Source organism: Burkholderia sp. BCC0322 (assembly GCF_902833045.1).
Taxonomy (GTDB): domain Bacteria; phylum Pseudomonadota; class Gammaproteobacteria; order Burkholderiales; family Burkholderiaceae; genus Burkholderia.
Window position 1 is genome coordinate 344,997 of sequence record NZ_CADFDU010000005.1, and the last position, 56,050, is coordinate 401,046.

Here is a 56,050-nt window from a genome sequence, read left to right on the forward strand (position 1 = left end):
ATCGTCGCTCGCCAGGAACACGACGCGCCGGCCGCCGTGGACGGCCGGGTCCTGGTCGAGGACGGCAGCGACCAGATGGTTGAAGCCCTTCACCAGCCTCGCGCCGGCGAACGCTTTCGCGACGAAGGCCGAGGACGGGAGACCGTCCAGTTCGTCAAGCGGGGCCTGCGTGTTCATCGCGTCGATGACCGTTTTCCCGGTCCAGTCGGCCAGTGCTTTGGCGACCGCCGGGTGCGACTCGAAACGAACGGCCAGAAAGAGGATGTCCGCCTTGACCGCTTCCGCAAGGGTGGTGGGGACGATCGTTGGCCCGATCGCGGCGGCATCGGCCGCAAAGCTTGCCGGATCGCGTGTGGTTGCAACGGCCACTTCGATGCCGTGGCGGGCGAAGGCCCTGGCAAGCGCGCGGCCGATCTTGCCGAAGCCGATGATTGCGTAACGCATGTGTTTCTCCTTCGTTTCGCGGTGGGCTCAGAGCTTGTAGCCGCCGCTCGCCTCGATCGTCTGGCCGGTCACCCAATGGCCTTCATCGGAAGCCAGAAACGCCACGACATCGGCGATTTCCGAAGGCTCGCCAACGCGGCCCAGCGCGATTTGCGCCTCGAGCGCCTTGACGAGTTCGGGGTTCTCCCGAAGGGCGGCGTTCGCATCCGTTCGCGTGAAGCCCGGCGCTACGGCGTTCGCGGTGATGCCACGCGGCCCCAGCTCGATGGCGAGCACATGGGTCAGCGTGTTGATCGCCGCTTTCGCCATCGAGTAGACGGGCGCCGCCGTAACGGGCTTCGTGGCGGAAGCGGAAGAGATGTTGACGATGCGTCCGCCATCGGCGAGGCGATCGAGCGCGGCTTGAATGATGAAGAAGGGCGCGCGGGCGTAGACCGCCATCAGGGTGTCCCAGCTCTCCGGCGTCGCGTCCTTGAAGCCAAGCCAGCCGGAATTGCCGGCGTTGTTGACCAGAATGTCGAGGGTTTTGCTGCCGTGCCGTCGGGTGAATTCGTCGTCGAGTTTTTCGAACAAGGCCGGGACGCTCGCCGGGGCGACGAGATCCGCATGGATCGCAAACGCGGCGCCTCCCGCTTTCTCGATGGCCGAGACCGTCTCGTCCGCGCCCGATCGGCTGGCGTTGTAGGTCAGAGCGACTGTCGCCCCGTCCCTGGCCAGACGTTCGGCGATCGCGCGACCGATGCCCCGTGATGCGCCGGTAACGAGCGCGGTCTTGCCCTTTAGCGATTGGGTCATGTTGTCCTTCTCCTCAGAGTTGTGCCAGGCCGCCGTCGACGGCGACCTCGCTGGCGGTCATGAAGCTGCTGTCCGACGATGCGAGAAAGGCGGCCGCCGCCGCGATCTCCGCCGGATCGGCCATACGCTGGAGCGGCGTCAGCGCACCGTAGGCCCGCTGACCTTCTTCGCCCAGCGCCTCCTTGGCCAGTTCGGTTGCCGTCGCCCCGGGCGACAGCACGTTGACCCGGATGCCGGTGCCCTTCAGGTCCTCCGCCCATGTCCGGGCGAGGTTGCGCACGGCGGCCTTGCTCGCGCTGTAAGCCGTGAATCCGGGCGCTCCCGTGGTCCCGGCGCTCGACCCGGTCAGGATGATCGAACCGCCCGCGCCCATCAGCGGCAGCGCCTGCTGGACCGTGAAGATCGTCCCTTTCACATTGGTGTCGAAGATGTCGTCGATGTGCTCGGCGGTGATCTGGCCGAGCGGAAGCGGGCTTCCCGTCCCCGCATTGGCGAAGACGATGTCGAGGGTCCCGCGCTCCGCCTTCACTGCCGCGTAGAGCCGGTCGAGATCGGTCGAATCGGAGACAGATCCTTTCACCGCGCGGGCATGGGGCCCAAGGTCGGCCACCGCGGCGTCGAGCGCTTCCTGCCGACGGCCGAAGAGGAAGACGAACGCGCCTTCCTCGATGAAGCGCTTTGCCGCGGCGCGGCCGATGCCGGTTGCGCCACCGGTGATCACGGCGGTCTTTCCGTTCAGTCTGTTCATGTCGTGCATCCTTCGAGACAAAAGTGACGAACCTGATTCTGGCGCGCTTGATTCATGAAGCCAATTGACTGAATATCTATAAGTACCATCTACTTTCTAGATAGATATGCTGGACAACGTCACCATCAATCAACTTCGGGCGTTCGTCGCCGTGTGCGACCAGGGAAGCTTTTCCGGAGCGGCAAGGGAACTGAGGCGAGCGCAGTCGGCGATCAGTCACGCGATCAGCGCGCTCGAGAGCGCCTTCGACGTGGTGCTGTTCGAGCGCAACACGCGCAAGGCGACGCTCACGGCCGCAGGCCGCAGCCTCCTGCCCGATGCGCGCGGGGTGATCTCACGCACCGAGGAAATGAAGATGCGTGCGGTCGCGATTGCTGAAACCGGCGTCCCGCAGGTCTCGATCGCCGTCGACACCTATTTTTCGCGTTCGCACCTGATCGAATGCCTGCGCACGCTGCAGGCGGAGTTTCCAACGATTGCGATCAACCTGCGCATGACGACCATGCAGGGCGGCGAGCGCCTGGTTCTGCAGGGCACGTGCGGATTGGCGGTGACGATCACGGACGTGCCCGAGCTGAGCCCGGGCACCATCGAACGGCATCATTTATGGGATGCACAGATGGTGACCGTGTGCGGGCCGTCGCATCCGCTGGCCGCCATGGCGCAGCCGATCCCGCGGGAAGAATTCGGCCGGCATATCCAGCTCGTCGTCACCGACAACCAGCCCGATGCGGAAAAGACCCAGCAAGGGGTTGCCAGTGAACGCCAGTGGTGGGTGAACGACCTCGGCGCGAAGCACGATCTGCTGAGAGGGAGCTTGTGCTGGGGACACATGCCGCGCCATATGGTCGAGGCAGACCTCGCGATGGGAACGCTCGTCGAGCTCAAACGGCGCGGATGGCACATGCACCCGCTGACGTTCATGGTCTCGCAGCGGCGCGGGTACGCGTTCTCCGGATGCGAGACACGGCTGGTCGAGCTTCTTGGCAAGTGCCCTTCGCAGAGGGTGGGGAGAGTGAAGTCGACGTAATGTGCGGGCGATTTCGGGAATTGCAGTTGTCGCTGATGGGGCGGCCACGGTGTTGATGGACAGCGCCCGTTCAGCCGGCAAGAGGGTAGAGCTCACCTTCATCGCCCCGGACGACGGCGGAAAGCGCCACCGCCAGGTGCATGGCCGCCGCCATCGTTGGATCGACTGCGGATAGATTCCGACGCGCATTGAAACTTGCGCAGCCCTTGCTCCAGCTAAAGGTCTTGATCCATTCGCCACCGACGAGGATCGACACAAATGAAATCGCCCTCGATAGTCAAGCCGCTTGAACACCCCTTGGATGCATTCTCATCGGGCATCGATTCTGCTCGCGAAGTTGTCTGGACCGGCCAGAGTTTCATAGACACTCACGAGCCGTTTGGCGCGTAGCGCCGCTCAAACTCTACAGGTGACAGGTCGCCGGCGGAACCATGCCGGCGAATCGGGTTGTAGAACATCTCAATGTAATCGAATACGTCCGTGGCAGCAGTAGCCCTGTTCGGGTAGATGCGCCGCTTAATTCGCTCCTTCTTCAATGCGCTGAAGAAGCTTTCGGCAACGGCGTTGTCGTGGCAATTACCGCGACGACTCATGCTCGGCACCATATGGTGAGTACGCGGCGGCCTTTTTTAGAATGTCTCGTTCCTCGGTCACCCGCTTGAGTTCGGTCTTCAATCGCCGCACCTCGGCGCTCGGGTCTAGTTCCACCTGCCGCACGACATCTGGCTTATCGAACTTCGCTCGCCAGGCATATAGGCTGTGCGTCGTAATGCCCAACCGCTGGGCCACATCTGCAACCGAATGACCACGCTCGCTGACTTGCTTGACTGCTTCGATCTTAAACTCATCCGTGTACCGCTTTCCGCTCATACTGACCTCCTCGGTTGCCGCAAATTATGGCTCGAAGACGTCTACGAAAGGCTGGCCGGTCCAAATTGATCCCGCACCCAATCACGAGAAGTGCTCTCGTCAACAGCACTCGCGGAGTGCCGCGATTCATTCCAGCGGCGGTCTATCATTGCTATCCGCCAAGCTACGGGAGCCGCCATGATCGAATTGCTTGAGCCTTTCTCTCGCCAAATGGCGGGAGACCTTCTATCGGTCTTCCCGAGCTGGAGGAGCCATTTGTCTATCGTCGCCAACGCTGGTGAGAACTACTTCAATGTTAGGGTGCCTGCGCTCGCGGCATCGAAAGGTGGCCCCTTGGAGGTTTCGTCCTTGTACAACGACGAGGTGACGGTTTTCTACGCAACAACCCATCGGCATTTTTTCTCCATGCTGGGTAATGCTGACGAAGCCGCCGGTGCGGTCGAATTCATTCGGAGGATACTCAACGAACAACTTGCCGTGGTCTCATACATTTGCACGGGGGACGCAACCATACGAGACGGGGTTTTTTCAAGCGTTGCGGTTCCTGCGGACGAAATTCCACGCGCAAATTATGAGTATTTCTACACCACCTCGATGAGCGTGCGTTCATGGAGGGGCACTTTCGATGCCGACTTCGTAGCCCCGTACGTCCGAGATAGGCCAACAGGTATTGGTGGTCGAGCGTAAGTATTGGCGTAGGGTTATCCGGCGACCCTGTCAGATCAGACGCAGGTACTGCGGCATCGTTGGAGTGACGGTTGGAGGTGCTGCGGTGGGTTGCATGCTCATGTGACCCGGAATAGTTGCTTTGGCTGCCCGAGTTTACCAGCCGCTCGAACGCGACCGCGCGAAGTTCGTTGTTCGGCTAGTTGCGTGGCCAGCAGTCGGAAGCAGGCGTTCGATAAGTACGACAATGGCTCCCGGACAGGGCCGTGTTTCGGTGATCGGCATCACGGAGCCCGTTCTAAGCAGGGGGGGCTGATTGATTGATAGACGATATTGCGTCAGTCCCGGACGTTCAATGCGTTCCGTGATCGCAAATCCATGGCGTATATAGAAGGGAATATTGCGCGACTCCGCGGTTTCCAAGGAAATCGTCCCGGATGGTTCGATCTCGCGAAGATGGGCCAACGTTGCGTTCAGGAGCGTCGATCCGATCCCTTCGCCTTGCAGCATCGGGGACACACCGATGAACTCGATCCAGCTTGAATTCGAACCTGGCGAGTTCGAGGCGGAACTCTCGCGAAGCAGATCGATCCTTGCCAACGATAGTTCACCGCAGCCGCTTGCAATCTGATGTCCCAGCTCGGCTAGGTTGTCGGGGGATTCGGCGCAGGATGCCGGCGCAAAGTAGCTCACGGCAATGAGGTCACCGTTTCGCCACGCGCCCAAAGCAGGCATGAGTGCATCGTGGTGATACCTCAAATAGCTTCTTAGATAGTTTGTGCGGCGCTCGTCGAATCCCCTGTTTTCAGCGAACAGGCACCAGGCAAGGGTCGGGTCTTGCTCAAACGCTGCCTCTAGCAAAGCCAGCGCGAATTCAAAAGACTGATGCGGCAATGGTGCTACCGAGAGTTTTGCATCGTGCATGTCCGGTTCGGGCAGTAGGCGCTCGTTGAATCAATCGGCGAAACCTGCAGCGTGGTTTTTGCCGTGAAGCCGTGTCAGATTAGGCACAGGTACTGCTGCATCATTGGAGTGACGGTTGCAGATGCTGCTGCGGATTGCGTGCTCATGTGACCGGGAAAAGTTGCTTTGGCAGCCCAAGTTTACCTGCGGGCCGTACGGGACCGCTCGAAGTTCTCCGTTCGGCCAGTTGCCAGAGACATCACGACCGGCAGCTACCGGCCATAAGCGGCCCTTCGACTTCGACGCCCAGATCGTCCGCAATCGGCATCGCAGATTCTCGCCTGAACCGCCATGACCATGACAATGCCCACGCCTACGCTACGCCTAATCGACCGCCAGTCGTCGAACGACATGGAACGTCTGCAAGCCGTGCTCGAAGGTGCGCCAGGCTATAGCCTGGCCGTGGAAGGCAGGCTGCCCCCTCCGAACGCCGCCATCGAGGTACTTGATGCGCTACCGCCCGGCAAAAGCCACTCGGACAAATTCGTCTACGAAATCTCTCAGGATGTCGAGGCGGTTGGATGTATGGAAATGGTGCGGGGCTATCCAGAGGTCGACATCGCTTTCATCGGCCTGCTGTTGTTCCGGGAGAGTTCGCAGGGACGGGGCTTGGGCCCGCAGGTTCTGCGGCTCGCCGAAGCAATCGGAATGGGCTGGCAATGTCGCGCATTACGCATTGCAGTCATCGATACCAATCCGAGAGCGTTCGAATTCTGGAAACGCGAAGGCTTCGTTGAGTTGCTTCGCAAACCAGCGATGGATTTCGCCGCCCAAGCAATCGTGATGGAGCGTGCGCTACCGGCCGCAATATCCATCTAGGGCAGATCGTTGTCCCATTGAGTTCGATACCTCGCGACTGTTCGTTATCGCCGTCAGTCGGTCACGACCGGTCATTCGACTGCACTGCACGAATCGTCGAAAATGACGGTATCGAAACGAACTTCGTCAGGCGCCAGGGGAAAGACGGAGGAAGCGTTGCAGCGGATATTTAAAAATGCCGCCGCCGGAGGCGCCGCCTCGATGTCGAACGTGTCGACATGGCCGCTCCCGGTCCTCCCCATCTCGACGGCCGCCTTGAATCGGGTCTCAATCGCTCCGACCAAGGATGGCGGGCCACGAACGCATCGGGGCCGGCGCCATGTCCAGACCGGGTTCCAGCTTGAGCGAACAGCGTTCCGGCTGAAGTGAATCCCGATAGCCGGCCGCGTGCCCATGACGCCCCCAGGGTCGTCATGGAAAACTGTATGAATATACAGTATAGTGTCCGTCGAAATCGAGCCGCACGGGTACGACCTTGCGGCACGTGCGCCGCGCCTGCGGGCATCCGCCGCAGCGTTCCGGCACCGTGAAATCCGGCTAACTCATTCAGACGGGCAGGCAAATTGTCATCCAGCAATCTGATCCGCATTCGCGGAGCACGTCAGCACAACCTCAAGAATCTTGATCTCGACCTGCGCACCGGCGAGATGACGGTCGTCACCGGCCCGTCGGGCTCCGGCAAGTCGAGTCTCGTGTTCGACACGCTGTACGCTGAAGGGCAGCGGCGCTACGTCGAGACGTTCAGCGCGTACGCGCGGCAGTTCCTCGACCGGATGGATCGCCCGCAGGTCGAGCGCGTCGACGGCGTGCCGCCCGCGATCGCGATCGACCAGACCAACCCGGTCCGTAGTTCGCGCTCGACCGTCGGCACGATGACCGAGCTGAACGATCACCTGAAGCTGCTGTACGCGCGTGCGGCCGAGCTGTTCGACCGCAAGACCGCGCGGCAGGTGCGGCACGACACGCCGGAGACGATCTACGCGGATCTCGTCGCGCGCACCCAGGCGGACGATCCGCGCGTCGTCGTCACGTTCCCGGTCGAGCTGCCGGAAGCGGTGTCCGACGAAGAAATTGCACAGTGGCTGTCGGCGAGCGGCTATACGCGTGTGCAGGCGCAGCGCGAGGTCGCGTCGCCCACCGGGCCGCGCAAGGTGCTCGACGTGGTGGCCGACCGCTTCCGCGTGCAGGGCGCCGACAAGGTGCGCGTCGTCGAGGCGATCGAGGCGTCGCTGAAGCGCGGCGGCGGGCGCGTGAACGTGTACGTGCTCGCGGCGGAGCCGGAAAGCCCGGATGGCGCAGCCGCCGAGCCGCAGGTGTGGCGCTTCTCCACCGGGCTCCACGATCCCGACAGCGACCTGCGCTACGCGGAGCCGCAGGCGGCGCTGTTCTCGTTCAATTCGGCGTACGGCGCGTGCGAAACCTGCCGCGGCTTCGGCCGCGTGATCGGCGTCGATCTCGGCCTCGTGATCCCCGACGCGCGCAAGACGCTGCGTGGCGGCGCAATCAAGCCGATGCAAACGCCTGCCTGGAAGGAGTGCCAGGACGACCTGATGCGCTACGCGGCGAAAGCCGGCATCCCGCGCGACACGCCGTGGGCCGAGCTGTCGGACGCCGAGCGCGACTGGGTCGTGAACGGGTCGCCGGACTGGAACGGCAAGTGGCAGAGCCAGTGGTACGGCGTGAAGCGCTTCTTCGGCTATCTCGAGTCGAAAGCGTACAAGATGCATATCCGCGTGCTGCTGTCGAAATATCGCAGCTACACGCCGTGTGACGTGTGCGGCGGCGCGCGCCTGAAGACGGAATCGCTGCAATGGCGGCTCGGCTCGAAGGAAAACGCCGACGGCGTGCTCGCGCCCGCCGGCCGTTTCATGCCGCGCGGCGTCGACTGGAGCCGCGCGCAGCTCGAAGCGCTGCCGGGCCTGACCGTGCACGACCTGATGCTGCTGCCGATCGAGCGCATCCGCCGCTTCTTCGATGAAATCTCATTGCCGAGCGCGCTGCTCGACGATGCGCTGAAGCTGCTGCTCGCCGAGGTGCGCACGCGCCTGAAATACCTGTGCGACGTGGGGCTTGGCTACCTGACGCTCGACCGGCAGAGCCGCACGCTGTCGGGCGGCGAGGTGCAGCGGATCAACCTGACGACGGCACTCGGCACGTCGCTCACGAAAACCCTGTTCGTGCTCGACGAACCGAGCATCGGGCTGCATCCGCGCGATCTCACGCGGATCGTCGAGGCGATGCAGCGGTTGCGCGACGCGGGCAATACGCTGGTCGTGGTCGAACACGATCCGTCGGTGATGCTCGCGGCCGACCGGCTGATCGACATGGGGCCCGGCCCGGGCGAGCGCGGCGGCACGATCGTCTATGACGGCACGCCGGGCGACATCCGGTCGGCGCACACGCTGACGGGCGAGTATCTCGGCGGCCGCAAGCATGTCGCGCACGCGTCGAACTGGGCGCGCCGGGTGGTCGATGCAAACACGCCGCGCATCGTGCTCGAGGGCGCGAGCGAACACAACCTGCGCGACGTGACGGTCGAGATTCCGCTGCAGCGGCTCGTCTGCGTGACGGGCGTGTCGGGGTCCGGCAAGTCCACGCTGCTGCAGGACGTGCTCTATCCGGCGATGGCCCGGCACCACGGCAAGGCGACCGAGTCGCCGGGCGCGTACCGCGGCCTCACGGGCGCCGACCAGGTGGGCGACGTCGTGTTCGTCGACCAGTCGCCGATCGGCAAGACCACGCGTTCGAACCCGGCGAGCTACGTCGGCGCGTTCGACGAGATCCGCAAGCTGTTCGCGAAGGCGCCGCTCGCGCTGCAACGCGGGTACGGCGCCGGCACTTTCAGCTTCAACTCGGGCGACGGCCGTTGCCCGACCTGCGGCGGCTCGGGCTTCGAGCACATCGAGATGCAGTTCCTGAGCGACGTCTACCTGCGCTGCCCGGACTGCGACGGCAGCCGCTACCGCGCCGAGATTCTCGAAGTGCGCATCGAGCGCAACGGCCGCGCGTTGAGCATCGCCGACGTGCTCGACCTCACGGTCAGCGAAGCGGCCGCGTTCTTCGCGGCCGACGCCGAGGTGCTGCGCGTGCTGCAGCCGATCGTGGACGTCGGCCTCGAATACGTGAAGCTCGGCCAGCCGGTGCCGACGCTGTCGGGCGGCGAAGCGCAACGCCTGAAGCTGGCCGGCTTCCTCGCCGAATCGGCGGCAGCCGTCAACGGGCGCCGGGTCGTCACGGAAGAGGCGCGCATCGCGCGTGCGAAGCTGTTCATGTTCGACGAGCCGACCACCGGGCTGCATTTCGACGACATCGCGAAGCTGATGCAGGCGTTCGGCAAGCTGCTGGCGGCCGGCCATTCGCTGATCGTGATCGAGCACAACCTCGACGTGATCCGCGCGGCCGACTGGCTGATCGATCTCGGGCCGGAAGGCGGCGACGGCGGCGGTCGGGTGCTGTGCGCGGGCACGCCGGACGAGGTGAAGGCGTGCGCCGAATCGCATACCGGCGTGGCGCTGTTGCAATACGACCGCGCGATGGATGCCGAGCTGGCGGTCGCCGACGAAGGCAAGCCGCTGCAGGCGGTGCTGAACGCGGCGCGCGAGCGCCGTGCGATCGAGGGCGAGGACGTCGTGCGGATCGTCAACGCGCGCGAGCACAACCTGAAATCGCTCGACGTCGATATCCCGCACGGCAAGTTCAACGTGATCACCGGCGTGTCGGGTTCCGGCAAGTCGACGCTCGCGTTCGACATCCTGTTCCACGAAGGCCAGCGCCGCTACCTCGAATCGCTGAATGCGTATGCGCGCTCGATCGTGCAGCCGGCCGGCCGCCCCGAAGTCGACGCGGTGTACGGTATTCCGCCGACGGTGGCGATCGAGCAGCGGCTGTCGCGCGGCGGGCGCAAGAGCACGGTCGCGACCACGTCCGAGGTCTGGCACTTCCTGCGGCTGCTGTACGTGAAGCTCGGCCTGCAGCATTGCATCCACGACGGCACGCCCGTCACGTCGCAGTCTGTCGAATCGATCGCCGCACAGTTGCTGCGCGATCATCGCGGCGAGCACGTCGGGTTGCTCGCGCCGCTCGTCGTCAACCGCAAGGGCGTCTATACGGATCTCGCGAAGTGGGCGAAGGCGCGCGGCAGCACGCATCTGCGGGTCGACGGCGAGTTCGTGCCGGTCGATCCGTGGCCGAAGCTCGACCGTTTCCGCGAGCACACGATCGAGTTGCCGGTGGCCGATATCGTCGTGTCGCCGGACAACGAGGCCGAACTGCGGCGCGTGCTCGACGAGACGCTCGAGCTCGGCAAGGGCGTGATGCACCTGCTCGCGCCGCTCGACGGGCTGCACGATGCGATGCAGAACGATCATTCGACCGCGCGCGTCGGCACGGTCAAGGTGCTGTCGGTGAAGCGCGCGTGCCCGGTGTGCGGCACGAGCTACCCGGAGTTGGATCCGCGGATGTTCTCGTACAACAGCAAGCACGGGTGGTGCACGACCTGCGTCGGCACCGGCGTCACGCTCACGCGCGAACAGCGCGCGGCGTACGACGACACGGTGCTCGCCGGGGATGATCGAGGCCGCGAGCAGACGCTGCCGTCCGACGAGCAGGAACCGGAAGGTGTGGGCAACGAGCCATGCCCGGATTGCAACGGTACGCGGCTGAACCCGTCCGCGCGCGCGGTCACCTTCGACGCGCATCCGATCGTCGAGGTTGCGCAATGGACGGTGTCCGACACGCGGCGCTGGATCGACGGGCTGGAACTGACGGGGCGCGATGCGCAGATCGCACGCGACATCGTCAGCGAGATCGGCAGCCGCCTCGCGTTTCTGGAGGAAGTCGGGCTCGGTTACCTGAGCCTCGATCGCGCGGCGCCGAGCCTGTCGGGCGGCGAAGCGCAGCGCATCCGGCTCGCCGCGCAGCTCGGCAGCAACCTGCAAGGGGTCTGCTACGTGCTCGACGAACCGACGATCGGCCTGCATCCGCGCGACAACCAGATCCTGCTGGACGCGTTGCGCAAGCTGGGCGACAAGGGCAATACGCTCGTCGTCGTCGAGCATGACGAGGACACCATTCGCCGGGCCGATCACATCATCGACGTTGGCCCGGGCGCGGGCAAGCGCGGCGGCACGCTGGTCGCGCAGGGCGCGGTCGCGGATCTGGCCGCGCAGGCCGATTCGGTGACGGGGCGCCTGCTCGCGCAGCCAATGACGCACCCGCTCCAGCCGCGCCGCAGTGTGAGCCTGCCGGGGAGGAAGGGTGGCGCCACGGTGCCGGAAGCCTGGCTGACCGTGCATGGCGCGCGGCTGCACAACCTGCGTGACGTCACGGTCGGCATTCCGCTCGCGCGACTCGTCGCGGTGACGGGCGTGAGCGGCTCGGGCAAGTCGACGCTCGCGCGCGACGTGCTGATGACGAACCTGCTCGACGCGGTCGGCCGCTCGGTGCTGTCGTCGCCGGCCACGCGCCGCGCACGCAAGGCCGCGCAGCAGGACACGCCGGGCACTAACCGCCGTTCGAGCGTGCTCGCGCGCAGCGCACCGCGGCCGTCGCTGAACGTCACGCATGCGTGGCAGGGCTGCGAGTCGCTGAGCGGCTGGGAGCAGATCGATCGCGTGCTGGAAGTCGACCAGACGCCGATCGGCAAGACGCCGCGTTCTTGCCCGGCCACCTATATCGGCGTGTGGGACACGATCCGCAAGCTGTTCGCCGATACGCTCGAAGCGCGGGCGCGCGGCTACACGGCGTCGCGTTTCTCGTTCAATACCGGCGACGGGCGCTGCCCCGCATGCGAAGGGCAAGGCGTGCGCACGATCGGCATGAGCTTCCTGCCCGACGTGAAGGTGCCGTGCGACGTGTGCCACGGGCAGCGCTTCAACCCGGAAACGCTCGCCGTCACGTGGCGCGGCCGGAACATCGGCGACGTGCTGACGATGGAGATCGACGAGGCGGTGGCGTTCTTCGCGCCGATCTCGAACATCGCGCATCCGCTGCAGCTGATGAAGGATGTCGGCCTCGGCTACCTGACGCTCGGCCAGCCGTCGCCGACGCTGTCGGGCGGCGAGGCGCAGCGCATCAAGCTCGTCACCGAGCTGACGAAGGTGCGCGACGACATCACGCGGCGTGGCCAGAAGGCGCCGCATACGCTGTATGTGCTCGACGAACCGACGGTCGGCCTGCACATGGCGGACGTCGCGAAGCTGATTCGCGTGCTGCACCGGCTCGTCGATGCGGGGCACAGCGTCGTCGTGATCGAGCACGACCTCGACGTGATCGCGGAAGCCGACTGGATCATCGATCTCGGGCCGGAAGGCGGCGTGGGCGGCGGCACGATCGTCGCGGCGGCGCCGCCGGAAGCGCTCGTGCAGGTGAGCGCGAGCCACACCGGGCAGGCGCTCAAGCCGGTGCTGGCGCGAACGGGGACGGACGAGGGGGAAGCCGAGCACGAAGGGGAGGCGCGGGTAGGCTGAGCGTGACGCTTCGTATCGACGGCCCCGCCGCCGGGCGAGGATGTCCCCCAGCCAACTTGCAAGTGGCCGGGGGGCACCGCGATCCGGCCCATGCACCCCTCTTCGAGGGGTGTTTTCTTTCAAGCGTCACGGCGAGCCGGAGACGCCGGCCGATCTGGTCCGGCCCAATTGCCTGGGAGGCGGAAACACGAGAAGCGATCGTGGCTTCCCGCGCCCGAGGCGGTCGCGCGAAGTCGAACGGCCGGCAAGCGGGGCGATTGCCGTCCTGGATCGCTGCGCCGCGCCCTGTGCAATCACGCTTGCGGCGCGACGGATGCGCCGGTGATGCCATGCCGCCGCAGCGAATCCGCGACGAAGCCCGACGCCTTCATTTCCTCGACGAAAGCATTCAGCGCCGCCGCGGCCGCTTCGCCGCGGCTCTTCGGCACGCCCATGGCCTGCTGGATCACCATGAACCGCTCGTCGAGCAGGCGCAGGCCGGGCGTTTTCGCTGCATCGGCCTCGAGCTGCTGCTTCACGCCTGCCGCCACTTCCAGTTGCTGTTCGAGGAAGGTTGGCACGACGGCTTGCGACGTCGGCGCACGCACGATCTGCGCGGCCTTCAGTTCGCGCGTGAGGAACAGGTCGTAGGCGCTGCCTTTGCCGACGGTCACGCGGTTGTCCGGCTCGTCTACGTCCGCGTTCGTGCGGATCGGCGACGCGTCACGCACCAGATAGAACCCCTCGATCAGCACGTACGGCGCAGTGAACGCGACCGTTTCGCCGCGCAACGGATCGACTGCGAAGAAGCCGAAATCGGCACGCTCGTCGGTCAGCGCCTGCACCGACTTCCCGGCGGTGTCGAACACCACGAGCTCCAGTTCGGCCGACAGGCGCTCGGCGAACGCGCGCGCGAGATCGATCGACACGCCGAACGGCTCACCCGTCGCCGGGTCGCGGTTCGCAAGGATCGGGTTGCCGAGGTTGATCGACGCGCGCAGCTTGCCGATCGGCGTGAACGCGGAGAGAACGGAAGGGGCGAGGGGCATGGGAGGCTCGTTGCGGTCGTAGGGTCAGGGTTTGGGGCGCGTCGAGGTACGACGGCGCGTCGGCATCGAGCTTATCACCGGGCTTTCGTCATGGCGCAGCGTCGAGCGGCGCAAGCCTGCCTGCGCCGCCAACCGGGAGTCGCGATATATGCGCCTTCGCCTCATCTTGTGGCCCGAACGGTTATCGATGGGTGAAGGGGGAACGGCTGCGACAGGCGAGTGAATGCGGGAAAAGAGGGGGTGATTTGCTTGCTCCGCGCCGGCGGCGGCGGGCGGTTGGCCGTGTCGTCGCTCCGCGTCGGCGCCTTCCAGCCGGGAGCAGTGGGCTTTGATTCGCCCGGCAACCGCTAGAATTGCGCTTTTAGTCCGGAATACGTCCATGTCTTTTGCCTCGCTTGGCCTGATCGATCCCTTGCTGCGTAATCTGCAGGACCTCAATTACCAGGCCCCGACGCCGGTGCAGGCCAAGGCGATTCCTGCCGTGCTCGGTGGCAGGGACGTGATGGCGGGGGCCCAGACCGGCACGGGCAAGACGGCGGGTTTTGCGCTGCCGCTGTTGCAGCGGCTGGTGCAACACGGCCCGGCGGTGTCCAGCAACCGTGCCCGTGTGCTGGTGCTGGTGCCCACGCGTGAACTGGCTGAACAGGTGCTGCAAAGCTTCATCGCTTACGGCAAGGGCCTCGATTTGCGATTTCTGGCCGCTTACGGTGGCGTAAGCATCAACCCGCAGATGATGAAGCTGCGCAAGGGCGTGGATGTGCTCGTGGCCACGCCGGGCCGTCTGCTGGATCTCCATCGCCAGAACGCGGTGCAGTTCGACCAGGTGCAAGCGCTGGTGCTGGACGAAGCCGACCGCATGCTGGATCTTGGCTTTGCGCGTGAGCTCAACGCCGTCTTTGCCGCGCTGCCGGCTCAGCGCCAGACCCTGCTGTTCTCCGCCACGTTTACCGACGACATCCGCGCGATGGCGGCGACCATTCTGCGGAGCCCCGTCAATATCAGCGTCAGCCCGCCCAATGCCACGGCCAGCAAGATCAAGCAGTGGGTGGTGACGGTGGACAAGCGGAACAAGCCCGACCTCTTCATGCACCTCGTCGCCGAGAACAAGTGGGAGCATGCGCTGGTATTCGTCAAGACGCGCAATGGCGTGGATTACCTCGCGGCCATGCTGGACGAAGCGGGCTATGCGGTCGACACCATCCACGGCGACAAGCCCCAACCGGCGCGCCTGCGTGCGCTGGAGCGCTTCAAGACGGGTGAAGTGCAGATGCTGGTGGCCACCGACGTGGCCGCGCGCGGGCTGGATATCGACGACCTGCCGCTGGTGATCAACGTGGACCTGCCGATCGTGGCGCAAGACTATGTGCACCGTATTGGCCGTACCGGGCGCGCCGGCGCCAGCGGGGTGGCGGTGTCCCTGGTGTGTGCCGACGAAGCGCCGCAACTGGCGGCGATCGAAGCGCTGATCAAGCAAACGCTGCGCCGTGAAGAAGAGCCGGGTTTCGAGGCTGAACACCGCGTGCCGGAAACCAGCGCGACGGGCCAGATCATCAAGAAACCCAAAAAGCCCAAGAAGCCGAAAGTGCCGCACGCTGCGTCGGGTGCCATGCCGGCGCCGGGTAAAAAGCCGCGTCCGCAAAGTGGTGAGAACAAGCACAAGGTTGCGGCGCCGCGCGCGGGGTCTGCGGGTCAGGGCAAGCGCTCGTCCAGTGGCAGTCCGTTCAGCGCGCAGAAGCCACGCGGCAAACCGGCCGGCCAGCCGGCCGCAGGCGCGCGCAAGCCGGCTGGTAAACCTGCTGGCGGCCGTGGCAAGCGTCCGTCCTGATTCGTTGGAATGAGGCGCGCCGGCCATGGGTAAGCGCTCGACATGTACCGTCTATTCATGAGGGCACGGCACAGGCAATCTGATTCCCATCAGATGTAATGGGAATTAGATGGATGAGGCCAGTGGTGCATGGAAGACAACCGGGATCGAAGAACGACACGAAGGCGTTTCGGGAAGCGGTTGCTGCCGAAGCGATCGATCCGAATCGTTCGATTGCCGAGGTGGCGCGTGCGCATCGCTTGAACGCCAACGTGATCGCGCAGTGACGGAGAGGCTTGGTGGAGGCGCAACGTGCAACGTCGATACCAAACATCGCGCTGCTGCCTGTCGAGGGGGGCGATCTGCCACTGAAAGACGTCCCAAACCACGCTCTGCCGCAAACGCTGGATGTGTCGGCGAGTCCGGCGATGTCGCCGAGCCGTGAAATCGAGATTGAGATTGGCGAGCGACGTATCCGCATCCGCGGCGTGTCAAAGGAGTTCGCTGAACGGTACCTACCCACGCAAGGATTTGGCTTTGCACTCGGATCCAAGTCTTGATAGTATGCGCGCATACTATTTATCGAAAAGGGCCGACATGTGGTCAATTGAGGTCGTAGGTGAGTGTGCAGCAACACCTTCGCAGGTCTATCGCATCTTGGCCGAGCCGCAGAGGTGGTCGGAGTGGAATCCTGGCGTCCTTAGAATCGAGATGCACGGCCCATTCCAATCCGGTACGACGGCAGTGATGGTTCTCCCTGACTCGACGGCGTTGCCTTTCCGCTTCGCGTGGGTTGAAGCCGACAAGGGCTTCGAGGACATCACTGAGGTTCCCGACGCTGGCGCGGTTGTTCGCGTTCGGCACGAACTGTCGCCAACGGAACTGGGGACTCGGATTACGTATCGCTGTGAAATCGACGGGCCCGAGCAAGTAGTTGAAGAGTTGGGCGCAGCGATCACTTCCGACTTCGCCGATGTGATTGCTGCCCTCGGCGCACGGGCAGAGCTGCTCGGTGAGTAAATCTCTAGAACCTGGCGAAAGCCCGGGTCTGCTTCTATGGCGCGCGACGCTGAGTTGGCAGCGTCGCATCACTGCTGCACTGAAACCGTTGGGGCTGACCCATGTGCAGTTCGTCTTGCTGGCCAGTACCTGGTGGCTGACGTGCATTGCCGAGGAGACCCCGAGCCAACGCCGTATCGCCGAGCACGCCAATACGGACCCGATGATGACCTCACAGGTTCTCCGCGCACTTGCGGAACGAAAACTGGTGACTCGAACGCCCGACCCTTCTGACTCGCGAGCTCAGATCGTTGACGTAACGCCAGCCGGTGCGGACCTCGCCGTCCGCGCAGTGAAGGTCGTTGAAGCTGCGGATCGTGACTTCTTCAAGGCCGTGGACCAACAAGTGCTGATGAGCGTTCTCGGCACCCTGAGTCGATGAATCTTGCCCCATCCGATAGCATCGCGCATTCGTTGCAGCTCGTCGTGAAAACCCAAGGACAGCGCAGCTGCCCGATTCGCCAGGTTCAATGCACTTCACTTGCGACGATGGACGCCAACGCCCGATCGCCGTCGCGTTGGGCAGTGTCTTCCGTGGAAAAGATGTCGGTACTGAATGCGATCAGTTTGAAGCCGGATCCCGCTGAGCGAGGGACCGTGATGCCCCAGTGCCAGCCTCCATCCTGCTGGAACACGTGGAGGGCATGAGGCGCTTGGGCCAGTGCGGGTGAAGAAGTCGTCATGGCGTGCTCTCCCGTCGTAGGGCGACTGCGGGGCAACTACATCGGACGCGCGAACCCAGTCTACGGGCACTTTTGCTGCGGCGCAATATTCGAGTCTCGCGAAAATGCCGATGTGTGAATCGCCACAATTTTGAAATACAAATATGCAACGTCGGGGATGACTGGCATATTGATGTGACGATTAGGATTGTTCGGAGGCTTTATGGATCGCAGTTCGCTTGTGTGGGCGGGGGTCCCGCATAGCAGCGATGGCATCGTGTTTCAGATTCGGGTAGGCCGCGGGCTTCAGCGTTTTCATATTGCTCGATTGACTCTCGAGAAGGCGTGCGACCTTGAGCGACTGGCGTCTGACGCGCGACAGCTCGAATGCTTTTACGAGCATTTGGCGCCGATCCTGGCGGTTGCACGGAAGACGCGCTCAAAGGCGAAGGCCGATACGGTGTCGCTGAATGTTTCGGATTTTGTTCGAACGGGGAGTGCCCGGGGTGAGCAGGGGGCTTGGGCGGGAATGCGGTAATTGACAGGGACCGGGAAGCATTTCTTTCGCGCAGTCTCGTGATTGAGCCTCGCGATGAACGGGCGTCGCTCAATGACCGCATCCCCATGAATGAAAAGCGCTGGCCGGTGAACTGGCCAGCAAAATGGTCCTGGCGATCCGAGGTTGAGGTGTGCCAGGACCGTAGACACTGAACGGCGTGCGCATGCAGCCAGACGGGCATATCAAACGATCGGCCCCGAAAATCGGGGCTTTTCCGGCTCGGGCGTGCGCAACAATCTGTGATCGCAGTTTAGGCTGGGCTGGCGCATGCGGCCAGACGTGCGCTCACGCCCGGAAGCTTGAACGCATCATAGGGCTGCTTGGGAACGTCCCATGTTGCGATCATCGCGGCAGTCGGCAGATAGTCGGGATCGGCCGACGCGACCCCGGCCCACACGCCTTGAGACACCTGTCTGCCATGGAGATAAAAGTGCAGCTCACGGCCGGCGCGTTCGCAAATACACCTGATTCTCTCCGCCGATTGGCCCAATCCTCTAATCCGTGCGATTTGGTCGCGATCCAGCTCGAACATGGCACTCGTCACGCCGTCACAATCGCCAATGGCAATCATGTTGCTGTCATCAGTCAACGCCCACGTCGGATGCGGCGTGCCTAAGCGCAGCATGAAATAATCTGCAGATTCCGAACCAACCATACTGTTTCTCCTGCAAATATGTATCGCTCTACTAACTGAGGGTCAATAAAAACGAACGTTCATCCAATCCTGTTCTCGTCGCCGTACCGGGACGTACGAGTGGATGTGCCCCAGTGCCTTGCAATGGCCGGGCGCAACATCGAAGCGCCCTGCGCCCGCGGCTTCCGAAGCACCTACACGCTTGCCTGACGCGTCACGGTTTCTGCAGTGAGACTGTCCGAACCGGACAGTCTCACTGCAACAGCCGCTGCCGCCGTGCTCCCGTAGACGTTGAGGGCGGTTCTCCCCATGTCGAAAAAGGCGTCGACGCCCAAAAGCAGCAGCACCGCATCGGCCGGCAACCCGATCGACGTCAGCACGATGGTGATGGCTACGATCGCCCCGGAGGGCACATTGGCTGCTCCGTCGATGGTGATGATCGTCAAGATCAAAATCGTAATCACCAGCGGCCAGGACCAGGCAAGATGATATGCGTCGGCCAGATAGCCGACCGCAAGGGCCGTGTAGAGGACTGCGCCGTCGCGATTGAAAATATATGCGAGAGGCAAAATCGTGGACGCCACGCCGTAGGGAACGCCCAATTCAACCAGCTTCTTCAGGTGCAATGGATAGGTAATTTCAGACGAACGCGTCGTGAAACCCAGGATCAGGGGTTCCTTCACCTTTCTGAAAACGGCGAGCGGCGACTGGCCGGCGACGCGAATGACGAGGGTGAGTACAACCGCCAGAATTGCCATGCCGAGATAGGCCACGCCCAGAAGTTCGATAAGCGAGTGCACGCCGGTAAAACCCTTGGCCGACAGCAGCTGCGCGATCGCGGCGAAGATCGCGAGCGGCGACCATGCGATCACCCACTGGGTCATCTTGAACAGTCCCGACAGCAGCGCCTCGAAAACGGCAATCGCAGGCTCGGCCCGCTCCGGGGCAGCCGCCAATGCCGCACCGAAAATGACTCCGAACACGAGTACCGGGAGCGAGTTCCCAGCAGAGAGCGCGGCGACGATGTTTGCGGGGATCAAATCGACGAGAAATTTCGTCCAGTCGATGCTGGACGCGAGTGCTGCGGGCATCGACCCGGAGTGAATGACGCTCGCCCCGAGACCCGGTCGAAATGCAAAGTTGAGCAGCAGGCCGAGCGATGCCGCCAGGCCCGTCATGAGAACGAAGAAGCCGATACTGGATAGTGCGACCTTTCCAAGCCGCTCGCGAAGTCGGCCCGCACGAAAGACCCCGACCGTGACCGACAGGAAGATCAATGGCATGACGACCATCTTGATCGCGTGGCCGAACATGGTGCTTAGAAAGCCCAGCTTCGCGGCAAAGCCAGGGGCAAACACGCCGCAAGCGACGCCCAGGACAAGCCCGCCAAGCATTTGTATCGGGAGGGAAGGCCCCTTATTTTTCGTGTTCATGCCGCGCCTTTAGCAGTTTTATCCGAGCGGGAGTCCCGTCGACGATGTGATTCCACATGTGCTGACGTGCAAGCTCGCCGTTGTTCGCTTCGATTGCGTGAAAGATGTGCAGGTGTTCGATCGTGCCGCGCCGAACGGTTTCGGCGTCACTCCGCGGGAGTTCGTTCAGGGCCAAGGTTTGAGCCCGCAACAGACCATACGCCGTTGAAATTCGCGCGTTCCTTGCGGCGGCAAACAACGCTTGATGAAACACCCAGCCGACGCGTTGCTCGAGCATGATGTCCGCGACGTCCTGGTCAATCAGCTGCTGCATTTTCTCAGCCGCCTCGCGAAGGTCCGCCGTTACGCCCGACCTGGCTGCAAGAAACGCGGCGGTGCTCTCGAGAGCCAGCCGCATTTCAAAGATTTCGCGGAGATCGCTCGTCGTCGGCGATGCGACATAGGTCCCGCTCTTTTCGATCACGACGACCAGCCCCTCGGACTCGAGCAAATGCAATGCGCTGCGCACGGGCATGTGGCCGAAGCCAAGTTCGTCCGACAGGCCTCGATGGGATACTTTCTGCCCAGGCGCAAGGCGCCCGTCAAAAATCCTCGACCGGATCTCGTCGTAGGCAAGCTCTGCATCGGTCGACACTTTCGACGTCATCTGTGATCGCAGTTATCGTATGATTAGAAAAGAGATGGCTGATAGGAAATTACCCTTACTGGTTGCGCCCGGCAACTGCTATTTTTGCCAGTAGGGTTGCCGAAAGAGAACCTGAAGAAAATCAGCGTGACGAAAGGGGCGGATAATTAAATGATTTCACAAGATGTGCGCTTTACCATCTGCGCCGTTCGTGCGGAAGAAACTTATCCCCTGAGGGCCGCCATCTTGATGGCCGGAGATGAGGAGGGGAGCGCCCTACACGGAGACCTCGCCCCAACGACAAAGCACTTTGCCGTTCGTAATGACGGCGGCATTGTTGCGGTGGCGTCAGTATGTAAGGAAGGACAATCCGGCATTTTGAACTCTGAAGCCTGGCGCCTTCGCGGCATGGCCGTCCATCCATCGGTACGCGGTCTGGGATTCGGACGCCTTCTGGTCAATCTGGCCATTCGCCATGTCCGCGAACAGCATGGATTGCTGCTCTGGTGTACGGCGCGCGAATCGGCATACCCATTTTACGAAATGCTCGGCTTTAATCGCGATCCGGTACCGGTTTCAATGCCTGGTCGCGACGACATGAAATTTTATCTAATGCAGTTCCAGGTCGAGTGCTGATTTTCGTCTGCTCCTGACGTCGACAACCTGACGCTGTCTGACTGGTCTGTTTCAGCTTGCAGTGTGATTCAGGCCAAGTGGCTCAATGAGCATCCGCGAAAGACACTAAACATCGATACACCAGCTGAGCGATTTCATCAATTCGTTGCATCGACGGGTCGAATCCGCACTCAAAAAACGTCACTCGATTTGAACGGGCGACCGACGGTTATTGGCGTTGGACGGTGGCGTCGCACGTCTGGATACGTGTGGCTTCATGCTTCATGCTCGTAAATCAACTCGTATCCGCGACTCGTGCGCTTGATCCGCGCGAACCCGAGTTCCCCCAGATGCATGCCGGCGATCACGAGCCCGTCCGAGCTGACCTGATCGAGAAGCCGTAATCGTGTGCCTGCTGCCAGCGATGCATCGTGATCGAAGGCAATCGATACGTCCGGCCGCCGGATCTGGATATGCGGAAAATGAACCACATCGCCCCACACCAGAAGCCCTTGATCGCGGGATTCAAGAACATATCCGGTGTGTCCATCGGTGTGTCCCGGCAGCGGCAGCGCACCGATGCCGGGGAGCACGTGTCCGTCTTCGAACGTGCGAAGCCTGTCGTCATAGGCATCGAACACCTGACGCGCCTTCGCAAAGTTGCCGCGAGCCCGCTCGCTGGCGCGACCGAGGTTTCCATCGTCCTGCCAGAACCTGACCTCGCGCTGATGCACAACCAGCTCCGCGTTCGGAAACGCGACCTGGCCCGCGCCGTTCACCAGCCCCCCGACATGATCGGGATGGGCGTGGGTAAGCAGGATGGTGTCGATCGCAGCGGGTTCGATACCGGCAAGCGCCAGGTTCGTCCGGAGTCGGCCGCCCCATTGCTTGAACCCGCCCGCCCCGCCATCGATGAGCACGGTGCGGCCCGCTCCGCGTACGACATAGCAATTGATATGCACCGCCGCCGGCTCCCTCTGTCCCGCGTCCCGCTGCATGCTCGACGCCTCGTCCGAATCGATATTCGACAGAAAGTCGAGACTGGCCGTGAGATATCCATCGCTGATGGCGGTAATCGTGAAATCCCCGACTTGCTGGCTCGGAAAGGTAAGGGTGGACATTGTGTTGCTCCGAATCGGCTAATTGCGGGCGTGAATGTTCGACGCGGTGTAACCAAAACACCGAATGCGCGCCGTGAGGCCGGTGCGGCGAGCGATCGCCTGATCCAGCGCTTCCATGAACCGTTCCATGACCGCTGGTGTGCGAGATGTCCCGACGCGATACCGGATGTCTGCGAAGACGGGGTGTCCATGCCCGTGGCGAACCGCCAGAAAAATGACATGGACGTTCTTGAGTTCCGCCTCGAGCACATGCGTACAGAGCTCGACGCAGTCGCGCGACAGCTCGGCAAGATTTTCATCAGCCGGCATCCGCTTCGCATCGATCGAGAAAGTGACGTTCGGCATCGTGGTCTACTCGTGCGCGGTCGAAAGGGAGCGTGTGCTCGTCAACTGCTCCGTCATCGGCGCGTAAAGGTGAACGCCTTCGGGGCGCGGCTCGACGAGCAGTGCACTATGCGGCGGCACGACGGCGAGCCAACGTCGCTCGGGAAACTTCTCCAGCGCAACGGCCTGCATGGCCAGCGGTTCGAGGCCCGACCGAATCAACGGAGCGGGGCCGTCGGCACTCAGTGCGAGGTGTTCCCCTTCCTTTACCGCCGGCGCGAAGCCGATATCCCCATAGAGATTCCGATGCCAGTCGGTGATGTGGTGTTGCCACTTCGCGAAATTGCCGCCGCCTTTCCGCCGATATTCGTCGCCGGTCAGGACATCGAGGCCGTCGATCGTGTGGATCGCCAGATAGACAGGGCAACCGCCCGTGATCGCCTGGAACCGCTGCGACGTGTGAAACCCCGTCACCGAGATCAGGGCGGGCAGCTTTTCATGCGTGTAGAAGTCGTTCCATTCGGCTTCGCTGGCGCGGTCGGCGAAGCTGCATTCCACGGTGTAGATCATGGGATTGTCCTTTGGGCAGGATGCACATCGATCTGAGCACGTCGGATGTTCAGTGCGGTAACGTAATGCTAAGCTCGCAATTCCGCACCATAAAACGAAATAAAGTCAGCCTTCAGTGATATTTGCTCAAGCTGATGGCGAACGCACCCTGACCGACACGACGCCCATGTCCCGCAAGATTCCAAGCAATTCCGCGCTCCAGGCGTTTGAAGCCGCGGCCCGACACGGCAGCTTTGCCCGAGCCGCCGAGGAACTGGCGCGGACCGAGGGCGCCGTCAGCCGTCAGATCGGCCGGCTGGAGGCGTTCCTGGGCGTGACCCTGTTCGAGCGGATCGGCAATCGGGTACGGCTTGCGCCGAACGGCGCGCGCTATGCGGTGCAGGTTCGCGAGATTCTGGATCGGCTCGAACGGGACAGCCTGTACCTGATGGGGCAGCCGATCGAAGGCGCGAGTATCGATATCGCCGCCATTCCAACCTTTGCCACCCGCTGGCTGATCCCCCGGCTGAAACACTTTCAGGACCGGCATCCGAACATCACCGTGCATATTGCCGAGCGGATGGAACCGTTCCTGCTGGCCGGGAGCGGTTTCGACGCGGCGCTTCATTTCGAGCATCCGGCATGGGCGGGGATGCATCTGCATCCGCTGCTGGAGGAAGTGCTGGTGCCCGTCTGCAGTCCGGCGCTACTCGCCGGCGCCGGGGCGAGCCCGTCGCTGGATGCATTGCCACGTCTTCACCGGCGGCAAAACCCGGACGCGTGGCAGGCCTATGCACAAGAGTCCGGCATCGTGCTGACCAATTCCGCGGTCGGCGCGCGTTACGACCTTCATTCGATGTTGATCGAAGCGGCGCTGGCCGGCCTGGGTGTCGCGCTGGTGCCGCGCCTTTACATCGACGCGGAGCTGGAGCAGGGCCGTTTGGTCGCACCGTGGCCGGTGGGCACGGCGGTGACGAAAAACTTCTGCCTCGTGCTGCCCGAGCCGATCGAACTGGCCGACGGGCCGTTGCAGGCGTTCGCGACCTGGATCCTGAATGAAGCGCGGGCATCGGCGCCACACGGTCGCGACTGACGCTCGTCGCCAAACCGTTACCGCTGCAAGCGGCCTCGTCAGGCTGATGCGCCGGGCGCGGCTTGCGCTCGGGTACACTCGTGATCCCGTCACGCACGCGGCACCAGCATGGACAGTCAGCTTTGGATCATCTGCGGGCTTACCTTCGTCATCCATGTGATCGCGACACTGGCGTATGCGGTGCGCATTGCCGGCGTTCGCACGCGTCGCATTGCGTTGTCGTTTTCGTTGTTCGGGATCATCGCGCTGGTGTCGCGAACGGCCAATTCCTTTCAGGGGCCGTTCATCGCGAAACGGGTTGAAATGGACATCGCGCACCGGATGGGGAGCGGGTTGCTGGCCGACTTCCGGTGGTTCCTGCTCGCCGCCACCGCGGCGACCATCGCCGGGTCGTTCCTGATCCCGACGTTCCAGCGTTATTTCAGTCGCGCTGTCGAACACTTCCAGGTGAACCGCTCGATTCCCCGCCTGCTGCTGCACGCGTGCAGTCGTGCGGGTATCAACTATCTCCGCGTCGGCGCACGACTGCCGTCCAGCCAGAACGTCACGCAGCTGACCGCGAACGTCGGCGTGTCGTGGGGCGTCATTGCGCTGAACGTGGCCGCGATGGCGATCTGGACGGTCGGCGTGTTCGCGTCGCTGTATGCGGGCTATCTGAAGCCCGAACTGCGAGTGACCTGCGCGAACCTGTCGTCCGTCATCAACGGATTCGCGACCGTCGTGCTGGCGGTCGTCATCGACCCGCAGGTTTCCGTCATGACCGACGACGTCATCGAAGGGCGGATATCGGAGAACAACTTTCGGCGCGCCATCACGACACTCGCGCTCGCGCGCGTGCTCGGCACGGTGTGCGCGCAGGCGGTGCTCGTGCCGGCCGCGCTCGTCATCGTGCGCGTCGCCGAGCTGATCTAGCGCGGCAACCGGGCAACCGGCAATCTCACCGGACCATCGCCATGAAACCCGTCGCTGTCGTATTGCACGGCCCGACCAGTGCAGGGAAGAGCAGTCTGGCGCGGGCACTCCAGCAAAGTTCGGTCGTGCCGACGTTTCACGTGTCGCTCGACGCGTTCGTCGAAATGTCGCGCCGGCGTGACATGCGATCCGACGAAGAACGGAATCAGGCGCTGAGACTTCACCTGCTCAACCTGCAGTCGACGCTCGCGCGGATCGCCGCGAGCCATTTCGAGATCGTGCTGGACCTCGTGCTTCGGGATCTGTCCGCGCTCGACGCGTGCATCGCCGCGCTGTCGCCGCGACCGACCTTCGTGATCGGCGTGACGTGCCCGCTGGATATCCTCGAGCAGCGCGAACGCGCGAGACCGGATCGAGCCGAAGGCATGGCTCGTTCGCAGTTCGGGCATCCGGCGTATTCACGTCCCTACTCGCTGCGCATCGACACATCGACCTGCACGCCGGAGGAAGGCGCGCGCCGCATACGTGCGCACGTCGACGCGCAGCGCGAATGATCGTCACCGGATGGCGTCCGGACAGCCAGTCGACCTTCTCCTTTAAACTCGCCGGCAATGAAGCGCGTCGGCCACACGGATTATGTCGTTGGCGCGCGACAAATGGCATTGTGCCGACACGCGGGGGATTCTCGATGAAACCGATTCCGGTGTTTTTATGCCGATCGCCATTCATTCACGCGTCAAACGGATTGCCGTGTTGACGGTGCGGCCAGGGCGGCTCTGGCGGGTGAACGGGCGTTGCCGCCCCTTCGTGTCCAGGCAGGGGATTCATGGATTGAATGCGCATCGATTCAAAATATAAATTTCGGAAAGACCCTGGCACGGGATATGCTCGGCGGGCCTTATCCGGTCGGAACACATGCCGGATATTCGTCAGCGTAATCAGGCAAGCGCATGACCCGGTTTGCTCCGACAAGACGATCGATTAGAGGGTCGATTAGAGGATCGAACGTTTGTGAAATCCGCGCGGGAGTGCCAAGCTGCGCGCGGAGCAAAGTCGTACGCGGATTGATTGAGTTGGGTGACTTGAAACGCAGGCCGTAATTCCTTGCGACGGCCACTACTGACAGTTCAGGATATGACACTACTGATTGGGGTCCCTCTGGAGACGGCCCACGAGGAGCGGCGCGTAGCGACCGTTCCCGACGTGGTCGAGAAGCTGATCAAGCTCGGGTTCTCGGTGGCCGTGCAAAGCGGCGCCGGCATCGGCGCGAACTTCAGCGATGACGACTACCGCACGGCCGGGGCCGAAGTGGTGGCGACGGCTGCCGATCTGTGGGGCCGCAGCGATATCGTCCTCAAGGTGCGCCCGCCGAGCAGCGAAGAAGTCGCGCTGATGCGCGAGGGCGGCGCGCTGATCGGCTTCGTCTGGCCGGCCCAGAACCCTGAACTGATGCAGCAGCTGGCCGCGAAGCGGGCCACGGTGCTGGCGATCGATTCGCTGCCGCGCACGCTGTCGCGCGCGCAGAAGATGGATGCACTGACGTCGATGGCCGGCGTGAGCGGTTACCGCGCCGTCATCGAGGCGGCCCACGCGTTCGGCCGTTACTTCAACGGGCAGATCACGGCCGCGGGCAAGGTGCCGCCGGCCAAGGTGTTCATCGCCGGCGCGGGCGTCGCCGGCCTCGCGGCGATCGGCACGGCCGCGGGCCTCGGCGCGATCGTGCGCGCCAACGACACGCGTGCGGAAGTGGCCGACCAGGTCAAGTCGCTGGGCGGTGAATTCGTCAAGGTCGACTACGAGGAAGAGGGCTCGGGCGGCGGCGGCTACGCGAAGGTGATGAGCGAAGGCTTCCAGCAGGCGCAGCGCGCGATGTACGCGCAGCAGGCCAAGGACGCGGACATCATCATCACCACCGCGCTGATTCCGGGCAAGCCGGCGCCGAAGCTGATTACGGCCGAGATGGTGCAATCGATGAAGCCGGGCAGCGTGATCGTCGACATGGCAGGCGAGCAAGGCGGCAACTGCGAGCTGACGGTGCCGGGCGAGGCGGTGGTGCGTCATGGCGTGACCATCATCGGCTACACGGATCTCGCGTCGCGCCTGGCACGGCAGTCGTCGACACTCTATGCGACCAACCTGCTGCGCGTGGTCGAAGAGCTGTGCAAGGCCAAGGACGGCACGATCAACGTCGACTTCGCCGACGACGCGATCCGCGGCCTCACGGTCATCAAGGAAGGTAACGTCACCTGGCCGCCGCCGCCGATCCAGCAGCCGGCCGCCGCGCCGAAACCCGCCGCGCCGCCGGTCGCGGCAACCGCGTCCAAGGGGCACGGTCACGGCAGCGGCGCGCCGATGTCGGCGAAATCGCTCGCCATCGTGTTCGCCGTCGGCGCACTGGCGTTCCTGCTGGTCGGCCAGTTCGCGCCGGCCACGTTCCTGTCGCACTTCACGGTCTTCGTGCTGGCCTGCTTCGTCGGCTACATGGTGATCTGGAACGTCACGCCGTCGCTGCATACGCCGCTGATGAGCGTCACCAACGCGATCTCGTCGATCATCGCGATCGGCGCGCTGGTGCAGGTCGCGCCGCCGTTGGGCGACGCGGCGGCGGAGGGCCGTCCGTCAGGACTGATCCTGGGCCTGGCGGTGGGCGCGCTGACGCTCACGGCCGTCAACATGTTCGGCGGTTTCGCGGTGACGCGACGCATGCTGGCGATGTTCCGCAAGTAAGGAGACGACAACCATGACTTCCAATCTGACTACCGTCTCCTATATCGGCGCGGCCATTCTGTTCATCCTCAGTCTGGGCGGGCTGGCCAATCCCGAGACCGCACGGCGCGGCAACCTGCTCGGCATGATCGGCATGCTGATCGCCGTGATCGCCACGGTACTCGGCCCGCGCGTCTCGGCCGGGGGCATTCCGTACATCGTGGCTGCACTGGCAGTCGGCGGCGCGGTCGGCCTCTACGCCGCGAAGAAGGTGCAGATGACGCAGATGCCCGAGCTGGTTGCGCTGATGCACAGCCTGGTCGGTCTGGCGGCGTGCCTGGTGGGCTTCGCGAGCTACATCGATACGTCGGTGCAGTTCACCGGTGCCGAGCACGCGATCCACGAAGTGGAAATCTACGTCGGCATCCTGATCGGCGCGGTGACCTTCGCGGGCTCGGTCATCGCGTTCGGCAAGCTCTCCGGCAAGATCGGCGGCAAGCCGCTGCTGCTGCCGGCGCGGCACTGGCTGAACCTGGCCGCGCTGGTGATCGTGATCGTGTTCGGCCGCGCCTTCCTGCATGCGGAGACGATCCAGGACGGCATGACGCCGCTTATCGTGATGACGGTGGTGTCGCTGCTGTTCGGCGTGCACATGGTGATGGCGATCGGCGGCGCGGACATGCCCGTCGTGGTGTCGATGCTCAACAGCTATTCGGGCTGGGCGGCGGCAGCCACCGGCTTCATGCTCGGCAACGACCTGTTGATCGTGATCGGCGCGCTGGTGGGCTCGTCGGGTGCGATCCTGTCGTACATCATGTGCCGCGCGATGAACCGCAACTTCATCAGCGTGATTGCGGGCGGCTTCGGCACCGGCAGCGGTGCGCCCGCGGCGGCGGGCGGCAGTGCGCAGCCGGCCGGCGAAGTGGTGGCGGTGAGCGCGCTGGAGACGGCCGAGCTGCTGCGCGATGCGAAGAGCGTGATCATCGTGCCCGGGTACGGGATGGCCGTGGCGCAAGCCCAGCACACCGTGCATGAACTCACGAAGGTGCTGCGCGAGAAGGGCGTCGACGTGCGTTTCGCGATCCATCCGGTGGCCGGGCGCATGCCGGGTCACATGAACGTGCTGCTCGCCGAGGCGAAGGTGCCTTACGACATCGTGATGGAGATGGACGAGATCAACGGCGATTTCCCCGAAGCCGACGTGTCGATGGTGATCGGCGCGAACGACATCGTGAACCCGGCGGCGCAGGACGATCCGGCGAGCCCGATCGCCGGCATGCCGGTGCTCGAGGTGTGGAAGGCCAAGACCTCGATCGTGATGAAGCGAAGCATGGCGTCCGGCTATGCGGGCGTCGACAATCCGCTGTTCTACAAGGACAACAACCGGATGCTGTTCGGCGATGCGAAGAAGATGCTGGACGAGGTGTTCGGGGCGTTGAAGGCCTGACGGGGAGCAGGGCCGGGTGCGTGCGCGGGTCGAACGACGTCGGCGGATAGTCGGCTGATCGAGGCCCGGCACGCCGGGCATGCGCATTGGGGAAGGCACGGCAGTGCGAAGCGGGGTGGTACGTTTCGCACTGCCTGCCGGTAAAAGACAGCGATCGATCGTCGGCGTGTAGATCGACGATCAACGGGCATGATGCCGTTGGCACGGAGGGGCGCCGCATCGTGGGCGCGACGATCGCCGGTGCTTCGCCGGTTGCCGGAATGGTTCGGGTCGGCCGCTGTCCTTTCCGCCCCAAGGCGCGCACGAACATTTGACGAACACCGAGGTCTCGCCTGCCGGCGATACCGTACTTGCCGCGAACGATACCGGCGCCTTTCCTCCCGATGTCACGCAGCCGCGCCTTGTCCATCCCCGCGACCGCGCCGGCGACGAACCCGTCTATCCAGCGAATCCAAGCGCAGCGAAATCAGTGATCCTTGCGTCGCAGGCGTGCGCCAGTGCCGGATCGTGACTCGAAAAGAAGACCGTACGGTCTGCCGCCAACGTCCTGAACAGATCGATCAGAACCGCACGCGACGCCGCGTCGAGCCCGCTGTCCGGTTCGTCGGCGATCACGACGGCGGGCGCGCCCAGCGTCGTCGCCGTCAGGAACAGTTTCTTGCGCGTGCCGAACGACATCTGCTCGAAGCGCTTCTCCAGATGCGGCGCAAGCCCGAACCGATCCGCCAGCTCGAGCGTGCGGGTGTCGACGACGGTCTTCCTGGCGGCCGCGACGAGACCGAGAAACTCGCGACCGGTCTGGGACGGATACGCCAGGCAATCGTCGGGCACATACGCCAGCGCGGATTTCGCATCGTGCGGCGCGGTGAGCAGCGAATGGCCGCCGATCCACACCTCGCCTTCGTCCGCGTCGATCGCGCCGGCGAGAATGGCGAGCAACGTCGATTTGCCGCTGCCGGTTTCGTCGCACAGCGCCACGCATCCGGCACCGGATGCGTGGCTGAGTCCTTTGAAGATGACGCGCTTGTCGTAGCGCTTGCCGAGATTGTCGAAGCGGAGCATGGATCGGTAGTCAAACGAAAATTTGCCGGGCGAGCGTGACCTGGACCACGGTCAGCAGGGGGCGCGGCGGCACGGATTGTCGGGACGCTTAGCGTTGCGGCGGATAGTGTAATGCGAGGCGCGGTGCGTCCGGGCATACGAAGGTGAACCGCAAAGTCGCGGCGCGCGCGTCATACGGCTCGGGTATGCTGGATGAATGCCGTCCGGATGACCGACCCGGGCAGCAAAACCGCACACAATCACCGCGATTGCATCGCAATCACCGGCCACACCGGGCCGATTTCAACTCCGGAGCAGGGACTCGACATGGCAGAACTGGACAACGCACTGTACGAACGGATCGGCGCGCTGAGCGACGCGGGCGATGCATTGATGGAAGACGGCGACTACGCAGGCGCGCTGGCGAAATTCTGGGCGGGATTCGACCTGCTTCCCGAACCCAAGACCCAATGGGAAGCCGGAACCTGGTTGATGGCCGCGATCGGCGACGCGAATTTTCTTCAAGCGGACTACGCGGCCGGACGCGACACGCTCGCCCAGTCGATGCATTTCCCCAACGCGATCGGCAACCCGTTCCTGCACCTGAGGCTCGGTCAGTGCCAGTTCGAACTGGGCGATCTCGACCGCGCGGCCGACGAGCTGATGCGCGCCTACATGGGCGGCGGGCCGGAACTGTTCGAGGACGAGGACGGCAAGTACCTGCGATTCCTGGCGACGCGGGCGGAAGGCATCGAGACGCCCTGACGCGCCGTTCGTGCCGGCGGCCTGCGTCGCGAGAACGCTGCGACGCCGGGCCTTTTCTCCGCGTGAGCGCGACTTGCCCATGAACCTGACCTTTCCCGTTACCACCCGATCCGACGCCGAAGCGCTGGTCGCGATCCGCATCGCCGCGATGCGCGACAGCCTCGAACGCATCGGCCGCTTCGATCCCCGGCGTGCGCGCGAACGCTTTCTCGCGTCGTTCGACCCGGCGCTGTGCCGCTTCATCGAAGCCGACGGGGTGAACGCAGGCTTTTTCGTGGTTCGGCGGCAGGAAGACCACTGGCTGCTCGATCATCTGTACATCGTGCCCGAGCATCAGGGAAAGGGCATCGGCGCGGCCGTGCTGCGCAGGATCTTTGCCGAAGCGGACGAGATGCGCGTGCCCGTACGCGTCGGTGCGTTGCGCGGCAGCGATTCGAACCGCTTCTATGCGCGGCACGGCTTCGTGCAGGCGGACGAAGCGAAGTGGGACATCTTCTACGTGCGCGAACCGGGTTCGACGGCGGGGTAGATCGCATGCGGTAGCGCGCCGCGGTAACGCATCCGCGGCGTGTTCCGGACGAGCGCATCAGCGTTTTCCCGGATATGGAATGCGCGGTGTATGCCGATGATGCAGAGAGAATATAAATACACGATCCGAGGCCTATCATGACGACATCTGCAACAAACGGACCGAATGCGGTATCGCCTGAAACGAGCGGGGCGCCGGCGACATCCGACGATGCGGGTGGCGTACCGTCGATCCTGCTGGTCGACGACGAGCCGAGCATGCTGTCGGCGCTCAGGCGCGTGTTTCGGCCTGCCGGCTACGAGATCCTGACCGCGCAAAGCGGCGAGGCGGCCCTCGAGATACTGGCATCGACCGAAGTCGACCTGATCGTGTCCGACATGCGGATGCCGGGCATGAGCGGCGCGGAGTTCCTGGCGCGGGCCCGGGCGCTCTACCCGGACACGATGCGCATCCTGCTGACCGGCTATGCGGAGATCGCGTCGGTCGTGCAGGCCGTCAACGACGGCGGCGTCTATCGCTACCTGAACAAGCCGTGGGACGATCACGACCTGCTGCTGACTCTCGAACAGGCGCTGGAGCAGCGGCGCTTGCGGCGTGAAGCGGCCCGGCTCGCCGCGCTGACGGAAGCGCAGAACGAAGCGCTGCGCCGGTTCAACACGGAACTCGAAACGCAGGTTCGTGCGCGCACCGAAGAGCTCGGCCAGACCGTGATGTTCCTCGAAGCCGCACAACGTGACCTGAAAAGCAGTTTCACCGCGATGGTCCAGGTCTGCGCGAGCATGATCGAGATGCGCTGCGGGTCCGCCAGCGGCCACGCGATGCGGGTCGGCGAGATTGCGCGGCGGCTCGCGCTGGCCGCCGGGATGAGCGAGCTGCATGCACAGGACGTCTATTTCGCGGGGCTGCTGCACGGCATCGGCAAATTGTCGCTGCCGGACGAATTGCTGCACAAGCCGCTCGCGAAGATGACGGCGGAAGAACACGGCCTGTTCCTGCAGCATCCGCTGCGCGCGCAGATGGTGCTGACGCCGGTCGCGCAACTGCACAAGGTCGCGTCGATCGTGCTGCACCAGTACGAACGCTTCAACGGGCGCGGCACGCCGGACGGGCTGGCAGGCGACGCGATCCCGCTCGGCTCGCGGATCGTGGCGATCGCGCGCGATTTCGAAGGGCTGAGGAATGGCGACATCGGCACGCCGCATTCGGTCGAACAGGCGATCGACGCGTTGCGCTCGCAGGCCGGCGTGCGTTACGACTCGCAGATCGTCGATAGTCTGGTCGAACTGATGCGGGACCCGGCAGGCCTCGGCATCGCGGCGTCCGTCGCGGAGATCAAGTCCGCGCAGCTGCGCGAAGGGATGCAGCTCGCCGACGATCTGCGCACGCATCGCGGCGTGCTGCTGATGACCAAGGGCAGCGTGATGTCGGCGCACCAGATCGAACTCGTGCGCCGCTTCGAGACGCGCGAGGGGACGTCGTTCGACATCCTCGTGCTGGCCGGCCAGGCGGCCGCGAAGCCCGCGCTGAACGCGGGTGCGGCACCGGCCTGAGCCCGGCCGCGCGGGCCGATGGCCGCGGTGCGCGACCGGGCGCCGCGGCAACGCACTCACCTCGATTCGGGCGCTCGATCATGTACGGCACCTACAATCTCCCGCTGGTCCTGCTGTCGCTCGCGATCGCGACGCTGGCCTCCTATACGACACTCGACCTGGCCGCCTTCATCTCGCTGCTCGACAACCCGAAGCTCAAGCGGGCGTGGCTGGGCGGCGGCGCGGTGGCGATGGGTGCCGGCATCTGGTCGATGCACTTCGTCGGCATGCTCGCGTTCTCGCTGCCGATTCCGCTCGGCTACGCGTTGCCGGATACGGGGGCCTCGCTGGCGATTGCGGTGCTCGTGTCGTACTTCGCACTGACTGTCGTCACGCGCGCGCGGCTGGGCTGGCGGCGGCTGCTCGCGGGCGGCGCGCTGATGGGCGGCGGGATCGCCGGCATGCATTACGCGGGGATGGCCGCGATGCGCATGGAGCCCGGCATTCGCTACGACGCCGTGCTGTTCGCCGCCTCGATCGGCATTGCGGTGATCGCGTCGACCGCCGCAATGTGGATCGCGCAGGCGCTGCGCGTTCAGCACGCGCGCCATGCGACCGCGCAGCGGGTCGGCGCCGCCTTCGTCATGGGGATTGCCATCACCGGCATGCACTACACGGCGATGGCGGCCGCCCATTTCGCGCCGGACGCACGGTGCGGAGCCGCGAACGGGGTCGACACGCCGTGGCTCGCGACGACCGTCGCGCTGTTTACGATGGGCACACTGGTCGTCACGCTGTTGCTGAGCCGATTCGATGCGCGCACAACCTTCCTGCGCGGCATGACCGATACGCTCGAGCGGCTCGTGCGGCTGCGAACCGCGGAACTCGAACGCGCGTTGCACCGCTACGAACAGACGACGACGGTACTGCAGCACACGCGCGAGATCATGGCGACCGAGATCGACGAGCGCAAGGTCGCGCAGGCACGGCTCGAACAGGAGAAGGATGAGCAGCGGCGTTTGCTGCATGAACTCGAGGACACCCACGAGCAACTGCTGCAGTCGGAAAAGCTCGCGTCGATCGGTCAGCTCGCGGCCGGTGTCGCGCACGAGATCAACAATCCGATCGGCTTCGTCAGTGCGAACCTCAATACGTTGAAGACGTGGGTGCACGGTCTGCTCGACGTGATCGCCGCGCATGAAGCCGCGCTGCCGCAGCTCGACCCGGCCGCGCGCGACGCGCTGGCGGCGATGGGCCGCGCGGCGGACCTGGACTACGTGCGCGGCGAGATCGAGACCCTGATCGACGAATCGATCGACGGCGCGCTGCGCGTGCGGCGCATCGTGCAGGACCTGCGCGATTTCTCGCGTCCGGCCAGCGACGAGTGGAGCGTGGTCGATCTTCGCGCGGGCCTCGAAAGCACGCTCAACGTCGTCCACAACGAACTCAAGTACAAAGCCGACATCGTGCGCGATTACGGTGACGTGCCGCAGGTCGAATGCCTGCCGTCGCAGTTGAACCAGGTGTTCATGAACTTGCTGGTGAACGCGGCGCACGCGATTCCCGAGCGCGGCGTGATCACGATCCGCACGTCGAGCGACGGCGAGCAGGTGACGATCGCGATCAGCGACACCGGAACGGGCATGACGCCGGACGTCATCCGGCGCATCTTCGATCCGTTCTTCACGACGAAGCCGGTCGGGCAGGGCACGGGGCTCGGATTGTCGGTATCGCACGGCATCGTCGAGCGCCATCGCGGCACCATCGACGTGACGAGCGAGCCCGGCCGCGGCACGACGTTCTGCGTGCGAATACCGATCCGGCGCGCCGGCGGCAATGCGAGTGCGGGTTCGACTGCAACCGCGGCCGTGGCGGAGGCTAGCGCCGATCCAGCAGCGTATCGCCAAGCACGCTGAACGCCGCGCCCGGCAACGCGTGCAGATGCTCGACCACGCTGCTGACCGGATAGAACGCCTCGACCGAATCATCGAGTATCCCGACGCCGATCAGTTCGACGCGCCGCTCGCGCAGCGCGTCGATGCGCGCGCGCAGGTCGGAGCGCAGGATCGCCGGGTTGCCGTCGCCGGTTGCCGGATAGCCGTCCGACAGCACCATCAGGATCCGCCGCCGCGCGCGCTTCGCCAGCAGCCGATCGGCGGCCCAGCTCAACGCCTCGCCGTCGGGATTCTCGTGGCCGCATTCGATGCAGGCGAGGCCGCTCGGGTTGTCGGAATCGAACCGCTTGTAGACGCGCAGGTCGAGCCGTTCGACGAACCGGTTGTAGCCGAACGTGTCGCGGCCGGCGTCGATCCAGCGCTGGTAGTGCGCGCGCATCGCGGCATCCTCGACGGAGCTGTAGCCGAGCACTTCGCACGCGAAGCCGAGCTGCGTCAGCGCATCGCACAGCGCCGCCGCGCACAGCCCGGCTAGTTCGATCTTCCTGCCGGCCATCGACCCGCTGCAATCGATCAGCAGGCTGACGGCCGCGTCGCGCCCGGGCGTCGCACGCCGGACGCGGAACGGCGTGCGATAGCCGGGCGCGGTGACGAGGCGGGCGAGCGACATCCGGTCGAGCTCGCCGCGCTCCTGTTCGCGCTTCCAGCGCGTCTGCTCGTCCACTTTCAACGCACGTTCGAGTTGCCGCTTGAGCGGCTCGGTCTGTGCGCGGGCCGCACTTCGCAGGCGGTGCCAGCGCGCCGGCTCGCCCTTGCCGGTGAAGTCCGTCACCGTGTCGAACGCGGTGGTCAGCGGGACCGACAGCAGCGGCCGGTTGTCGGCGGACAGGGGAATCGTGCGGGGCGTTGCATCGCCCGGTGACGGCACCTCGGCTGACGATCCGGTGTCGGCGATCGCACCGGCGCTCGATTCGGCCGAAACCGGCGCGCGTGAGTCGTCCGGCGCGCCCTGTCCGTCCGATTCGAATTCCGCAGCGATGCTGTCGCTGTCGATCGTGCTGCCCGGATCGGTCGTGAACATCATGTTGTTCGCGCCGGCCGACGCCAGTGCGCGCACGCGTTCGACGATCCGGTGCGCCGCGCGGATGCTGTCGGCGGTCGATGTCGCCGCACGGGCTTCGTCGACGAGATCGTCCGAAGCCGCCATCGTCGCGTCGAGCGACGGCACGCGCTCGATGGGGGACGGCGGTTCGTCCCACAGCGCGCGCTCGATGCGCCACATCAGCCGGTCGCGCCACGCCATGCGCGGCCACCGATGGAGCGTGTCGGCGGCCGCCGCGACCCGCATCCGCCGCAGGAACGTCATCGCGCCGGGATAGATCGAAGCGAGGCGACCGGCCGCGCGCCGATCGTCGATCGCCTGCGCAACGGCCCGCACCGCGGGCGACGCCAGCGCGGCAACCTCATCGATCGCGCCGAAGCGGGCGCGCGCCGCGTGGAGGTCGACGAGACCGGTGATCGCGTCGTCGTCCACGTCGCCGGCGAGCAGCGTGTCGGGCAGCACCAGCAGGTCTTGCCGCGCAACCTGCCCGTCGCGCGCGAACCGTACCTCGATGCCGTGCCGTTGCGCGAGCGTGCGGGCCAGCCGGCTCAGGTGAAGCGAGCGCGCGTCGTCGTCCCGGGCCATCCCGTCAGGCCTCGACGTCGATGTAGTGGCGGATGATGCTGCGGATCAGGTCGGCGTCTTCCGCGCTGACCTTCGCATAGATCGTCGGCCCGGCGGCCGATTCGGGGTCGCCGGTGCGCAGCATCAGCTCGGCCCAGTCGATCAGGCGCCGCGTCGAGAACGCGCTGGCCAGATCCTCGCGGACGAACGCGGCGCGGCAGTCGGCCGCGATTGCCGCGAGCGTGTCGGCCATCGCCGCAGTCATGGCCGCGCCGAACGTGCGCTGCAGCACGCGCGCCTCGTCGGGGGGCGGCAGGTAGTCGAGGCGGTAGACGCGCCAGCGGTCGAGAAACGCCTCGTTCATCACGTTGGCGCCCTGGTACAGATGACGGAACTGCCCCATCGCGCCCGCCGCATTGGCCGTCGCGAACAGCCGGAACGACGGATGCGGGACGACGATCTCGTTGCCTTTTTCCTTCAGCAACAGGCGGCCGGCCGGTTCGAGCACGGCCGTCAGCACCGCGAGGATCGCCGGTTCCGCGAAGTCGATTTCGTCGACGATGAGCCACAGCCCGTCACGCATCGCGGTCGGCAGCACGCCGTCGACCCAGATCGTCTCGCCTCCCTTGACGGTCCAGAACCCGACGAAGTCGCCGACCGTCGTCTGCCCGTTCATGTTCGAGCGCAGCACGCCATGGCCGGCCAGCGCGGCGGCCTGCTCGATGAGGCTCGTCTTGCCGGTGCCGGTGTGGCCGATCAGCAGGATGCGGCGGTTCTCGACGATGTCTTCCAGCACGTTCGTCGCGCGCGCGGTGAACAGGTAGGCCGGGTTCAGCGGCGGCACGAGCGGCCCGCCCGGGCCGCGCGGCATCGGCACGCTGCCCACCTGCACGACGTGCGCCGCAGCGCCGGCTGCCGCCGCTCGCGCAGCGTGCGCGCGGCGCAGGTCCGGCATGAACGCGCCGCGATGGGCGGGCGCCGCACGGTCGCCTGCTTCGCGCCGGACGAAGCCTTCCTGGATCCACTTGTGCAGCTTCGCATCGAGGTTGTCCGCATCGACGACCGTATCGACCGATGTGCTGCCGTCGGGCCGGTGATGCTGGATGCGGTACAGGTGCGCGCGTTCGGAGCGGCTGACGATCCATTGCCCGGCGGACGGGTCCGCCAGTTGACGATAGACGCCAAGTACCGACGGGGCGGACGGCGGGGAATCAGCGGGTGCGTTCATGGTGGCGAGCGAGAGTGGGGCGGCCGGCGCTTCATGCCTGCAATGCATCGCGTCGATTGTAGATTTTTTTGTCGTGTAGGAGGGCATTCGCGCGGGAATCGATTCGCTGCGATCCGGCGCATCGGCCAGCCGGATCAGGCGAGCGCGATGGAGTATGCGTTGCGGCATGGTTTTTCGGCCCCCTCGGCTTGGCGCCGAACCGCTTTGGTCGCGCCGCTCCAGCGGCAAGGTCGCGGCTCGCGGGCCGTCACGCCTTGATCAACCGGGGGGAATTTCAGTACCTTAGCGGGCTTGATCGCCGGGTTTCGAGCGCGCGTCCTCGGGCGCGCTCGGCACGACATTCAGTTGCGCGCCGGTCGTCGAATCCGGCGAAGGAGGGTTGAGCGTGAAGGAGACAGGAATGGACGAACAGGTGATTCGTCGCGCCAGTGCGCTCGATGCGCCGGCCGTGCTGGGGATCTTCGATGACGTGATAGCGTGGTTCGTTTCCATCGGCAACGAAGGGCAATGGGGCCGCGAGCCATGGTCGACGCAACCCAGGCGGATTGCGCTCGTGACCGAAGCCTGTGCGCTGCCCGACGCGTGGGTCGCGGAAGATCGGGACGGTCGCGTCCTGGGCGCATTGATCCTCGGCGAGTCCATGCCCTACGTGCCGCCGGCGACCGAGCCGGAGATCTATGTGCGCGTGCTGGTGGCGTCGCGCGATGCACGGGCGCGGGGTGTGGGCCGGCGCCTGATGGCCTTCGCGGATGAGCGCGCCCGGGCGGCCGGCGTGGGGCGCTTGCGGGTGGACTGCTATGGCGGCGGGACGGGCGCCTTGGTGCGCTTCTACGAGTCCTGCGGGTATGAGCGAATTTCAACCTTCGACGTGGACGGCTGGCCGGGGCAGTTGTTGGGACGTAGCGTGTGACGGTGCGTGGCCGCGACTTTGCGTGCGGCCCATCAGCCGACGGGCAACTCGCGGCCCATGAACAGGCCGCCGTACCGGGCGGCAATGGGGCGCTGCCGGTTCCGGCGCATCGTCGATGAAGCGTTTCAGGTCCTGCCGTTCGGCGGCATTCGCGTGGAAGATCGCCTTGAACGCGGTATTCGGTAGCCGCGAGAAGTAGCTGTGACGATCCTACGACGGGTCGAAACCGGGCTATTTCGTGTCCGGCCGGCTCCCGCCGATTTCGATCGACGTTTCCCAGCGGAAATAACCGGATACGGCGCCGTCGCGGTCGAACACGGCGAAATCGGCCGTACACGTGGTGGCACCCGCGGCCAGCACGTCGCTGCGCCAGTAGTGGTCCTTCATCGGCTGGCACGACGGATGCAGCAGGTCGTCGGCGACCGGCACCGGGGTGGCCGCATCGCGAACTTCGGCTTCGATCGGCGTGACGATGCCCGCATCCTTCAGCGCGAACCGGACGAACAGCACGCTGGCTTCGGCGCGCAATGCCAGTGCGGTTTCGCGCAGGTGCAACTGGTCGCCGGGCGACAGGCCGGTAAAGAGCCGGCTGTCGTTGTGGCCGAGCTGCGCGGTGTCGCCCGGGCTCACCACGTAGAGGTGCCGGCCGTCGATCACGGTCGGCGCGTCGGGGTCCCGGCTCGCCTCGGGGTAGGCCGACAGCAGCGTGACGGCGTCGACGATCACGAGCACATCGCAACGAAGACCAGGCATGAGCGCTTCCTCCGCAACAAGTGGGTGACGCGGGCAGCCGCCGCGCGGCCGCCCGCCTGCCGCGATCAGTTATGGATCGAGATGAACGGATCCCAGGAGAAGCAGCCCTGGCTCTGGCAGTTGCGATCGATGATCTGGAACTGGAAGTGATAGGTCACGCGGCCGACCTTCAGGCATTCCGACGACCAGTAGTAGTTCGCGACCTTTTGGCAGGTCGGCACGTCCGGCTTGCTGGTGTTCGGCACCGGAATCGACGCTTCCGCGACCCGCGGCGTGGGCGTCGAGATCAGTTCGTTGCCGACGTTGCCGATGAACTTGTAGAACACCACCTGGTTCTCGAAGCCGAGCGACAGGCTCGTTTCGCGCCAGCGGATCAGGTCGCCGACTTGCGCCTTCAGGTCGAGTTCGCCGCCCGCCTGCCCCGAAACCACGTTGTCCTGGTTGGTGACCATGTACACGTGCTTCCAGTCGATCAGCGTCGGGCTATTCGGATTCTTGCTGGGATTCGGATATTTTTTGAGAATGGTTTCGGTATCGAAAGAGACGAGCACATCGGTAACGCGTGACATAGAAGCTCCCGTTTGAATGAATGGGACTTATTGTTGCGCGAATTGCTTCGTGCGGCCGCCATCGCCTTGTCCTGCAAGGCTTTGTTCCGATCAAGCCATGTGCAGTCGAGATGGCGAATGCAGGTTATCCCGTTCGGTTAATTCCGGAAGCTGTAAAAGTAAACAGGGTATTTAATATTATTTCAATACGGTAATTTTAAAATTGAAGTCAATCGATTTGATGCATTACTAAAATGTTGCGATATTGAACCTCTTAATTGAGCGGCCGCTTATTTTCGGGCGGCGGGGAGAGGGATGACTTGCCGGTAGGTCCAGAACCGGTGCAGCACGAACGTGGTCGGCGGAACCAGCAGCGCGATCGCGACGATGCTCATCCCGCGGGACACGTCGAGCGCTTCGGCAGCCCGCGCGAGCAGCATCGTTTCGACGAAGCCGGCCAGCGTGACCGCGAGAAAGCGCACCGCGTTGCGCGTGCCCACCGTCGACGAGAAGCTCCACAGCGTATTCGCGAGATACGAGAACGCCGTCGCGCAGAGGAAGGCGATCGCGTTCGCCGTCACCAGCGTTGCATCGAGCCGCGCGAACAGCGCCGCCGCGACCAGCGTGTGGATCGCGGTCGAGCCGAGCCCGGACACGCCGAAGCGCACGAGCCGCGTGCGTTCGCCATGGAGCAGGCCGATCATGGCCGCCGGCGCGCGTCAGCGTACGCCGATCCGCGCACGGGCCGGCTGCGCGCGCCGGCGTGCGGTCTGGCGGCGCGCATCGCGCGCGACCCGGAGGTCGATCACCTTGCTGTGCGCCTGGTAGCGGCGGCGGATCAGGTAGACGGGCCGTTGCTTCGACTCGTCGTAGATCCGCCCGATGTATTCGCCGACGACACCGATCCCGATGAGCTCGATCCCGCCGATGAACAGCGTGACCGAGATCAGCGACGCGTAGCCGAGCACCGCATTGCCGAACAGCAAGGTGCGAACGATGATGAACAAGCCGTACAGGAACGAGAGCGCGGCGATGCCGCCGCCGATGTAGGTCCAGCTGCGCAGCGGCACGGTACTGAAGCTGGTGATGCCTTCCAGCGCGAAATTCCAAAGCTTCCAGCCGGAGAACTTCGAGTGCCCGGCGCTGCGCGCATCGCGCTGGTATTCGACGATCACGGTCTGGTAGCCGACCCACGCGAACAGCCCCTTCATGAAGCGATGCCGCTCGGGCAGGTTCCGCAGCGCGTTCACGACCTTGCGGTCCATCAGCCGGAAGTCGCCGACGTTCTCCGGCAGTTTCACGTCCGACAGCAAGTTGTGCACGCGATAGTAGATCGCGGCCGCCGTGCGTTTCGCGAACGAATCGCACGCACGGTTGCTGCGCTTCGCGGCGACGACTTCCGCGCCGTCGCGCCAGTGCTCGATCATCACCGGAATCAGGCCAGGCGGATCCTGCAGGTCGGCGTCGAGCGGAATCACGGCATCGCCGAGGGCTTCGTCGAGGCCGGCCGTGAGCGCGGCTTCCTTGCCGAAGTTGCGGGTGAGATCGATCACGCGCACGCGCCGCTCGCCGGTGCTGATCCGGATCAGCCGTTCGAGCGTGTCGTCGCGGCTGCCGTCGTTCACGCAGACGATTTCAAAACGGATCGCGTCGATGGACGTCATCAGCGGAATCACGACGTCGAAGAAGCGCTCGACGGCCTCGCCTTCGTTATAGAACGGTACGACCAGCGATACGAGCGGTGTATAGAGCGATTCCCGCATGATGATTCCCCTTGTGATGTCCGTTTCACCGATGCGTGCCGATGGTGGGTCGGCCGGTGCGGCGCAATCCGTACGCCGGGCGGTGGTGCGTTCTGGCCTGATGGGCGAACGCGGTTTCGGTCGAGTGATCGCGTGCGTCCGGCATCGACGGCACGTCGCGTCGTTCCCGGCCGATCCGGCTGACGAGCAGCCCCAGCGACGCCAGCGTGACGAGCGGCATGAACTGGAACGACAGATGTGGCACGACCACGAGGCCCGCGAGCGGCGTGAGCCACAGCAGCATCAGCCATTCGCGATCGAAACGCCGCCAGCCGTGCGTCCACGCATAGCGCGCGTACCACGCGATCACGATGCCGTACCAGGTCAGGTCGTAGTCGTACAGATAGGGGCTGACGAGCAGGCAGGCGCACGCGAGGGTCGCGGCGCGCAGCGCGTACGAGCATGCGCCGCGCCATGCGTAGACGACGGCGAGCGCCGCGATCGCCGCGGACAGCAGCTGCAGGCCGCTGGCGACGTAGGCGGGCCAGCCCGCCAGCGCGGCCAGCGCGAACACGGTAGGCATCCGCGTGAGCTTCGCGTGGCCGGTGCCGACGACCTGGTAGACGTCGTGCATCCCGTGTGCGAATGCGATCCACGAGTCGGTGCCGAACGCGAGCGTGGCGAGCGCGACGCACGCGGCGATCGTCGCGGCCCACGCGGCCAGCGCGCGCCACTGGCCGGCACACAGCAGCGCGAGCGGGAACAGGATGGCCATCTGCGGCTTCATCATCAACATGCCGAAGCAGATTCCGGCCCACACGGGGCGACGATTCAGGAGCAGCAGGCCGAGGCCGCCGAGCGTGGCGGTAAACAGGCTGGTTTGCCCGACGACGATGGTCACGAATGCGGCGGGGAAGGCCAGCGCGCACAGCCACGCGGTGCCGCGCTGCACGGTCGAATGAATGACGGCGGCGAACAGCGCGTACGTGACGCCCAGCCAGAGCACGACCGCCAGCGTGTACGGAAGCCAGCCGAGCGGCATGACCAGCAACAGCATGCTGGGCGGATAGAGCCACAGAAGCACGCCGTCGTCGAGAGTGATTCCCGGCACGGCGAGTTGCTGGATCGCAAACAGCGCGTTGAAATGCCAGACATCGGCGGCACGCCCGTGCGCGGCGAGCCAGGCCGCGCTCCAGATCGCGGAGAAATCCTGCGACAGCGGAACCAGCGAAGCGCCATGCTGCAAGTACAGCCGGGCGATGTAGATGCCGACGCACAGCAGCTCGGCCAGCAACGCCCCGCCGGCATAGACGCGCACGCGATCGCGATTGAGCCAGTGAGGGTAACGGCGCGGGCCCGCGATCGGGAGTTCCGGATGGGCATCCATCGCGGGGTGGGCGTGGCGAACGGAAAGGGGCGTCTTCATCGCGAATTCCGGGGCGAGTGCCGCACCGTGCGGCGAACGACGACGAACAGCACGGCAAGCAGGACGACCGGGCCGATCTGCGGCAGCTTCATCAACCGGTTCAGCATCTCGAAGATCGGCAGCAGCCAGGCGAGCACGATCACCGCCTGGTCGCCGGGCCGCCAGCCTGCCTCGAAACCATGGGCGATCAGGCAGAAGATCGCGATCCCGAGCCAGGTCAGTTCGTAGTGCCACAGATAGGGCGTAGTCAGCAAGGTGGCGACGGAGAGTGCGGCGCCGCGCAAGCGCATGTCGGGCGTGCGGCGCCACACGTCGACGGTGGCCGCGATGGCGAGCAGGGCGACCGCCGCCTGCGCGGCGAGCGCGACCGGCACCGACATGCCGGCGAGCCGCAGCGCGGCGAACGGCGTCGGCGACGCGAGCCAGTACGACGGCAGCATGAAATGCTGGTCACGCACCGTCGACACGGCTTCGGCGAGCCCATGCAGCGCGCCGGCGCCGGTCAGCGCGATCCCGGCCGCCGCGAACAGCGTCGCGCTGATTGCCGCGGCGCCGAACGCGCGCCACGCACGCGCCGCGATCAGCGCGAACGGGAACACGACGGCCAGCTGCGGCTTGATCGCGAGCAGCCCGATCAGCACGCCGGCCGCGACCGGGCGCTTGCCGAGCAGATGCAGCGCGAGTGCGGCGAGGCCGGCGGTCAGGATGCTGTTCTGGCCGAACAGTGCGGACAGGCACACCGCCGAATACGCGATCACGACGAGCGCCGCGGCGCGCGGCACCGGAAGATGCGCGCGCAATCCCGACAACCGCGAGATGGCGAACGCGTAGCATAAAAGACTGCCCGCGGAAAAGAGAACGTAAGCGGGCAGGAAAGGCACAAGGGCAACCGGCGCGATGAACAGCAACATCGTCGGCGGATAGAGCCAGGGAAGCGGCCGATGCTGCAGATACGCACCGAAGTGCGCGGATTCGGCCTGCAGGAATGACGAGGCGTCGTAGGCCGATGCGGCATGGCCTTGCAACACGAGATGCGATGCGGTCCAGAACACGGAGAAGTCGATACCCGGGCGAACCGTGTCGCTCGAGGTAAAACCATTGGACACGACACCCCACACGACCGCCAACGCGACGAAGAGCATCAGCATGATGCAGCTGTACGGAATGATCCGGTCGGCTGTCAGCCATTGCGCACGGCGCATGGCGCGAACGCGCGTCCAACGATCGGCTGTGTACATGATTCCCCGTATGTGTGTAGAGGCTGCCTGGCGTGTCGCAGCCGTTCGATGTTGTCGTGCCTGCGGATCGAATCGCGCTCAAATGGCGCTGTCCGGTGAATTCATTGTTGAAGAAAAAACCGCGTGATGCAAACCGCTCACTGAAAGCCGGTATCTGGATTGACCGATGACGCACGTGAAAACCGCGTTTTCCGGGTTGAAAAATCGATGCGGGGGCATTTCATGTTTCTGCTTTGAAACATTCGGCCATTTTGACCGGCTCCGCATCCTGCCGTCGGCATGACACGCAGGCCGCCTAGCGCGTTCGGGAAAGTCCCGAGTAAAAATTTTTGACCCTTGGCACAGCGCGGCGGCGGGCATTTCGGCTTACGACGCTTGCGGGAAAACATATGTCAAATTTGAAACATTTCGCGTATCGGGCCCCCGGCCGCGGAACGCCGGCATCGCCGGAACCCTTGATGCGCCTCGATTTCGCTCCGGGTGGCCCGCTCTTTGCGTAAGCGTTGGCACGGCAGTCGACGAGGTGACGATCAGGCGGTTCCGGCAAAAAAATCAGACGGAACCCGCTTCGGAGTCACCCGCGGAAAGGCAGGCCGGAGCGCATCGGGGAATACGCAGCTCCAGGCCGATCAACCGCACGAGGTTTCGTCGAGTGACCAATGAGGCCCGGTATCGTCAGGGCAATAAGAAATTGGCATGGCCAAAGACGGGGAATAAAAATGAAAGACCACAGCACATCGCGGTTCGCAAACCGCGTTAAAGACACATTGCAGCTTTGCGGGGCGTTTCTCTCCCGTTCAACTGGATTCCATGCGTCGAACGGCAGTCGTGCCGTTCAGGTCGATCGGATCGCCCGGTTCATCCGGCCGGTCGCACCGTACACGCCTCTCTCGCGCTCTGCCTCACTGATACCCGTTCGCACGGACAGGGGTGTGTATCCCCGTTCCCGCGGCTGAGCGGCGCGTTCCGATTTTTCGAGTAGTGCCGGTGGTGCCCGTCCCGACGTCCTGGAGGACGACGGGTAATTCATAGCAGTCCGAAAGGAGATTACTTATGCGGAGAGTCATCGAAAAGATCGCCTGGTTCGCTCAGGATCAGGGCGGCGTGACGGCCATTGAATACGGCCTGATCGCGGCGCTGATCGCGCTCGGCATCGTCGCTGCGTTGACGGCGATCGGTACGGACCTGTCGACCGTGTTCAGCAGGATCGCCTCAAGTCTGGACGCGGCGGTAACAGCACTTTGATGGACGGTACGACGAACGGCGCTTCCGAATCGCTCGTCGGCACCACACGGCATCAACACCCGCTCTCGACGTATCGATGCAAGGTCATCCGACCAGCCGGCACGCGAGGGCTTTGAAAGTCACCACGCAAGGAGATCATCATGACCAAGTTCATTCAACAAGCCGCCCGTTTCGTTCGCGATGAAGACGGCGTGACCGCCATCGAATACGGCCTCATCGCCGCACTGATCGCAGTCGGCATCATCGTCGCAGTCACCGCGGTCGGCACGCAACTCAAGACCGTGTTCACCACGATCGCAGCCGACCTGACCGCGGCCGTTTGAGGCCGTTGACAAGCAGAGCGTGCGGACGGCTCGGCCGGTGCAGCGTTCGAGCCGCTCCCACGCATCTGATCACCCGGTACCGGAGACCATCATGCAAACCAGGGCGCGTATCGCAAGCCTCGGGATCGGCGACGAGCAGGGCATGGCGTCGATCGAGTATGCGTTCCTCGCCGCGACGTTGGCCGTCGCGGTGCTGGGCATCGCAGTCACGCTGAAAGGCTCGCTTGCCGATACGTCGGTGGTGATCGCAACGGCCGTCCTGGCCGCCGCGGCCACCGCGCTGGCGATGGTTTCCTGATCCTTCGATTCGCTCCGCGAGGTTCGCCATGTTACCCGTTGCGCCGCCTTACCCGATTCCGTTGTGCGTGACGCTGCTCGCGGTCGCCGCGGCCGGCACGGACATCGCGGCCCGCCGCATTCCGAATCGCCTCGTCGCGCTCGGCCTCGCCGGTGCGCTGGCCGCCCAGTGCCTGCTGCACGGCGTCCTGGCAGGCGCGCTCGGCTGGCTCGCCGGCGCGGCGACCGGTTTCGCGCTGCTGCTGCCGTTCTACCTGTTGCGCGGGATGGCGGCCGGCGACGTGAAGCTGATGCTCGCGATCGGTGCGTGGGTCGGCGCGGAAATGACGTTTTACATCGTGCTGGCCACCTTCGTGGCCGGCGGGATCGGCGCACTCGCGGCCGTGCTGTTGCGCGGGCGGATGCGCCAGATGTGGGCGAACGTCCGCGCGCTGCTCGCGTGGCACGCGCGAGGCACGCGTGCGGAGGCCGCCGACGGCCCCGCGGCAATCACGTCGGTCGGCTCGCTGCCGTATGGCGTCGCGATCGCGGTCGGCACGCTGGTCATGCTGTTTGCGTCGTACGCATAACGCGCCGCGCCCGCAACGAGGATGGAACGACCATGAACACGACTCATACCGAACCGAGACGCGACGCGCAGGTGGCCCATCTGCCCGATCCGTTGCCGTCGCGGGAGGCGCCTACGAAGCTGGGCGCGCAACTGCCGGCTGCGCCGCGCTCGCTCGACGAAACGGGACTGAGCAAGACGTTCGTTGCCGGGCTCGTGCTGAAGTCGACGCTGATGCTCGGCCGCCCGTCGTACGGCGACCTGGTCGAGCGGCACCGCCTGCCGCTCGCGGTACTCGACGACGTCTTCGCGTTCCTCGTGCGCGAGCATCTCGTCGAGCTCACGCATCGCGGCGCGACCGATCTCGACGTGACGTTCCGCCTGACCGACGCGGGCCGTGTCAGTGCGCTCGAGGAACGGGTGCGCAGCGGTTACAGCGGGCCCGCGCCGGTGCCGCTCGACGCGTATCTCGCGTGCGTGGCCGCGCATTCGGTGCGCAAGCTGCACATCGGCCAGCACGACGTGTGGGCCGCCTTCGACGGCATCGTGATCGACACGTCGGTGATCGACGCCGCGGCCGCGGCGCTGAACGCGGGCCGCCCGCTGCTGATCTACGGCCCGGCCGGCAGCGGCAAGACCTTCCTTGCCGAGCGGCTCGGTTCGCTGATGCACGGCTACGTGCCGGTGCCGCACGCGATCTGCGCGGCCGGCGAAGTGATCCAGGTCTACGACCCGCTCGTGCATGTCGACGCGGCATCGCAACCCGGCGGCCAGTCGGTCGATCGCCGCTGGCGCCTGTGCGAGCGGCCGGTCGTGATCTCCGGCGGCGAACTGACGCTCGACGAGCTCGACCTGCGCCGCGACGAGGCCGCAGGCTTCTACCAGGCGCCGCCGCACATGAAGGCGAACATGGGCATGTACGTCGTCGACGATCTCGGCCGCCAGCGCGTCGAGCCGCGCGACCTGCTCAATCGGTGGCTGCGCCCGCTCGACTGCGGCGTCGATTTCATGACGCTCGAATCCGGCAACCGCTTCGTGCTGCCGTTCGACGTCTGGCCGGTGTTCTCGAGCAACCTGTCGCCGGAGCAACTGGGCGACGACGCGTTCCTGCGCCGCCTCGGCTCGAAGCTGCACATCGGGGCGCTGTCGATCGACCACTACCGCGCGGTGTTCGACGCGGCCTGCGCGTCGCTGGGCCTCGTCGCGGCCGGCGATGCATTCGACTACCTGCTGCATCGGCTGCATCTGCCGACCGGCAAGGCGTTTCTCGCCTGTTTCCCGGCGGACCTGCTGCGTCTCGTCGCCGCCGGCGCGCGTTACCGCGGCGATCCGCCCGAAGTGACGCACGACGCGCTGTACGACGCATGGGCGAGCTATTTCGGCGCGGCGCCTGAACGGGACGGCTGCCATCCGCCGCCCGTCGAGCGCGGCGGGCGCACCTACGTCACCGGTTGAGCCGTTTCTTTCAAGATTCGTCGAGGAGCATTGCCATGAAAAACAGTCGAGCAGTCCTGATGCTGGTCGTCGCGATGGTCGCGGGTCTTGCCGCGGTCGTGTTCGCGTCCCACTGGCTGTTGCAGACATCCACGAGCTCGGTCACGCAGGTTGCGGTGGCGGCCACCGACCTGAACCTGGGCGAACCGCTCGGGCCGAACCAGATCCGCATGGTGAACTGGCCGTCGGACAGCGTGCCGGCCGGTGCGTTCGCCGACACCAAGGCGCTCGAAGGGCGCGTGGTCCGCACCAGCCTGTCGCGCGACGAGCCGGTGATCGAATCGAAGCTCGCGCCGGTCGGCACGAAGGGCGGGCTGTCCGCGGTGATCTCGGACGGCAGCCGCGCGATCACGGTGCGCGTGAACGATGTGGTCGGCGTCGCGGGCTTCGCGCTGCCGGGCAACTACGTCGACGTGATCGTCAACACGCAGGAACAGCAGGGCAAGACCGACGGGCAGAGCATCTCGAAGATCGTGCTCGAGCACATCCTCGTGCTCGCCGTCGCGCAGCAAGTGAGCCGCGACGACACGGCGCCGAAGGTCGTCAACGCGGTCACGCTGGAAGTCACGCCCGACCAGGCCGAACGGCTCGACCTCGCGCGCAGTGTCGGCACGCTCTCGCTCGTGCTGCGCAACCAGGTCGACAAGAAGACGCTGAACACCGACGGTGCGACCAAGCTCACGTTGCTCGGCAAGGAGCCCGCACCCGAAGCGCCGCCGGCGCCGGCCCATGTGCGGACGGTACGCGTGCATGTCGCATCGCACGCGGCGCCGGAAGGACGGCGCGACTGCGTCGGCGTGCTGACGGGCGTGAGGGGCAGCGTCGAATGCTTCTGACGCAGACACACTCATCCAGACAAACAGATCGGCCGTCGGTGAGACACGGTGGCCTTGGAAGTCGATAACCGGCGCAGCGCCGGACTCTCGGGGGATCAGACGAAATGAAGCTCAAACCGCAATGCACAGGTACCGGGCCGCTGCGTACACGCGTCGCACGGGGCACGATGATGGCCGCGATCCTCTGTTTCGGATGGCTGACCGTCTATGGCGCACTGGCCCAGGAAGGCGTCGAAGCGGGCGCGCTGACGAAGGGCGGCGCCGGCGCGCCGGCCACCATCGGCAAGGGGCCGATGCAGATGACGATCAGCATGGGGCCGGTCGCGGCCGCCGCGCCCGCGGCGTCGGCGGGGCCGCTGCACGGGCCGAACTGCGTCGGTGCAGTGCGGGATTCGACCAGTGTCAGCGTGCCGCTCGGCAAGTCGCTGCTGGTGCCGATGCCGGAGCCGGTCCGCAATCGGACGATCGGCAATCCGGCCGTCGCACAGGCCACGATGGTGTCGCCACAGACGCTGTACATCCTCGGGCTGTCGGTCGGCACGACGAACATGATCGTGCAGGGCAGAAGCGGTGCTTGCCGCGTGATCGACGTGGCGGTCGGCGCGGATGCCGGCGGCCTGCAGGCGTCGCTGCAGCAGCTGATGCCGAACGAGCGCGATATCCGCGTGACGACCGCGGCCGGCACGATCGTGCTGTCGGGTACCGTGTCGAGCTCGCAGGCCGCGCAGCAGGCCGTGCAGATCGCCCATGCCTACGGCGACAGCGCCGGCGACCCGGCCGCGGCCGGCAAGTCGGGCGGCGCGGGCGTGCTGAACATGCTGGCCGTCACGTCGCCGCAGCAGGTGATGCTCGAGGTGAAGGTGGCCGAAGTGTCGAAGACGCTGATGAACCAGATGGGCAGCGCGCTCAACATCCAGGGCGGGTTCGGTTCGTGGAGCGGCGCGCTGGTCAGCAACCTGCTCGCGGGCGTCGCAAGCGGAGTCGCGTTCAGCAAGTCGAACAACAAGCCGTTCAACCTCGCGGCCGACGCGCAGAACACCGACAACCTGGTCAAGATCCTCGCGGAGCCGAATCTCGTGACGATCAGCGGCCAGGAAGCGACGTTCCTCGCCGGCGGCAAGATCTTCATCCCGATCCCGCAGAGCAGCGGCAACGGCACGTCGTCGATCACGCTGCAGGAAGAGGAATTCGGCGTCGCGCTGAAGTTCACGCCGACCGTGCTGGCGAACGGGCGGATCAGCCTGAAGGTGGCGCCGGAAGTGTCGGAACTGTCGCAGACGGGGGTCACGCTGAGTGCGACCAACATCGGCGGCACGTCGATCCTGCCGCTGATCACGACGCGGCGCGCCTCGACGACGGTCCAGATGAGCGACGGCGAATCGTTCGCGATCGGTGGACTGATCAAGGACAACGTGACGGGCGCGCTGAAGGCGATCCCGGGCGTGGGCGAAGTGCCGGTGCTCGGCGCGCTGTTCCGCAGCACGTCGTTCCAGCAGGACCGCACCGAGCTGATCTTCCTGATCACGCCGCACCTCGTGAAGCCGCTGCAGACCGCCGACGTGCCGTTGCCGACCGACAGCTTCTCGAAGCCGAACGAAGCCGACGTGTATGCGACGGGCAACATGGAAGGCCGTGGCGGGGTTCGCAAGCCGGGCGCACAGCCGTCGAACGGCGCAGCAGCAGCCCCGCAGGCGCCGGCTCAAGCGCCCGCACCGACGCCGCAATCGGAAGCGCCGACCGGCCCGACCGCCGCGCTGCCCGTACCGCGTGCGCCGCAAGGTGCGGACGCGCAGCCGCCGGTACCGGCCGAGCCGCAGAAGGCGCCCGCGCCGGTGGCGGCCACCGTGTCGCAATCCGACGCGGCCCGCATCGCGCACGTCGAAGCCGCCGCCGCGCGCCTTGCGGCGGCCGGCCCCGACGCGCCGGCCCGGCCGGCTGCACCGGTGCGACCGAAGCGCCGGATTCCGGCGGGTGCCGACGCGCAGATCGCACGGTCCGAATCCGCGTCCACCGATCGTTGATGCCATCCCAAGGGGACCCTCATGAAATCCGCCTACCTCGTATTCGTGCGCCGCGCGGCGCTCGCCGCACCGCTTGCCTTCGCGCTTGCCGGCTGCATGTCGTCCACCCCGGTGTGGGACACCCGCTTCGGCGATTCGGTCCGCACCGTGATGAAGGCCCAGATCATCGATCCGCATGCCGCCGAACACGCGGCCGCGACGACGCTGGTCGACGGCAATGCGGCTGCTTCGGCGCTCGACAACTACGACAAGTCGTTCAAGCAGATCGATCCGCCCGCCAATGCGTTCGTGATCGGGGTCGGCAAGGCCACCCAGTAACGACGGCACGCTCAGGGAGAACGCCATGAACGGCGCAGCTCGTTATCCGCAAGCCGTGCGTCGCAGCCGGCATCGCCAGCGCGGTGCCGTCGCGATCGTCGCCGGTCTCGCATTGCCCGCGACGATGCCGCCGTTCACGACCACACTGCCGCGCGAAAGCCTGACCTCCGCGACCGGCGGCGCCCACTGCAATTGATCGAACAGGCGAGGCACACGACATGATCAATATTCTCGTAGCTTCCGACGACACCGCACGCCTCTCGCAGATCGCGCGCCTCGTGGCCGACTGCGGACGCTATCGCGCCACACGCGCGAACGGCCGCCCGTCGCAGATCGAACATCGCACCGACGGGCTCGACGCGTTCGACATCCTGCTGGTCGACGGCACGTCGCTCGACGCATCCGAGCTGGCGGCGATCGAGCGGATCTGTCGCGCTCACGCCGGGCTGACCTGCATCCTGACGATGGCGGATACCTCGCCGCACGTGCTGCTCGACGCGATGCGCGCGGGCGCCCGCGACGTGCTGCAGTGGCCGCTCGACACGCAGGCGCTCGGCAATGCGCTCGAACGCGCGGCCGCGCAAAGCACGCGGCGCGACACCGACGATACGCGGATCATGTCGTTCATGTCGTGCAAGGGCGGGTCCGGCACGAGCTTCGCGGCCAGCAATGTCGCATTCGAGATCGCGGAGGGCTTCAAGCGCCGCGTGCTGCTGATCGACCTGAACCAGCAGTTCGCCGACGCGGCCTTTCTCGTCAGCGATGAAACGCCGCCGTCGACGCTGCCGCAGCTGTGCGCGCAGATCGAGCGGCTCGACAGCGCGTTCCTCGATGCGAGCGTCGCGCACGTGACGGAGAACTTCCATGTGCTCGCGGGCGCAGGCGACCCGGTCAAGGCTGCGGAGATGCGCGAAGACGCGCTCGAATGGATCCTGGGCGTTGCCGCGCCGCGCTACGACTTCGTGATCTTCGACATTGGCGTTGGCGTCAATCGGCTGTCGATGGTTGCGCTGGATCGCAGCGACCAGATCGAGCTCGTGATGCAGCCCACGATGCCGCACGTGCGCGCCGGCCGCCGGCTGCTGGAGATTCTCGTGTCGCTCGGCTACTCGACCGACCAGATGCGGCTCCTCCTGAACCGTGCGACGCGCACGAGCGACCGGACCCGCACCGCGCTCGAGGAAGTGCTCGGCCTGAAGGCCGCCTGCACGATTCCCGACGACGCCGACACCGTGCTCGAAGCGATCAACCAGGGCCATCCGGTGTCGCGGCTCGCACGCGGCGCGGCGGTCACGCGTGCGCTGCAGGGTTACGCGAAACAGCTCGTCGACGGGGAGGTGCGCGCGGGACACGGCGCCGTGCGCGGCGAGCCGCTGATGTCCAGGTTGTTCGGCCGCAAGGTCACGCCGAAGCTCAAGTCCATGTAATTCTTTCGGGGAATCGATCATGTCATTGCGCGAACAGATGTCGTTGCACCGGGCCCCGCCGCTGGCGACGGGCAGCGAACCGGCCGGCCCGGCTCATTCGTCGTTGCGCGACGCGTACCAGAAACTGCGTCGCGAGATTCACCTGGCCGTGCTCGAGCGCGTCGAGCTGGAGCGCCTGTCGCGGATGCAGCAGGATCAGGTCCGGCAGGAAATCGCCGCGCTGATCTCGCGCATCCTCGACGACGAACGGATGCCTGCGAACGATATCGAGCGGCGACAGCTCGCGATCGACGTGTATGACGAGATGTTCGGCTTCGGTCCGCTCGAAGTGCTGCTGCGCGACCCCGGCATTTCCGACATCCTCGTGAACACGTACCGGCAGGTCTATGTCGAGCGCAGCGGCCAGCTCGAACTGACCGACGTGACGTTCTACGACGACGCGCACCTGATGAAGGTGATCGAGAAGATCGTGTCGCGTGTCGGGCGCCGCATCGACGAATCGAGCCCGATGGTCGATGCGCGGCTGCCGGACGGCTCGCGTGTGAACGCGATCATCCCGCCGTCGGCGATCGACGGGCCGCTGATGTCGATTCGCCGCTTCGCGGTCAACCCGCTGAAGATGGACGACCTCGTGCGCTACCACAGCCTGACGCCGCCGATGGCCGAACTGCTCGACGCGCTGTCGCGCGCGAAGGTGAACGTGCTGGTATCGGGGGGCACCGGCAGCGGCAAGACGACGCTGCTCAACATCCTGTCGGGCTTCATTCCGCGCAACGAGCGGATCGTGACGATCGAGGATGCCGCCGAGCTGCAACTGCAGCAGCCGCACGTGCTGCGGCTCGAAACGCGCCCGCCGAACATCGAGGGCAAGGGCGAGATCACGCAGCGCACCCTGGTGCGCAACGCGCTGCGGATGCGTCCGGACCGGATCATCCTCGGCGAAGTGCGTGGCGCGGAAGCGCTCGACATGCTGAACGCGATGAACACCGGCCACGAAGGCTCGCTCGCGACGATCCACGCGAACACGCCGCGCGATGCGCTGACGCGGCTCGAGAACATGATCAGCACCTCCGGCCTGGCGCTGCCGCCGAAGACGATGCGCCAGCAGATCGCGTCGGCGATCTCGGTGGTCGTGCAGGCGGCGCGGCTGACCGACGGCAAGCGCAAGATCGTCAGTATCCAGGAGCTGACCGGGATGGAAGGCGACATCATCAACATGCAGGAGATCTTCACGTTCAAGCGCACGGGCGTGGACCGCGACGGTACGGTGCGCGGCCACTTCTGCGCGACGGGGGTGCGGCCGAAGTTCGTCGAGCGGCTGCAGGCGTTCGGCATCAACCTGCCGGATGCGCTCTACGATCCGTCGCAGCGTTACGAGACGAACTGACGACATGGCGCCGTTTGCTGCCGGGGAGGCCGCATGAACACGATCTTTTACGCCTTTTTGATTCTCACGTTCGTCGCGGTCGTGCTGGCGATCGAAGGCGCGTATCAATGGTGGAACGCGCGGCACGGCGCCGCCGCGCGCCGGATCGAGTCGCGGATTCGCGCGATGTCGGCCGGCGGCAACGTGCAGCAGGAGCGGCTGTCGATCCTGAAGAAGCGGATGCTCGACGAGTCGAAGCCGTTCGATCAGTGGCTGCTGCGCGTGCCGCGCGTGCATGCGCTCGATCTCCTGATCCAGCAATCGGGCCTCGACTGGACGCTGCCGAAGCTGATGGCGCTCAGCGCGGTGTTCGCGGCGCTCGCGTGGCTGGCGTTGAGCTTCGCCACGTTGCCGCAACTGGCCGCGCTGCCGATCGCGCTGTTTGCAGGCTGCCTGCCGACGATGTACGTGATGCGCAGCCGCAGGCGGCGCATGCGCAAGCTCGAACGGCAGTTGCCGGACATTTGCGACATGATTTCGCGCGCGCTGCGTTCCGGTCATTCGTTCACGAGCACGCTCGGGATGGTGAGCGAAGAGTTTCCCGATCCGATGGGCGGCGAGTTCCGGATCACGTTCGACGAGGTCAACTACGGCGTGTCGCTGCACGACGCGCTGATGAACTTCGCGACACGCGTGCCGGTGCAGGATCTGCGCTACTTCGTGATCGCGGTGCTGATCCAGCGCGAGACCGGCGGCAACCTGGCCGAGCTGCTCGACAGCATCTCCGCGCTGATCCGCGAGCGCTTCAAGCTGTTCGACAAGGTGCGCGTGCTGTCGGCGGAAGGGCGGCTGTCGGCGTGGATTCTCGGGCTGCTGCCGTTCGGGACCGCGGGGGCGATCGCGCTGCTCAACCGCGAGTTCCTGTCGGTGCTCTGGGAGGATCCGGCGGGGATCAGGATGATCGGCGTGATGCTGGTGTCGATGGTCTTTGGTCTGCTCTGGATCCGCCGGATTGTCCGGATTCGCGTCTGACGCGCCAATCGAATCACGAACCGTTGCGAGGCTGTCATGCCAAACCTGAGCGTAGTCCACGCCGTGATGCTGGTCGGCTTGTTCCTCTTCGTGGCCGGCGGCGTGCTCGTCGCGATGCTGCTGTTCGCGCCGCGCAATATCCAGCGCCGCATCCAGCAGGCCGGCGGCGCCGGCGTGGCCTCCGGCGACGGCGACGACATGGCGTCGCGCTGGGTCGCGAAGCTGGTGGAGCTGTCGACCCCGATCTCGAAGCTGTCGGTGCCGAAGGAGGGCTGGGAGAGTTCGCCGCTGCGCGTCCGGCTCATGAATGCCGGCTGGCGCAACCCGAGCGCGGCCGCGCTGTATTTCACCGCCAAGACGGTACTCGCGCTCGCGTTGCCGTGCGCGGCGCTGCTGGTGCTGATCACGACCCGGCTCGGGGACGAGCGCGCGATCCTGTCGGTGATCCTCGTCGTGCTGGCCGGGTTCGGCTATTACATCCCGAACATCGTGCTGTCGCAG

At 65.2% G+C, this 56,050-nt stretch carries 54 protein-coding genes and 1 pseudogene (2 of these 55 only partly in view); 32 read left to right on the forward strand and 23 right to left on the reverse strand.

Annotated features, from left to right (window positions below; translation table 11 throughout):
* The 3 genes in view from HWX39_RS17465 to HWX39_RS17475 are tightly spaced (at most 27 nt apart) and all read right to left on the reverse strand, a layout consistent with a single transcriptional unit that may run on beyond the window.
* Positions 1–444 carry the 5' portion of an NADPH-dependent F420 reductase gene (locus HWX39_RS17465; RefSeq protein WP_175969236.1) on the reverse strand. 153 nt of this gene lie to the left of the window's left edge, so the window shows 444 of its 597 coding nt (coding positions 1–444); the start codon lies at positions 442–444; its stop codon lies beyond the left edge, outside the window.
* Between the two features lie 27 nt (positions 445–471).
* Positions 472–1,239, reverse strand: coding sequence for an SDR family oxidoreductase (locus tag HWX39_RS17470; protein ID WP_175969237.1), 768 nt, complete (start codon positions 1,237–1,239; stop codon positions 472–474).
* A 13-nt stretch (positions 1,240–1,252) separates the two neighbouring features.
* A complete protein-coding gene (locus HWX39_RS17475; RefSeq protein ID WP_175969238.1) occupies positions 1,253–1,987 on the reverse strand; it encodes an SDR family oxidoreductase in 735 nt (244 codons plus the stop codon).
* 106 nt (positions 1,988–2,093) lie between these two features.
* Here HWX39_RS17475 and HWX39_RS17480 point away from each other — a divergent pair, with 106 nt between their 5' ends.
* Positions 2,094–3,017, forward strand: coding sequence for a LysR family transcriptional regulator (locus HWX39_RS17480; RefSeq protein ID WP_175969239.1), 924 nt, complete (start codon positions 2,094–2,096; stop codon positions 3,015–3,017).
* Between the two features lie 70 nt (positions 3,018–3,087).
* On the opposite strand, the gene HWX39_RS17485 is transcribed toward HWX39_RS17480, so the two are convergent.
* Both HWX39_RS17485 and HWX39_RS17490 read right to left on the reverse strand, forming a co-directional pair.
* Positions 3,088–3,273, reverse strand: a complete 186-nt coding sequence (locus HWX39_RS17485; protein WP_175969240.1) for a hypothetical protein — start codon at positions 3,271–3,273, stop codon at positions 3,088–3,090.
* A gap of 112 nt (positions 3,274–3,385) precedes the next feature.
* A pseudogene (locus tag HWX39_RS17490) lies at positions 3,386–3,887 on the reverse strand (transposase).
* A gap of 177 nt (positions 3,888–4,064) precedes the next feature.
* On the opposite strand from HWX39_RS17490, the gene HWX39_RS17495 reads away from it, so the two are divergent.
* Positions 4,065–4,574: a hypothetical protein gene (locus tag HWX39_RS17495; RefSeq protein ID WP_175969241.1), complete on the forward strand. Its 510-nt coding sequence runs from the start codon at positions 4,065–4,067 to the stop codon at positions 4,572–4,574.
* A gap of 135 nt (positions 4,575–4,709) precedes the next feature.
* Here the strand turns inward: HWX39_RS17495 and HWX39_RS17500 are convergent, their stop codons facing one another.
* Positions 4,710–5,477 (reverse strand): GNAT family N-acetyltransferase, encoded by a 768-nt coding sequence (locus HWX39_RS17500; protein ID WP_175969242.1) that lies wholly within the window; start codon positions 5,475–5,477, stop codon positions 4,710–4,712.
* A gap of 390 nt (positions 5,478–5,867) precedes the next feature.
* On the opposite strand from HWX39_RS17500, the gene HWX39_RS17505 reads away from it, so the two are divergent.
* Together HWX39_RS17505 and uvrA are read left to right on the forward strand one after the other, a co-directional pair.
* Positions 5,868–6,335 (forward strand): GNAT family N-acetyltransferase, encoded by a 468-nt coding sequence (locus HWX39_RS17505; protein ID WP_244135038.1) that lies wholly within the window; start codon positions 5,868–5,870, stop codon positions 6,333–6,335.
* A gap of 563 nt (positions 6,336–6,898) precedes the next feature.
* Entirely contained in the window at positions 6,899–12,802 is a 5,904-nt protein-coding gene (gene uvrA / locus HWX39_RS17510; protein ID WP_175969243.1) for an excinuclease ABC subunit UvrA, read from the forward strand.
* Positions 12,803–13,095: 293 nt separating this feature from the next.
* Here the strand turns inward: uvrA and HWX39_RS17515 are convergent, their stop codons facing one another.
* Complete coding sequence (locus HWX39_RS17515; RefSeq protein ID WP_175969244.1) at positions 13,096–13,830, reverse strand: ABC transporter substrate-binding protein; 735 nt, start codon at positions 13,828–13,830, stop codon at positions 13,096–13,098.
* Positions 13,831–14,209: 379 nt separating this feature from the next.
* Between HWX39_RS17515 and HWX39_RS17520 the strand changes: the two genes are divergently transcribed.
* The 4 genes from HWX39_RS17520 to HWX39_RS17535 all read left to right on the forward strand — a co-directional run bounded on the left by HWX39_RS17520 (position 14,210) and on the right by HWX39_RS17535 (position 17,075).
* Entirely contained in the window at positions 14,210–15,655 is a 1,446-nt protein-coding gene (locus HWX39_RS17520; protein ID WP_175969245.1) for a DEAD/DEAH box helicase, read from the forward strand.
* 278 nt (positions 15,656–15,933) lie between these two features.
* Entirely contained in the window at positions 15,934–16,194 is a 261-nt protein-coding gene (locus HWX39_RS17525) for a hypothetical protein (RefSeq protein WP_175969246.1), read from the forward strand.
* Between the two features lie 37 nt (positions 16,195–16,231).
* Entirely contained in the window at positions 16,232–16,654 is a 423-nt protein-coding gene (locus HWX39_RS17530) for an SRPBCC family protein (protein WP_175969247.1), read from the forward strand.
* Positions 16,647–17,075: a MarR family winged helix-turn-helix transcriptional regulator gene (locus tag HWX39_RS17535; RefSeq protein ID WP_175969248.1), complete on the forward strand. Its 429-nt coding sequence runs from the start codon at positions 16,647–16,649 to the stop codon at positions 17,073–17,075. Before HWX39_RS17530 ends, HWX39_RS17535 begins: the two co-directional genes overlap by 8 nt.
* 85 nt (positions 17,076–17,160) lie before the next feature.
* Here the strand turns inward: HWX39_RS17535 and HWX39_RS17540 are convergent, their stop codons facing one another.
* The 4 genes from HWX39_RS17540 to HWX39_RS17555 all read right to left on the reverse strand — a co-directional run bounded on the left by HWX39_RS17540 (position 17,161) and on the right by HWX39_RS17555 (position 20,627).
* Complete coding sequence (locus tag HWX39_RS17540; protein ID WP_175969249.1) at positions 17,161–17,376, reverse strand: hypothetical protein; 216 nt, start codon at positions 17,374–17,376, stop codon at positions 17,161–17,163.
* Positions 17,377–18,164: 788 nt separating this feature from the next.
* Positions 18,165–18,569, reverse strand: coding sequence for a hypothetical protein (locus HWX39_RS17545; protein ID WP_175969250.1), 405 nt, complete (start codon positions 18,567–18,569; stop codon positions 18,165–18,167).
* Positions 18,570–18,742: 173 nt separating this feature from the next.
* Positions 18,743–19,981, reverse strand: a complete 1,239-nt coding sequence (locus HWX39_RS17550; protein ID WP_175969251.1) for a dicarboxylate/amino acid:cation symporter — start codon at positions 19,979–19,981, stop codon at positions 18,743–18,745.
* Entirely contained in the window at positions 19,965–20,627 is a 663-nt protein-coding gene (locus HWX39_RS17555; protein ID WP_175969252.1) for a GntR family transcriptional regulator, read from the reverse strand. Before HWX39_RS17555 ends, HWX39_RS17550 begins: the two co-directional genes overlap by 17 nt.
* A gap of 150 nt (positions 20,628–20,777) precedes the next feature.
* Here HWX39_RS17555 and HWX39_RS17560 point away from each other — a divergent pair, with 150 nt between their 5' ends.
* Positions 20,778–21,242, forward strand: coding sequence for a GNAT family N-acetyltransferase (locus tag HWX39_RS17560; RefSeq protein WP_175969253.1), 465 nt, complete (start codon positions 20,778–20,780; stop codon positions 21,240–21,242).
* 254 nt (positions 21,243–21,496) lie between these two features.
* Here HWX39_RS17560 and HWX39_RS17565 read toward each other — a convergent pair whose 3' ends face one another.
* The 3 genes from HWX39_RS17565 to HWX39_RS17575 are packed head-to-tail and all read right to left on the reverse strand — an operon-like array spanning position 21,497 to position 23,236.
* Positions 21,497–22,342 carry an MBL fold metallo-hydrolase gene (locus HWX39_RS17565; RefSeq protein WP_175969254.1) on the reverse strand — a complete coding sequence of 282 codons (846 nt, stop codon included), beginning with the start codon at positions 22,340–22,342 and terminating at the stop codon, positions 21,497–21,499.
* Positions 22,343–22,360: 18 nt separating this feature from the next.
* Positions 22,361–22,687, reverse strand: coding sequence for a hypothetical protein (locus HWX39_RS17570; RefSeq protein WP_175969255.1), 327 nt, complete (start codon positions 22,685–22,687; stop codon positions 22,361–22,363).
* 6 nt (positions 22,688–22,693) lie between these two features.
* Entirely contained in the window at positions 22,694–23,236 is a 543-nt protein-coding gene (locus HWX39_RS17575) for a sugar ABC transporter (RefSeq protein WP_175969256.1), read from the reverse strand.
* A 166-nt stretch (positions 23,237–23,402) separates the two neighbouring features.
* On the opposite strand from HWX39_RS17575, the gene HWX39_RS17580 reads away from it, so the two are divergent.
* The 5 genes from HWX39_RS17580 (at position 23,403) to pntB (ending at position 29,373) form a co-directional block, all read left to right on the forward strand.
* Complete coding sequence (locus tag HWX39_RS17580) at positions 23,403–24,308, forward strand: LysR substrate-binding domain-containing protein (RefSeq protein WP_175969257.1); 906 nt, start codon at positions 23,403–23,405, stop codon at positions 24,306–24,308.
* Between the two features lie 108 nt (positions 24,309–24,416).
* On the forward strand, positions 24,417–25,220 hold the full coding sequence (locus HWX39_RS17585) for a lipid II flippase Amj family protein (RefSeq protein ID WP_175969258.1): 804 nt from the start codon (positions 24,417–24,419) through the stop codon (positions 25,218–25,220).
* Between the two features lie 41 nt (positions 25,221–25,261).
* Entirely contained in the window at positions 25,262–25,774 is a 513-nt protein-coding gene (locus tag HWX39_RS17590; protein ID WP_175969259.1) for an AAA family ATPase, read from the forward strand.
* 580 nt (positions 25,775–26,354) lie between these two features.
* A complete protein-coding gene (locus HWX39_RS17595; RefSeq protein WP_175969260.1) occupies positions 26,355–27,947 on the forward strand; it encodes a Re/Si-specific NAD(P)(+) transhydrogenase subunit alpha in 1,593 nt (530 codons plus the stop codon).
* A 13-nt stretch (positions 27,948–27,960) separates the two neighbouring features.
* Entirely contained in the window at positions 27,961–29,373 is a 1,413-nt protein-coding gene (pntB, locus tag HWX39_RS17600; RefSeq protein WP_175969261.1) for a Re/Si-specific NAD(P)(+) transhydrogenase subunit beta, read from the forward strand.
* A gap of 438 nt (positions 29,374–29,811) precedes the next feature.
* On the opposite strand, the gene HWX39_RS17605 is transcribed toward pntB, so the two are convergent.
* Positions 29,812–30,435 carry an ABC transporter ATP-binding protein gene (locus HWX39_RS17605; RefSeq protein WP_175969262.1) on the reverse strand — a complete coding sequence of 208 codons (624 nt, stop codon included), beginning with the start codon at positions 30,433–30,435 and terminating at the stop codon, positions 29,812–29,814.
* Between the two features lie 207 nt (positions 30,436–30,642).
* Between HWX39_RS17605 and HWX39_RS17610 the strand changes: the two genes are divergently transcribed.
* The 4 genes from HWX39_RS17610 to HWX39_RS17625 all read left to right on the forward strand — a co-directional run bounded on the left by HWX39_RS17610 (position 30,643) and on the right by HWX39_RS17625 (position 35,153).
* Positions 30,643–31,179 carry a hypothetical protein gene (locus HWX39_RS17610; RefSeq protein ID WP_244135039.1) on the forward strand — a complete coding sequence of 179 codons (537 nt, stop codon included), beginning with the start codon at positions 30,643–30,645 and terminating at the stop codon, positions 31,177–31,179.
* Between the two features lie 79 nt (positions 31,180–31,258).
* Complete coding sequence (locus tag HWX39_RS17615; protein WP_175969263.1) at positions 31,259–31,708, forward strand: GNAT family N-acetyltransferase; 450 nt, start codon at positions 31,259–31,261, stop codon at positions 31,706–31,708.
* Positions 31,709–31,845: 137 nt separating this feature from the next.
* Positions 31,846–33,258 (forward strand): HD domain-containing phosphohydrolase, encoded by a 1,413-nt coding sequence (locus HWX39_RS17620; RefSeq protein WP_175969264.1) that lies wholly within the window; start codon positions 31,846–31,848, stop codon positions 33,256–33,258.
* Between the two features lie 80 nt (positions 33,259–33,338).
* Complete coding sequence (locus HWX39_RS17625) at positions 33,339–35,153, forward strand: histidine kinase (RefSeq protein WP_175969265.1); 1,815 nt, start codon at positions 33,339–33,341, stop codon at positions 35,151–35,153.
* Here HWX39_RS17625 and HWX39_RS17630 read toward each other — a convergent pair.
* Positions 35,116–36,819: a cobalamin biosynthesis protein CobT gene (locus HWX39_RS17630; protein WP_175969266.1), complete on the reverse strand. Its 1,704-nt coding sequence runs from the start codon at positions 36,817–36,819 to the stop codon at positions 35,116–35,118. The genes HWX39_RS17625 and HWX39_RS17630 overlap by 38 nt on opposite strands.
* 4 nt (positions 36,820–36,823) lie before the next feature.
* A complete protein-coding gene (locus HWX39_RS17635) occupies positions 36,824–38,026 on the reverse strand; it encodes an AAA family ATPase (protein ID WP_175969267.1) in 1,203 nt (400 codons plus the stop codon).
* Between the two features lie 400 nt (positions 38,027–38,426).
* Between HWX39_RS17635 and HWX39_RS17640 the strand changes: the two genes are divergently transcribed.
* Positions 38,427–38,936, forward strand: a complete 510-nt coding sequence (locus tag HWX39_RS17640; RefSeq protein WP_208458847.1) for a GNAT family N-acetyltransferase — start codon at positions 38,427–38,429, stop codon at positions 38,934–38,936.
* 231 nt (positions 38,937–39,167) lie between these two features.
* On the opposite strand, the gene HWX39_RS17645 is transcribed toward HWX39_RS17640, so the two are convergent.
* The 6 genes from HWX39_RS17645 to HWX39_RS17670 form a co-directional block, all read right to left on the reverse strand.
* Entirely contained in the window at positions 39,168–39,689 is a 522-nt protein-coding gene (locus HWX39_RS17645; RefSeq protein ID WP_175969269.1) for an AidA/PixA family protein, read from the reverse strand.
* Positions 39,690–39,754: 65 nt separating this feature from the next.
* A complete protein-coding gene (locus tag HWX39_RS17650) occupies positions 39,755–40,258 on the reverse strand; it encodes an inclusion body family protein (protein WP_175952420.1) in 504 nt (167 codons plus the stop codon).
* 269 nt (positions 40,259–40,527) lie between these two features.
* The gene (locus HWX39_RS17655) at positions 40,528–40,941 is read right to left on the reverse strand and encodes a GtrA family protein (protein WP_175969270.1); all 414 of its coding nucleotides are present in this window, start codon (positions 40,939–40,941) and stop codon (positions 40,528–40,530) included.
* A gap of 15 nt (positions 40,942–40,956) precedes the next feature.
* A complete protein-coding gene (locus HWX39_RS17660) occupies positions 40,957–42,000 on the reverse strand; it encodes a glycosyltransferase family 2 protein (protein WP_175969271.1) in 1,044 nt (347 codons plus the stop codon).
* A gap of 25 nt (positions 42,001–42,025) precedes the next feature.
* Positions 42,026–43,405 (reverse strand): glycosyltransferase family 87 protein, encoded by a 1,380-nt coding sequence (locus HWX39_RS17665; RefSeq protein WP_175969272.1) that lies wholly within the window; start codon positions 43,403–43,405, stop codon positions 42,026–42,028.
* Positions 43,402–44,643: a glycosyltransferase family 87 protein gene (locus HWX39_RS17670; protein WP_175969273.1), complete on the reverse strand. Its 1,242-nt coding sequence runs from the start codon at positions 44,641–44,643 to the stop codon at positions 43,402–43,404. The genes HWX39_RS17665 and HWX39_RS17670 overlap by 4 nt, the downstream gene beginning before the upstream one ends.
* A gap of 1,053 nt (positions 44,644–45,696) precedes the next feature.
* Between HWX39_RS17670 and HWX39_RS17675 the strand changes: the two genes are divergently transcribed.
* The 13 genes from HWX39_RS17675 to HWX39_RS17735 all read left to right on the forward strand — a co-directional run.
* A complete protein-coding gene (locus HWX39_RS17675; protein WP_175969274.1) occupies positions 45,697–45,888 on the forward strand; it encodes a Flp family type IVb pilin in 192 nt (63 codons plus the stop codon).
* 140 nt (positions 45,889–46,028) lie between these two features.
* Positions 46,029–46,211 carry a Flp family type IVb pilin gene (locus HWX39_RS17680; RefSeq protein WP_021156632.1) on the forward strand — a complete coding sequence of 61 codons (183 nt, stop codon included), beginning with the start codon at positions 46,029–46,031 and terminating at the stop codon, positions 46,209–46,211.
* A gap of 91 nt (positions 46,212–46,302) precedes the next feature.
* Positions 46,303–46,509: a Flp family type IVb pilin gene (locus HWX39_RS17685; RefSeq protein ID WP_175969275.1), complete on the forward strand. Its 207-nt coding sequence runs from the start codon at positions 46,303–46,305 to the stop codon at positions 46,507–46,509.
* A gap of 28 nt (positions 46,510–46,537) precedes the next feature.
* The gene (locus tag HWX39_RS17690) at positions 46,538–47,077 is read left to right on the forward strand and encodes a prepilin peptidase (protein WP_175969276.1); all 540 of its coding nucleotides are present in this window, start codon (positions 46,538–46,540) and stop codon (positions 47,075–47,077) included.
* A gap of 32 nt (positions 47,078–47,109) precedes the next feature.
* A complete protein-coding gene (locus HWX39_RS17695; RefSeq protein WP_175969277.1) occupies positions 47,110–48,510 on the forward strand; it encodes an ATP-binding protein in 1,401 nt (466 codons plus the stop codon).
* Positions 48,511–48,545: 35 nt separating this feature from the next.
* Complete coding sequence (gene cpaB, locus HWX39_RS17700; protein WP_175969278.1) at positions 48,546–49,385, forward strand: Flp pilus assembly protein CpaB; 840 nt, start codon at positions 48,546–48,548, stop codon at positions 49,383–49,385.
* Between the two features lie 104 nt (positions 49,386–49,489).
* Positions 49,490–51,406 carry a type II and III secretion system protein family protein gene (locus tag HWX39_RS17705; RefSeq protein WP_175969279.1) on the forward strand — a complete coding sequence of 639 codons (1,917 nt, stop codon included), beginning with the start codon at positions 49,490–49,492 and terminating at the stop codon, positions 51,404–51,406.
* 21 nt (positions 51,407–51,427) lie between these two features.
* Entirely contained in the window at positions 51,428–51,724 is a 297-nt protein-coding gene (locus HWX39_RS17710) for a hypothetical protein (protein ID WP_175969280.1), read from the forward strand.
* Positions 51,725–51,749: 25 nt separating this feature from the next.
* Positions 51,750–51,920 carry a hypothetical protein gene (locus HWX39_RS36310; protein WP_244135040.1) on the forward strand — a complete coding sequence of 57 codons (171 nt, stop codon included), beginning with the start codon at positions 51,750–51,752 and terminating at the stop codon, positions 51,918–51,920.
* 22 nt (positions 51,921–51,942) lie between these two features.
* On the forward strand, positions 51,943–53,151 hold the full coding sequence (locus HWX39_RS17720) for an AAA family ATPase (RefSeq protein ID WP_175969281.1): 1,209 nt from the start codon (positions 51,943–51,945) through the stop codon (positions 53,149–53,151).
* Positions 53,152–53,170: 19 nt separating this feature from the next.
* Positions 53,171–54,538, forward strand: a complete 1,368-nt coding sequence (locus HWX39_RS17725) for a CpaF family protein (RefSeq protein WP_175969282.1) — start codon at positions 53,171–53,173, stop codon at positions 54,536–54,538.
* A 33-nt stretch (positions 54,539–54,571) separates the two neighbouring features.
* Positions 54,572–55,549: a type II secretion system F family protein gene (locus HWX39_RS17730; RefSeq protein WP_175969283.1), complete on the forward strand. Its 978-nt coding sequence runs from the start codon at positions 54,572–54,574 to the stop codon at positions 55,547–55,549.
* Between the two features lie 36 nt (positions 55,550–55,585).
* On the forward strand, positions 55,586–56,050 hold the 5' end (the start) of the coding sequence (locus HWX39_RS17735; protein ID WP_175969284.1) for a type II secretion system F family protein. It continues 498 nt past the right edge of the window; the window shows 465 of its 963 coding nt (coding positions 1–465); its start codon is at positions 55,586–55,588; its stop codon lies beyond the right edge, outside the window.

Excerpts from the sequence above, each read along its gene's own strand:
- HWX39_RS17470 (WP_175969237.1), bottom strand. The coding sequence starts at position 1,239 with ATGACCCAATCGCTAAAGGGCAAGACCGCGCTCGTTACCGGCGCATCA.
- HWX39_RS17475 (WP_175969238.1), bottom strand. The coding sequence starts at position 1,987 with ATGAACAGACTGAACGGAAAGACCGCCGTGATCACCGGTGGCGCAACC.
- HWX39_RS17480 (WP_175969239.1), top strand. The coding sequence starts at position 2,094 with ATGCTGGACAACGTCACCATCAATCAACTTCGGGCGTTCGTCGCCGTG.
- HWX39_RS17495 (WP_175969241.1), top strand. The coding sequence starts at position 4,065 with ATGATCGAATTGCTTGAGCCTTTCTCTCGCCAAATGGCGGGAGACCTT.
- HWX39_RS17500 (WP_175969242.1), bottom strand. The coding sequence starts at position 5,477 with ATGCACGATGCAAAACTCTCGGTAGCACCATTGCCGCATCAGTCTTTT.
- HWX39_RS17505 (WP_244135038.1), top strand. The coding sequence starts at position 5,868 with ATGGAACGTCTGCAAGCCGTGCTCGAAGGTGCGCCAGGCTATAGCCTG.
- HWX39_RS17515 (WP_175969244.1), bottom strand. The coding sequence starts at position 13,830 with ATGCCCCTCGCCCCTTCCGTTCTCTCCGCGTTCACGCCGATCGGCAAG.
- HWX39_RS17520 (WP_175969245.1), top strand. The coding sequence starts at position 14,210 with ATGTCTTTTGCCTCGCTTGGCCTGATCGATCCCTTGCTGCGTAATCTG.
- HWX39_RS17530 (WP_175969247.1), top strand. The coding sequence starts at position 16,232 with ATGTGGTCAATTGAGGTCGTAGGTGAGTGTGCAGCAACACCTTCGCAG.
- HWX39_RS17540 (WP_175969249.1), bottom strand. The coding sequence starts at position 17,376 with ATGACGACTTCTTCACCCGCACTGGCCCAAGCGCCTCATGCCCTCCAC.
- HWX39_RS17545 (WP_175969250.1), bottom strand. The coding sequence starts at position 18,569 with ATGGTTGGTTCGGAATCTGCAGATTATTTCATGCTGCGCTTAGGCACG.
- HWX39_RS17550 (WP_175969251.1), bottom strand. The coding sequence starts at position 19,981 with ATGAACACGAAAAATAAGGGGCCTTCCCTCCCGATACAAATGCTTGGC.
- HWX39_RS17555 (WP_175969252.1), bottom strand. The coding sequence starts at position 20,627 with ATGACGTCGAAAGTGTCGACCGATGCAGAGCTTGCCTACGACGAGATC.
- HWX39_RS17560 (WP_175969253.1), top strand. The coding sequence starts at position 20,778 with ATGATTTCACAAGATGTGCGCTTTACCATCTGCGCCGTTCGTGCGGAA.
- HWX39_RS17565 (WP_175969254.1), bottom strand. The coding sequence starts at position 22,342 with ATGTCCACCCTTACCTTTCCGAGCCAGCAAGTCGGGGATTTCACGATT.
- HWX39_RS17570 (WP_175969255.1), bottom strand. The coding sequence starts at position 22,687 with ATGCCGAACGTCACTTTCTCGATCGATGCGAAGCGGATGCCGGCTGAT.
- HWX39_RS17575 (WP_175969256.1), bottom strand. The coding sequence starts at position 23,236 with ATGATCTACACCGTGGAATGCAGCTTCGCCGACCGCGCCAGCGAAGCC.
- HWX39_RS17580 (WP_175969257.1), top strand. The coding sequence starts at position 23,403 with ATGTCCCGCAAGATTCCAAGCAATTCCGCGCTCCAGGCGTTTGAAGCC.
- HWX39_RS17585 (WP_175969258.1), top strand. The coding sequence starts at position 24,417 with ATGGACAGTCAGCTTTGGATCATCTGCGGGCTTACCTTCGTCATCCAT.
- HWX39_RS17590 (WP_175969259.1), top strand. The coding sequence starts at position 25,262 with ATGAAACCCGTCGCTGTCGTATTGCACGGCCCGACCAGTGCAGGGAAG.
- HWX39_RS17595 (WP_175969260.1), top strand. The coding sequence starts at position 26,355 with ATGACACTACTGATTGGGGTCCCTCTGGAGACGGCCCACGAGGAGCGG.
- pntB (WP_175969261.1), top strand. The coding sequence starts at position 27,961 with ATGACTTCCAATCTGACTACCGTCTCCTATATCGGCGCGGCCATTCTG.
- HWX39_RS17605 (WP_175969262.1), bottom strand. The coding sequence starts at position 30,435 with ATGCTCCGCTTCGACAATCTCGGCAAGCGCTACGACAAGCGCGTCATC.
- HWX39_RS17610 (WP_244135039.1), top strand. The coding sequence starts at position 30,643 with ATGACCGACCCGGGCAGCAAAACCGCACACAATCACCGCGATTGCATC.
- HWX39_RS17615 (WP_175969263.1), top strand. The coding sequence starts at position 31,259 with ATGAACCTGACCTTTCCCGTTACCACCCGATCCGACGCCGAAGCGCTG.
- HWX39_RS17620 (WP_175969264.1), top strand. The coding sequence starts at position 31,846 with ATGACGACATCTGCAACAAACGGACCGAATGCGGTATCGCCTGAAACG.
- HWX39_RS17625 (WP_175969265.1), top strand. The coding sequence starts at position 33,339 with ATGTACGGCACCTACAATCTCCCGCTGGTCCTGCTGTCGCTCGCGATC.
- HWX39_RS17630 (WP_175969266.1), bottom strand. The coding sequence starts at position 36,819 with ATGGCCCGGGACGACGACGCGCGCTCGCTTCACCTGAGCCGGCTGGCC.
- HWX39_RS17635 (WP_175969267.1), bottom strand. The coding sequence starts at position 38,026 with ATGAACGCACCCGCTGATTCCCCGCCGTCCGCCCCGTCGGTACTTGGC.
- HWX39_RS17640 (WP_208458847.1), top strand. The coding sequence starts at position 38,427 with ATGGACGAACAGGTGATTCGTCGCGCCAGTGCGCTCGATGCGCCGGCC.
- HWX39_RS17645 (WP_175969269.1), bottom strand. The coding sequence starts at position 39,689 with ATGCCTGGTCTTCGTTGCGATGTGCTCGTGATCGTCGACGCCGTCACG.
- HWX39_RS17650 (WP_175952420.1), bottom strand. The coding sequence starts at position 40,258 with ATGTCACGCGTTACCGATGTGCTCGTCTCTTTCGATACCGAAACCATT.
- HWX39_RS17655 (WP_175969270.1), bottom strand. The coding sequence starts at position 40,941 with ATGATCGGCCTGCTCCATGGCGAACGCACGCGGCTCGTGCGCTTCGGC.
- HWX39_RS17660 (WP_175969271.1), bottom strand. The coding sequence starts at position 42,000 with ATGCGGGAATCGCTCTATACACCGCTCGTATCGCTGGTCGTACCGTTC.
- HWX39_RS17665 (WP_175969272.1), bottom strand. The coding sequence starts at position 43,405 with ATGAAGACGCCCCTTTCCGTTCGCCACGCCCACCCCGCGATGGATGCC.
- HWX39_RS17670 (WP_175969273.1), bottom strand. The coding sequence starts at position 44,643 with ATGTACACAGCCGATCGTTGGACGCGCGTTCGCGCCATGCGCCGTGCG.
- HWX39_RS17675 (WP_175969274.1), top strand. The coding sequence starts at position 45,697 with ATGCGGAGAGTCATCGAAAAGATCGCCTGGTTCGCTCAGGATCAGGGC.
- HWX39_RS17680 (WP_021156632.1), top strand. The coding sequence starts at position 46,029 with ATGACCAAGTTCATTCAACAAGCCGCCCGTTTCGTTCGCGATGAAGAC.
- HWX39_RS17685 (WP_175969275.1), top strand. The coding sequence starts at position 46,303 with ATGCAAACCAGGGCGCGTATCGCAAGCCTCGGGATCGGCGACGAGCAG.
- HWX39_RS17690 (WP_175969276.1), top strand. The coding sequence starts at position 46,538 with ATGTTACCCGTTGCGCCGCCTTACCCGATTCCGTTGTGCGTGACGCTG.
- HWX39_RS17695 (WP_175969277.1), top strand. The coding sequence starts at position 47,110 with ATGAACACGACTCATACCGAACCGAGACGCGACGCGCAGGTGGCCCAT.
- cpaB (WP_175969278.1), top strand. The coding sequence starts at position 48,546 with ATGAAAAACAGTCGAGCAGTCCTGATGCTGGTCGTCGCGATGGTCGCG.
- HWX39_RS17705 (WP_175969279.1), top strand. The coding sequence starts at position 49,490 with ATGAAGCTCAAACCGCAATGCACAGGTACCGGGCCGCTGCGTACACGC.
- HWX39_RS17710 (WP_175969280.1), top strand. The coding sequence starts at position 51,428 with ATGAAATCCGCCTACCTCGTATTCGTGCGCCGCGCGGCGCTCGCCGCA.
- HWX39_RS36310 (WP_244135040.1), top strand. The coding sequence starts at position 51,750 with ATGAACGGCGCAGCTCGTTATCCGCAAGCCGTGCGTCGCAGCCGGCAT.
- HWX39_RS17720 (WP_175969281.1), top strand. The coding sequence starts at position 51,943 with ATGATCAATATTCTCGTAGCTTCCGACGACACCGCACGCCTCTCGCAG.
- HWX39_RS17725 (WP_175969282.1), top strand. The coding sequence starts at position 53,171 with ATGTCATTGCGCGAACAGATGTCGTTGCACCGGGCCCCGCCGCTGGCG.
- HWX39_RS17730 (WP_175969283.1), top strand. The coding sequence starts at position 54,572 with ATGAACACGATCTTTTACGCCTTTTTGATTCTCACGTTCGTCGCGGTC.